42 protein-coding genes (1 of these 42 running past the window's edge) are annotated in these 45,262 nt (G+C 59.4%); 2 read left to right on the top strand and 40 right to left on the bottom strand.

Features of this window, described 5'->3' with window-relative positions; genetic code table 11:
• Window positions 1-110: 110 nt before the first annotated feature.
• Window positions 111-2,432 (top strand): hypothetical protein, encoded by a 2,322-nt coding sequence (locus tag VNV36_RS20645; RefSeq protein WP_325720007.1) that lies wholly within the window; start codon window positions 111-113, stop codon window positions 2,430-2,432.
• Between the two features lie 534 nt (window positions 2,433-2,966).
• Window positions 2,967-3,326, top strand: coding sequence for a DUF6124 family protein (locus VNV36_RS20640; RefSeq protein ID WP_325720005.1), 360 nt, complete (start codon window positions 2,967-2,969; stop codon window positions 3,324-3,326).
• A 143-nt stretch (window positions 3,327-3,469) separates the two neighbouring features.
• Here the strand turns inward: VNV36_RS20640 and VNV36_RS20635 are convergent, their stop codons facing one another.
• The 40 genes from VNV36_RS20635 to VNV36_RS20440 form a co-directional block, all read right to left on the bottom strand.
• On the bottom strand, window positions 3,470-6,601 hold the full coding sequence (locus VNV36_RS20635; protein ID WP_325720003.1) for an immunoglobulin-like domain-containing protein: 3,132 nt from the start codon (window positions 6,599-6,601) through the stop codon (window positions 3,470-3,472).
• A gap of 451 nt (window positions 6,602-7,052) precedes the next feature.
• A complete protein-coding gene (locus VNV36_RS20630) occupies window positions 7,053-7,289 on the bottom strand; it encodes a hypothetical protein (protein ID WP_325720002.1) in 237 nt (78 codons plus the stop codon).
• Between the two features lie 142 nt (window positions 7,290-7,431).
• On the bottom strand, window positions 7,432-8,571 hold the full coding sequence (gene flhB, locus VNV36_RS20625) for a flagellar biosynthesis protein FlhB (protein ID WP_325720000.1): 1,140 nt from the start codon (window positions 8,569-8,571) through the stop codon (window positions 7,432-7,434).
• 3 nt (window positions 8,572-8,574) lie between these two features.
• Complete coding sequence (fliR, locus tag VNV36_RS20620) at window positions 8,575-9,360, bottom strand: flagellar biosynthetic protein FliR (protein ID WP_325719999.1); 786 nt, start codon at window positions 9,358-9,360, stop codon at window positions 8,575-8,577.
• A 3-nt stretch (window positions 9,361-9,363) separates the two neighbouring features.
• The gene (gene fliQ / locus VNV36_RS20615; protein WP_325719997.1) at window positions 9,364-9,633 is read right to left on the bottom strand and encodes a flagellar biosynthesis protein FliQ; all 270 of its coding nucleotides are present in this window, start codon (window positions 9,631-9,633) and stop codon (window positions 9,364-9,366) included.
• Complete coding sequence (fliP, locus tag VNV36_RS20610; RefSeq protein WP_325719996.1) at window positions 9,630-10,388, bottom strand: flagellar type III secretion system pore protein FliP; 759 nt, start codon at window positions 10,386-10,388, stop codon at window positions 9,630-9,632. Before fliP ends, fliQ begins: the two co-directional genes overlap by 4 nt.
• Entirely contained in the window at window positions 10,388-10,840 is a 453-nt protein-coding gene (gene fliO / locus VNV36_RS20605; RefSeq protein WP_325719994.1) for a flagellar biosynthetic protein FliO, read from the bottom strand. Before fliO ends, fliP begins: the two co-directional genes overlap by 1 nt.
• A complete protein-coding gene (gene fliN / locus VNV36_RS20600) occupies window positions 10,841-11,299 on the bottom strand; it encodes a flagellar motor switch protein FliN (protein WP_414705530.1) in 459 nt (152 codons plus the stop codon).
• A gap of 55 nt (window positions 11,300-11,354) precedes the next feature.
• Window positions 11,355-12,323, bottom strand: a complete 969-nt coding sequence (fliM, locus tag VNV36_RS20595; RefSeq protein ID WP_003222890.1) for a flagellar motor switch protein FliM — start codon at window positions 12,321-12,323, stop codon at window positions 11,355-11,357.
• Window positions 12,324-12,332: 9 nt separating this feature from the next.
• Window positions 12,333-12,836: a flagellar basal body-associated protein FliL gene (gene fliL / locus VNV36_RS20590; protein WP_325719989.1), complete on the bottom strand. Its 504-nt coding sequence runs from the start codon at window positions 12,834-12,836 to the stop codon at window positions 12,333-12,335.
• A 212-nt stretch (window positions 12,837-13,048) separates the two neighbouring features.
• Entirely contained in the window at window positions 13,049-14,416 is a 1,368-nt protein-coding gene (locus tag VNV36_RS20585; protein ID WP_325719987.1) for a flagellar hook-length control protein FliK, read from the bottom strand.
• Between the two features lie 105 nt (window positions 14,417-14,521).
• The gene (locus tag VNV36_RS20580; protein ID WP_325719985.1) at window positions 14,522-14,869 is read right to left on the bottom strand and encodes an Hpt domain-containing protein; all 348 of its coding nucleotides are present in this window, start codon (window positions 14,867-14,869) and stop codon (window positions 14,522-14,524) included.
• Window positions 14,870-14,899: 30 nt separating this feature from the next.
• Entirely contained in the window at window positions 14,900-16,603 is a 1,704-nt protein-coding gene (locus VNV36_RS20575; RefSeq protein WP_325719983.1) for an ATP-binding SpoIIE family protein phosphatase, read from the bottom strand.
• Between the two features lie 5 nt (window positions 16,604-16,608).
• Window positions 16,609-16,914, bottom strand: coding sequence for an STAS domain-containing protein (locus tag VNV36_RS20570; RefSeq protein ID WP_325719981.1), 306 nt, complete (start codon window positions 16,912-16,914; stop codon window positions 16,609-16,611).
• A gap of 164 nt (window positions 16,915-17,078) precedes the next feature.
• The gene (gene fliJ, locus VNV36_RS20565) at window positions 17,079-17,528 is read right to left on the bottom strand and encodes a flagellar export protein FliJ (RefSeq protein ID WP_016771076.1); all 450 of its coding nucleotides are present in this window, start codon (window positions 17,526-17,528) and stop codon (window positions 17,079-17,081) included.
• 6 nt (window positions 17,529-17,534) lie between these two features.
• Window positions 17,535-18,893 carry a flagellar protein export ATPase FliI gene (fliI, locus tag VNV36_RS20560; RefSeq protein WP_325719978.1) on the bottom strand — a complete coding sequence of 453 codons (1,359 nt, stop codon included), beginning with the start codon at window positions 18,891-18,893 and terminating at the stop codon, window positions 17,535-17,537.
• Window positions 18,883-19,689 carry a flagellar assembly protein FliH gene (fliH, locus tag VNV36_RS20555; protein WP_325719976.1) on the bottom strand — a complete coding sequence of 269 codons (807 nt, stop codon included), beginning with the start codon at window positions 19,687-19,689 and terminating at the stop codon, window positions 18,883-18,885. The genes fliI and fliH overlap by 11 nt, the downstream gene beginning before the upstream one ends.
• 4 nt (window positions 19,690-19,693) lie before the next feature.
• On the bottom strand, window positions 19,694-20,713 hold the full coding sequence (gene fliG / locus VNV36_RS20550) for a flagellar motor switch protein FliG (protein ID WP_016771079.1): 1,020 nt from the start codon (window positions 20,711-20,713) through the stop codon (window positions 19,694-19,696).
• Entirely contained in the window at window positions 20,706-22,493 is a 1,788-nt protein-coding gene (gene fliF, locus VNV36_RS20545; RefSeq protein WP_325719973.1) for a flagellar basal-body MS-ring/collar protein FliF, read from the bottom strand. Before fliF ends, fliG begins: the two co-directional genes overlap by 8 nt.
• A gap of 14 nt (window positions 22,494-22,507) precedes the next feature.
• Window positions 22,508-22,837 carry a flagellar hook-basal body complex protein FliE gene (gene fliE, locus VNV36_RS20540; RefSeq protein ID WP_325719971.1) on the bottom strand — a complete coding sequence of 110 codons (330 nt, stop codon included), beginning with the start codon at window positions 22,835-22,837 and terminating at the stop codon, window positions 22,508-22,510.
• A gap of 128 nt (window positions 22,838-22,965) precedes the next feature.
• On the bottom strand, window positions 22,966-24,348 hold the full coding sequence (locus VNV36_RS20535) for a sigma-54-dependent transcriptional regulator (protein ID WP_325719969.1): 1,383 nt from the start codon (window positions 24,346-24,348) through the stop codon (window positions 22,966-22,968).
• A 5-nt stretch (window positions 24,349-24,353) separates the two neighbouring features.
• Window positions 24,354-25,565: a sensor histidine kinase gene (locus tag VNV36_RS20530; protein ID WP_325719967.1), complete on the bottom strand. Its 1,212-nt coding sequence runs from the start codon at window positions 25,563-25,565 to the stop codon at window positions 24,354-24,356.
• A 110-nt stretch (window positions 25,566-25,675) separates the two neighbouring features.
• On the bottom strand, window positions 25,676-27,151 hold the full coding sequence (locus VNV36_RS20525; protein WP_041479014.1) for a sigma-54 dependent transcriptional regulator: 1,476 nt from the start codon (window positions 27,149-27,151) through the stop codon (window positions 25,676-25,678).
• Window positions 27,152-27,323: 172 nt separating this feature from the next.
• Window positions 27,324-27,620 (bottom strand): flagellar protein FliT, encoded by a 297-nt coding sequence (fliT, locus tag VNV36_RS20520; protein ID WP_016771085.1) that lies wholly within the window; start codon window positions 27,618-27,620, stop codon window positions 27,324-27,326.
• Between the two features lie 11 nt (window positions 27,621-27,631).
• Complete coding sequence (fliS, locus tag VNV36_RS20515) at window positions 27,632-28,030, bottom strand: flagellar export chaperone FliS (RefSeq protein WP_325719964.1); 399 nt, start codon at window positions 28,028-28,030, stop codon at window positions 27,632-27,634.
• A gap of 129 nt (window positions 28,031-28,159) precedes the next feature.
• Window positions 28,160-29,611 (bottom strand): flagellar filament capping protein FliD, encoded by a 1,452-nt coding sequence (fliD, locus tag VNV36_RS20510; RefSeq protein WP_325719962.1) that lies wholly within the window; start codon window positions 29,609-29,611, stop codon window positions 28,160-28,162.
• A gap of 80 nt (window positions 29,612-29,691) precedes the next feature.
• Window positions 29,692-30,048, bottom strand: coding sequence for a flagellar protein FlaG (locus VNV36_RS20505; RefSeq protein ID WP_325719960.1), 357 nt, complete (start codon window positions 30,046-30,048; stop codon window positions 29,692-29,694).
• 72 nt (window positions 30,049-30,120) lie between these two features.
• On the bottom strand, window positions 30,121-30,972 hold the full coding sequence (locus VNV36_RS20500) for a flagellin domain-containing protein (protein WP_325719958.1): 852 nt from the start codon (window positions 30,970-30,972) through the stop codon (window positions 30,121-30,123).
• 242 nt (window positions 30,973-31,214) lie between these two features.
• Window positions 31,215-31,481 carry a hypothetical protein gene (locus VNV36_RS20495; RefSeq protein WP_325719956.1) on the bottom strand — a complete coding sequence of 89 codons (267 nt, stop codon included), beginning with the start codon at window positions 31,479-31,481 and terminating at the stop codon, window positions 31,215-31,217.
• Window positions 31,478-32,767: a motility associated factor glycosyltransferase family protein gene (locus VNV36_RS20490; protein ID WP_325719954.1), complete on the bottom strand. Its 1,290-nt coding sequence runs from the start codon at window positions 32,765-32,767 to the stop codon at window positions 31,478-31,480. Before VNV36_RS20490 ends, VNV36_RS20495 begins: the two co-directional genes overlap by 4 nt.
• Window positions 32,768-32,854: 87 nt before the next feature.
• Window positions 32,855-33,781, bottom strand: a complete 927-nt coding sequence (locus VNV36_RS20485; protein WP_186532051.1) for a ketoacyl-ACP synthase III — start codon at window positions 33,779-33,781, stop codon at window positions 32,855-32,857.
• A 226-nt stretch (window positions 33,782-34,007) separates the two neighbouring features.
• Window positions 34,008-35,060: a pseudaminic acid synthase gene (gene pseI, locus VNV36_RS20480; protein ID WP_325719950.1), complete on the bottom strand. Its 1,053-nt coding sequence runs from the start codon at window positions 35,058-35,060 to the stop codon at window positions 34,008-34,010.
• Entirely contained in the window at window positions 35,053-36,558 is a 1,506-nt protein-coding gene (gene pseG / locus VNV36_RS20475; RefSeq protein WP_325719948.1) for a UDP-2,4-diacetamido-2,4,6-trideoxy-beta-L-altropyranose hydrolase, read from the bottom strand. Before pseG ends, pseI begins: the two co-directional genes overlap by 8 nt.
• The gene (gene pseF, locus VNV36_RS20470; protein ID WP_325719946.1) at window positions 36,555-37,250 is read right to left on the bottom strand and encodes a pseudaminic acid cytidylyltransferase; all 696 of its coding nucleotides are present in this window, start codon (window positions 37,248-37,250) and stop codon (window positions 36,555-36,557) included. The genes pseG and pseF overlap by 4 nt, the downstream gene beginning before the upstream one ends.
• Window positions 37,251-37,256: 6 nt before the next feature.
• A complete protein-coding gene (pseC, locus tag VNV36_RS20465) occupies window positions 37,257-38,420 on the bottom strand; it encodes a UDP-4-amino-4,6-dideoxy-N-acetyl-beta-L-altrosamine transaminase (protein ID WP_325719944.1) in 1,164 nt (387 codons plus the stop codon).
• On the bottom strand, window positions 38,417-39,418 hold the full coding sequence (gene pseB / locus VNV36_RS20460) for a UDP-N-acetylglucosamine 4,6-dehydratase (inverting) (protein ID WP_325719942.1): 1,002 nt from the start codon (window positions 39,416-39,418) through the stop codon (window positions 38,417-38,419). The genes pseC and pseB overlap by 4 nt, the downstream gene beginning before the upstream one ends.
• 22 nt (window positions 39,419-39,440) lie before the next feature.
• On the bottom strand, window positions 39,441-42,356 hold the full coding sequence (locus tag VNV36_RS20455) for a glycosyltransferase family 2 protein (protein WP_325719940.1): 2,916 nt from the start codon (window positions 42,354-42,356) through the stop codon (window positions 39,441-39,443).
• Between the two features lie 52 nt (window positions 42,357-42,408).
• Window positions 42,409-43,143: a cephalosporin hydroxylase family protein gene (locus VNV36_RS20450; protein WP_325719938.1), complete on the bottom strand. Its 735-nt coding sequence runs from the start codon at window positions 43,141-43,143 to the stop codon at window positions 42,409-42,411.
• 64 nt (window positions 43,144-43,207) lie between these two features.
• The gene (locus VNV36_RS20445; RefSeq protein WP_325719936.1) at window positions 43,208-44,065 is read right to left on the bottom strand and encodes an NAD-dependent epimerase/dehydratase family protein; all 858 of its coding nucleotides are present in this window, start codon (window positions 44,063-44,065) and stop codon (window positions 43,208-43,210) included.
• Window positions 44,062-45,262, bottom strand: the 3' portion of a protein-coding gene (locus VNV36_RS20440; RefSeq protein WP_325719934.1) for a methyltransferase domain-containing protein. It continues 26 nt past the right edge of the window; only the last 1,201 of its 1,227 coding nucleotides appear in the window; its start codon lies beyond the right edge, outside the window — the gene reads right to left on this strand; the stop codon is at window positions 44,062-44,064. The genes VNV36_RS20445 and VNV36_RS20440 overlap by 4 nt, the downstream gene beginning before the upstream one ends.

Here is a 45,262-nt window from a genome sequence, read left to right as displayed (position 1 = left end):
CAACCACTCGTCGGAAACATGTGCGCACCTGTCAGATCTGACAGGTGCGCAATTTGCAGTTAAGCGTTTTGATGACTCCTGCCCGTTCCCACTACGCAGGAGCTCCGACCATGTCCACTTCTACCCCGCCCGATAACACCGTTCTCAAGCTGAAATTACCAAGTCCTATAGTCCGGACTGAGTCCGTCGAGGGCGCAGCTATCGGAGCTATCGGCATGCCCATGGCAGCTTTTGACGCCTCTGAAATCGTTGACAGCGCGGCAGTCACTATCTATCCCCCCTCGGCCGGCACCGTGAATAAAGGAGATATCATGGAGCTTTGGTTGGAGGATGAGGAAGAGGCACTGGACACGAAACCCGTTATCGACCCGAACGCGATCATTACTGCCCACATTCATAAAAGCCGGATGCATGCCGACCGGGAGAACTGGCTGTTCTACACCTTCCGCCGTGACAGCAATAATCTTGGTACTTCCCCCTCTCTTCCAATTCTCTACAACCGCATTCGCCCCGGCCTGAAGGACCGGTACGACTCACCCGGCGGCCATTCCGAACTCAAGCTGTTTCTGCCAGACGAGATCAAAAACGGCGTCGGCCCGGACTTCGTCAGCGCCGAGGTGTGTGTGGCCTACCCCTATTGCCGGGCGTATGACCTCATCACCCTCAAGTGCAATGGCGAACTGCTGAAGTCCAAGGTCAATTCGAATCAGGCGCCGCCACCACCGAACCCCGGTGACGAAACCCCTATCACCATTTGTTTCACCGTGACCCGCGCGTTCCTGGTCAGCGCGCACCGTCAGAATAAAAAGCTGGAATTCTCCTACACCGTCACCGATCAGCTCGGTAATGGTCCGGATAGGGACGCGACGTGGTCACCGGTGCAGACGGTAGCGGAGGATCTGGCTGGCGAACTGCTGCCGAAGCCGATTCTGCGGGAGCTCCTGGATGACCCAAGCGATGACCCCAATTTCATCGACCTGGAAAAACTGAACGGCAAGCCCCTGTGGCTGGTCGTCGTGCCCACAGACAATCGTTTTGTGGTGGGCTACGACGTTGTCGCAACCTATACCGCAAAAATCACAGGGCAACCCGACGTGGGCCATAGGGTAGAGGGTACAGTCGAAAAAGATCAGTTCGGCGTGAAACAGCCCCTGTTTCTTCAGGTACCCAACGAGAAAGTATTGGCAGGCAGCGTCGTAACCGTGACCTATGAACTGTACGACACCGATAAGATTCTGGTGGCCAGCTCCAACCCGGCGGAAGCCAAGGTGAGAGGCACACCTCCGGTTGAACTGAAGCCGCCGTTCCTCGTCGCCCCGGCAGTTGATCCGATTGATGTCTTGGCCTACCCGGTCGGGGTGAAGATGCGCATTGAATTCCCTGAAGCGTTAAGCGGTGACAAAGCGAGGCTGGTGGAAGTCAATCCGCCGGCAGGTTCGTCACCGTTTCCTTTGGTGCCGTTCAACACCAACAAACGGGTGAACACGGTGTTGAGCCAGGCGTTTCTCGCGGCGCGGCATGGCAAGGTGATTGAGCTGCGCTGGAATTTGAATCGCAACGACGCCCAGATTGGCAGGTCGCCGAATTTGCCTGTGAACATATTGAAGATTGCGGATGGAGATGCACGCTTGCCCTCTCCGAGAGTTTCGCAGGCGCCGGATAACAAAGTGCTAGATTTGAACACGTTTGAAGGAGCCGCCGAGATCACCGTGATACCTTGGATGGGGATTAGCACTGAAAATATCGTAGATCTGAAAATCGCAGGAAAAGATAACAACGACGATGCCTTCGTACTTCCAATATTGACTGATCATAAAGTTACAGAAACAGAAAAAACAACAGGAATAAAAGAAAGCGTATCCAGAGAAAAACTTTTAACACTTAAGCACGACACCGAATTTGAGGTACTCCTTGAAGCATTGCCCAGCAGCACCACTAACTCCCCACCCATCAGACTCCCAGCTTTAAAGTTAAACTTACAAAAAAACCCATTAATTACCATGGAGAATTTCGAGAACTGGCCGCCAGCACTAATCTCTATACCGGGACAATATATAGAAGGCGTATCCATGAAAATTTTTCATTTATCGGGAAATGGGACCATATCGATCGAAAAAAGAACCTATGGCACAGGAGAGAAGTCCCTGTTTCTTTATAACATGGGCGCTTTAATTCTAGCATCCAGCCTGGAACTCAAACACTCTTACTCTCAGGTAAGTTTTCTTGCAGGAGAAGTTCAGTTCAATGGTAGCTGGGTTAAAGGGTACAACAAAACAAACGATTTAATTGCACAGATGCCTCTTCCAATCACCATCCCACCGTTACGTGTAACACTTATGAAAGCTGGAGAAAAAATATCAAGATTGGAATTCAACGTAATAGGCGGGCAAGGGGAGGGCATCGTGGTAGATGAATTTATCTTTAATGGATAGCTTATTAAACAATCACTCCATGATTATAAGGGACGCGTAATTTATCGCAGGTGCTAAATCGGGTGCTACATAAACCGGAGCTACCTTGGCACACGAAGGCGGCCTCGCAACCAACACATAACTTCAGGCACAAAAACCTCCGCTCCACACAAGCATTCCTTAGTGACAAACCACAATTTCACCCACACAATCGTCCAATGGTGTCTTTTAAACCGCAGCGTTTAAAAGACACCTGCAGACACGCCTTCTACGCTACATATCCTTGCGCCATTGCCTACAGCTACGCCAGAATCCGCCGGCTTGTTCGTCTTGGGGGTAGGTTCTATTGTTGGCCGGTCGCTGATTTCCTCAGTGATCGGGTTTAGCAGCCCGGGTTATCTCTAGACGCACAAAGTCCGTTGCCGTTATGGCGGCTTTGCGTGGGGCACTTCGGTGCGCCGGGTTCTAGAGTCCTGGTCTGCTAACCCGCGTACAGCCGCCACCTCCTTCGTTAGCAGCGAACGGTGGCAGCTTCACTACTCTAGAGGCTTCACCATGATCAAACCCACACCCAACCCACCCGAAACCGATCCCACCTCCCCCTACGAATCCCTCGATTCAAAAAAACTCCACGACGCCGCCGAACGCGCCCTCGACCATTACCTCTGCCCACCCGGCTCGACCCCACCGCCGTACACCCCGCGATCGATGTACGCCGTCACCGCCGACACCAAAAACGAAGACCTGCTGGCCAACGCCTGCGAAACCCTCGCCTCAGCCAAAACCATCGCCCAGGAATTTGCCGGACTGGTCAAGCCATCACAGCGCCGAGCGCTGATGGGCATTGCGCAACTGATCATGCTCGGGGAACTGGCGGTGAATCGGGTGCTGGATAATCTGGAGTTGCCGAATTAGTCCCTGACCACCGTGCAGAAAATCGTTCCCGCGCTCTGCGCAGGAACGATTCACAATGGCGGCTCCACAACGGTTTGTCCCGTCCGGGGAACTGCTGAAACGGCGATCGCGGCCTCTTCCAGCCATGACGCCAACCTGACTGACTATGTCGGGAAATACCCCATTGCACGAGAACGAGTCGCCCCATCAGATAGAAACACGTTGCGAGCGCCCATGATCCCGTCGCTCACTAGCAACGACTGTTCGATTGCATACAAGTGTGGGTATGAAAGATTGACCGACACAAACCGCCCGTAATACAAGCCCCGTCCACCATAGATGGGTGTCACGTCAACAAAGTTCGTATGCAAAATCCCCCATCCCATGGGCTGTCCATTGTTGTCCATGCTGACGGCACCGAACTGCCTGAACCAGGCAACGGCCTGGGCTGCAGTCATGAAGGTATTGTTCAATATCAGCCGGTGGACATTCATCACCCGCACCGGATAGGAAACCTGATTTCCATCGGCATCCGTCACCGTGATGGTGGTTGATTGATTACTCAATCCCGTCACTTTGCCGTTGGCATCGACCGATGCAATGCCGGAATTGGCTGAATGAAAGGTATAAGGCGGCCGCCCCCCCGTTGGCACGCGCACTTGCACATTGTTGACGACCTCTCGCTCGCGTAATCCATACGCAGCGCCGCCCAACAGTTTCCAGCCATTCAAAAGCATCTGTTGAGAATCAATCGCCAGTTTTTCTGTGACTTTGACGGTATACCGCGCCACTGGAAGTTTCAGCGCCGAGTCTTCGGTGTCTGTACTTCCCAGCGCTATTTTGCAAGCTACCTCACAGCTAGAAAGATCCTTGAGCGCATAGAACCAGCTTCGAGCGGCCGGGACGCTGATGCCTTGAGCGACTTCATCGGCATTCAACGCAGTACCGGGGCGCAATACTAACGGCTCAACGCCCTCGCTGCTGACAGTGAGCCAGACTTGCTGCCCGACGACGGCAATCGGCAGCGGAGGCTTGACCACGCACGTGAGGTCAGTCTTGATAACTCTCAGATCGATAAGCGGCACACTCCCCGCCTCTACAATCTGCGGCCGGGTCAGTCCGGGATGCATGTCGCTGATTGTTTTCACTGTCAATATCAAAGGCTTGGATTGTATCGCCTTGCCATTTCTGATCAGCTCGGAGCGCAGCTCAACCTGTTTTCCTCGATTCTCAACAATGAATGACGGCTGCAGCAAAAAAACCGCAGCATTGTCTGCATTCAACGGTTGAGGCGTAAACGTCGGCGAACCCTCCCCCGGCGCCCCGGTAACCAGCAGCCGAACCTGATCACCCGGACGGGGACTGGCTATATGTATACGCGCTCTGGCCCCTGCATTATTTTCCAACGGGTCAAGCACATCACCAGGAGCGCGGCGAACAGTTGGCGGCTGCAACGACTGCGCCGGGTCGCCGATATACAACTCCAGCAATGCGGATGATTGCGGCAGTTCGTCTGGCCGCTCGATCCACCAAAGCAAACTGAAAAACTGCTCCGTATAGAACTTGATAGCCTCGCCGTCGAGCCAGAACTCCAGATCCTTGCCTACTCTTGTGTGCTCGATCAGCAGCTTGTCCCGGAAAACCACGCCGCCCGCATCCCCTCGCCCTTCCACATGCACCACGTCTCCCAGGCGGGTATAGGAAGCGGCCGCTACCTGAATATCCGTTCCGTACGGCACATGCTGAGGATTAAGCACACCATCGATGGTGCCAATGACCAGCGGCGCAGGAAAGACGGGTTTGAAATCGCCTACGCGTGCATTCAGTTTTTTCGACGCCAGCGCAGGATTCAACGTGGCATGGCTGACCTCATATGAGACATCGACCGACCCTCGGATCAATGGAGCGATGTGGTTGCTGGCGACATTAAAGGCAATGGCTTGCCCCACCAACCGGTCGCTGACGTCGCGATACGTCTGATACAGATGTGGATGTCCCGAGGCACTGGTTCCCAGCCACGTTAATGTGACTCTGAAGCCCTTTTTGATCCGCTCATCGGGACCGCACAACACCACAGTCCGGATTAGTTCAGCATCCAGAGCGCCACCTGTCAGGTCCGTCAGGCACGGCGCCGGCAGTCGCAACGTCTTTCCTTGCAAGGTGAAGATATAGACTTCTGAGCGATCCGGCTCCCCCTCATCCTTGATGCGCCGGTAATCCACTTGCACCTGCCCTGGCGCGCTGGCAAGCACGATCGGATTGGGAATTTTGAAAGACTGAATTCCAATACGAGTAATCGGTTGCTCTTCACTGTGCTCGACCACTTCACCGCTTTGCGTCGTAGTCGTCCATTGAAGCCGGAGTTTCTGCCCCTTCGCAAAACCCTTGCTCGTAATGATCTGCACCTCCAGGTCGTCGAATTCAACCTCATCAAGGTTGACCAGATCTTCATCGGCGAGCGGAACGAATACCGGATCGAGCCAGTTTTTGTCTGGATCGCTGACGACGGTCATACGCTCCGAAAAGCCGCTGACGTTCTCTACCTGATCTTCGATCTGATAGACCAGCACCGCCGGATTCGCGGGGCCCGCATCCCGGATATTCTCTGGCGAAATAAAAACCCTGATTTCTTCTCCGATCTCGTTCTCCAGCACCGTGTGGGGTGTGACAGCAACGCCGTGGAAAAAGGGTTTCAACTTGTCCCCTTTGGTCATGAAGGGCCAAGGAGGAATGATCGCCATGAGGCCCTCGGCAGCCACCTCCTCATCGATGACCTGCCCGGGCTTTAACTCAAGTCGAGCCGGCTTGAGTCGTTGATGGCCGGGCAAATCCGGCTCGGGATCGATGCCGCCCGGCGGATCAATCTTGAACCAGACGTCAATTTCCACCCCCTCGGGGGGCTGGCCGCTTTTGCGCTGGATCTCATAACGCATGCTATAAACGCCGCTGGCCTTAACCTTCTCCGGAGGGATGTACATCACTACATCGAGATTACCGTGGTCCTCAGGCAGCACGACCGTCGCAGCCAGCGTCTCATCGACGTACAAACGAATGGTGTCGTGGGCAGCCATATTCTCATAGGCCTGAACCAGCACCTTGAGACCTTTGGCGCTGTTATAAAACAAGTGCCGGTTGACCCCCACTTTCGCTGGCGGAAAATCGATGGCATCGAACTGCCCAGGAATATTGGCAGCGTATAGCGAAAAAAGTCCAAGTCCACCGGTCAAGTCAAAGGGAACAATATCCTGTTGCGTATCGTCGATTTCCTCAGTTGGCATCACCATCAAACCGATCATTGTCCTGCTCCTTAGGTGTCCCTAGCGGTTGCCTGGGATCTTGAGGACTATTGAGCATCTCACGAGACGATTCGACCACTGTAAGAACTAACAGGTACGCGCCTGTTTCTGACGAATGGTATTCACCTCGTAAATGGAAAATACAGCCAGAGCGGTTTTTGCTGTCCCCACTGCTTTAACCCCAAACGTCGATACGCCCCCCCGGCCGCCATGCAGCGGCTGCGCAGCAGTCGTGAAACCTGAGCACGCGGGATGCATGATGGAGCGAGTTGGCAGGTCTTGGGCTGCTGCGCAGCCGAGCGGGACGGTGCGACGATTCGACAAGCTCCCTCGCCACAGTGATCAATGCAGGCGCCGGTCCCCATTGGGTCTGGCATAAAAAACGCCCCCCCATTGAAACAGGGGCGGCGTTTTTTGGTTCAGCTGGCTGGCGGTGAGAGTAATCGACTGGTCAATATCGGAGGATTTTGACTTTGCCCTTCTTGCTCGCGGGCAATTCGAACTCAACCTCACCGCCCAACTTGATGTTCGCCTGTCGGGCATCGGCTAATGGAATGCTGAAGCGGTACTCTTTGGCCGTCAGAAAGAAACCGGTCGCCTCGGCAAAGGAAAGGCAGCGTCCAGAGGCCTTGGGCGTGATGGTGCCTTTGCCGGTTTTTTCGTCATAGCTGCTGAAGATACCTTTCATTGCCCTGCTCCCTTGCACTCGCTCGACTGACCGCGCCAGGCACGCGGTACCACCTTGCATCAAACGGCAAAAGCGCGGCGAGCGCACCTGTCAGAGTTGACAGGGCGCGCGCGGTTTCAGACAAGCGGCATCACGCTCAACGTTATGAGTCGCGGCGCAGATCCGGAGGAATAGGCAGATCGTCCTTGAGCGGATCCGGGCGTTTGCCCTTGCCGGCGCGGTATTGGCGGATCTGGTAGACGTAGGCCAATACCTGCGCAACTGCGAGGTAGAGACCGCCGGGGATTTCCTGCTCCAGTTCGGTGGAGTAGTAGATCGAGCGCGCCAGGGCTGGCGACTCGAGGAGCATGACGTTGTTGGCGACGGCGATTTCACGGATTTTCAGGGCGATGAAGTCGCTGCCCTTGGCCAGCAGCACCGGCGCGCCGCCCTTCTCCGAGTCGTACTTGAGGGCGACGGCGTAGTGGGTCGGGTTGGTGATGACCACGTCGGCTTCGGGGATTGCGGCCATCATGCGACGTTGGGACATTTCGCGCTGGGTCTGGCGGATGCGCTGTTTGACTTCCGGCCGGCCTTCCTGATCCTTGTGTTCGTCGCGCACTTCCTGCTTGGTCATCAACAGTTTCTTGTGCGCTTCCCAGAGCTGCACCGGCACGTCGACGGCGGCGATGATGATCAGGCCGCAGGCCAGCCACAGCGTGCTCCAGCCCACCAGCAACACGCTGTGAATGATCGCCATGTCCAGTGGCTCGTGGGCGATGCGCAGAAAGTCATCGACGTCGGCGGATAACACCACCAGCGCCACACCGAGGGTAATCAGAAACTTCGCCAGTGCCTTGAGCAGTTCGACCACGGCCTTGAACGAAAACATCCGCTTGAGACCGGCGGCCGGGTTCATCCGGCTGAACTTGGGTGCCAGGGAGCTTGCGGCGAACAGCCAGCCTCCCAAGGATATCGGTCCGATCACCGCAGCGAGCAACAGCGTGATCATCACCGGCTGGATCGCCAGCAACGCGATCAGGCCGGACTCCAGCAGAAACCGCCCCATGGCGCCCTGATCCATGACCACTTCACGGGACAGGGTGAAGTTCAGGCGCATCACATCCATCAATTCTTGCGCGAGCATGCCGCCAAAGATCAGCAGCGCAGCGGCACCGGCCATCATCACCGCAAGGGTGTTGAGCTCTTTGGAACGGGCGATCTCACCCTTCTCGCGGGAGTCCTTTTTGCGTTTCTCCGTGGGGTCTTCTGTTTTGTCCTGACCGCTCTCGCTCTCTGCCATGACTCAGCGCGCCCGTGCCAGTTCGCGTAGCAACTGCAGGGCCTCGCTGGCCAGCGGTTGATACTGGTTGAGAATGTCCGCCAGGCCCACCCAGACGATGAACAGACCGAGCACCAGGGTCAGCGGAAAACCGATCGAGAAGATGTTCAGTTGCGGCGCGGCGCGGGTCATCACGCCAAAGGCGATGTTGACCACCAGCAATGCGGTGATGGCCGGCAACACCAGCAGCAGCGCGGCGCCGAGCACCCAGCCGAGCTTGCCGGCCAATTCCCAGTAATGCGCAACCATCAAACCACCGCCGACCGGCAGCGTCGTAAAACTTTCAGTGAGGACTTCGAACACCACCAGGTGGCCGTTCATCGACAGGAACAGCAGCGTTACCAGCATGGTGAAGAACTGCCCGATCACCGCCACCGAAACGCCGTTGGTAGGGTCGATCATCGAGGCGAAGCCCATGCCCATCTGTACCGCGACAATCTGCCCGGCCACGGCAAACGCCTGAAAGAACAGTTGCAGGGAAAAGCCGAGCACGGCGCCGACCAGAATCTGCTCGCCAATCAGCAACAGACCGCTGAGATCCAGCGGACTGACGGCCGGCATCGGCGGCAGCGCCGGGGTGATGACAACGGTGATCGCCACGGCGAAATAAAGGCGCACGCGGCGCGGGATCAACGTGGTGCCGAACACCGGCATGACCATCAACATCGACGCGACGCGAAACAACGGCAACATGAACGACGCCACCCAGGTGCTGATCTGGGTGTCGGTCAGCTGAAGCAGCGACTGCATGGCTCAGCCGATGACCAGCGGAATGTTTTTGTACAGCTGGATGATGTATTCCATGAACGTCTGCACGATCCACGGACCGCCGATGATCAGGGTCACCAGCATTACCAGCAGACGCGGCAGGAAGCTCAGGGTCTGTTCGTTGATCTGCGTGGCGGCCTGGAACATCGATACCAGCAGGCCGACCAGCAGGCTCGGCACCACCAGGATGGCGACCATCATGGTGGTCAGCCACAGCGCTTCACGAAAGATATCGACCGCGACTTCCGGCGTCATGGCGAAACACCTCCAAAACTGCTGGCCAGGGTGCCGATGATCAGCGCCCAGCCATCGACCAGCACGAACAGCATGATCTTGAACGGCAGCGAGATGATCAGCGGCGAGAGCATCATCATACCCATCGCCATCAGCACGCTCGCCACGACGAGGTCGATGATCAGGAACGGGATGAAGATCATGAAGCCGATCTGGAATGCGGTTTTAAGCTCGGAGGTGACGAACGCCGGCACCAGAATGGTCAACGGCGCCTGATCCGGGCTGGCGATGTCGGTGCGCTTGGACAGGCGCATGAACAGCTCCAGATCGCTGGAGCGGGTCTGGGCGAGCATGAAGTCCTTGATCGGCACCTGGGCCTTTTCCACTGCTTGCTGCGCGGTGAGGGTTTCGGCCAGATACGGTTGCAGCGCGTCCTTGTTCACCCGGTCGAACACCGGCGCCATGATGAACAGCGTCAGGAACAGCGCCATGCCGGTGAGGATCTGGTTCGATGGCGTCTGCTGCAGGCCGAGGGCCTGACGCAGGATCGAGAAGACAATGATGATCCGCGTGAAGCTGGTCATCAGAATCACCGCCGCCGGGATGAAACTCAGCGCGGTCATGATCAGCAGGATCTGCAGGCTCACCGAGTATTCCTGCGCGCCGTCGGCGTTGGTGCCCAGCGTGATCGCCGGAATCGACAACGGATCGGCGGCGAACGCCAGCGGCGCGGCCAGCATCAGGGCCAGCGTCAAGACGATGCGGAGCGCACCCATTACTTCGTATCCTTCTGATCCTTGCCGAGAATTTTCAGCAACTGCTGAGCGAATTCCGGCGTAGCCTTTTCACTGGCACTGGGCACTTCGACCGGCTCCTTGAGGACATGCAGCGCAGTGATGGTGCCTGGGCTGAGGCCGAGCAGAATCTGCTCGTTGCCGACCTGCACCAGCATCAACCGGTCACGCGGGCCGAGCGCGCGCGAACCGATCAGTTCGATCACCTGGCCTTTGCCCGCCGGCCCCGCTTGCTGGACGCGGCGCAACAGCCAGGCGAGGAAGAAGATCAAGCCCAGCACCAGCAGCAAACCGAACACCAATTGCGTCAACTGCCCGGCGACGCCGCTGTTGACCATCGGCGCAGTCGCGGCAGGCGCAGCGGCGGTTGCGCTCGGCTCGGCAGCCAGCACACTCAACGGCAATGCCAGCAGAGTCCAGAGAAACCTGTTCACTCAGCGCAGCTTCTTGATGCGTTCGCTTGGGCTGATCACGTCGGTCAGGCGGATGCCGAACTTCTCGTTGACCACCACCACCTCGCCATGGGCGATCAGGGTGCCGTTGACCAGCACGTCGAGCGGCTCACCGGCCAGACGATCGAGCTCGATCACCGAACCCTGGTTGAGTTGCAGCAGGTTGCGGATGTTGATGTCGGTGCTGCCGACTTCCATGGAAATCGATACCGGGATGTCGAGGATCACGTCCAGGTTCGGGCCGTCGAGGGTCACCGGATCGTTGTTCTTCGGCACACTGCCGAACTCTTCCATCGGCAGACGGTTGGAGCTGGAAGTGCCGGCATCGGCGGCGAGCAGTGCGTCGATGTCAGCCTGGCTGCCATCACCGGATTCCTCCAGGGCGGCGGCCCATTCATCGGCCAGTGCCTGATCGTCCTGGGCGTTCATATCGTCGTTCATCATTTGTCCTCGGCGGGCAACAATTCAGTTAAATGCGTGGGGTGAGAACGCCGCTTCAGCGACGCTCGATCGGCTCGATCACTTGCAACGCGAGGTTGCCTTTGTGCGAGCCCATCTTGACCTTGAAGGCCGGCACGCCGTTGGCGCGCATGATCATGTCTTCCGGCATCTCGACCGGGATCACATCCCCGGGCTGCATGTGCAGGATGTCGCGCAGCTTCAACTGGCGACGGGCCACGGTGGCGCCGATCGGCACGTCCACATCGAGTACGTCCTGGCGCAGGGCGTTGACCCAGCGCTCGTCCTGATCGTCGAGGTCGGACTGGAAACCGGCGTCGAGCATTTCACGCACCGGCTCGATCATCGAGTACGGCATGGTGACGTGCAGGTCGCCGCCACCGCCATCGAGTTCGATGTGGAAAGTGGAGACCACAATGGCTTCGCTCGGGCCGACGATGTTGGCCATGGCCGGGTTCACTTCCGAGTTGATGTACTCGAAATTGACTTCCATGATCGCCTGCCAGGCTTCTTTCAGATCGACGAACGCCTGCTCCAGCACCATGCGCACCACGCGCAGTTCGGTGGGGGTGAATTCGCGCCCTTCGATCTTGGCGTGACGGCCGTCGCCGCCGAAGAAGTTGTCCACCAGTTTGAACACCAGTTTGGCGTCGAGGATGAACAGCGCGGTGCCGCGCAGCGGTTTGATCTTGACCAGATTGAGGCTGGTCGGCACGTACAGCGAGTGCACGTACTCGCCGAACTTCATCACCTGCACGCCACCGACGGCAACGTCCGCCGAGCGGCGCAGCATGTTGAACATGCTGATGCGGGTGTAGCGGGCGAAACGCTCGTTGATCATCTCCAGAGTCGGCATGCGTCCACGGACGATGCGATCCTGACTGGTCAGGTCGTAGCTTTTGACACTGCCGGGTTCGGCAGCGTTATCGGTCTGTACCAGACCATCGTCGACGCCATGCAACAGCGCATCGATTTCATCCTGGGACAGCAGATCCTGCACGGCCATGTCGTGTTCCTACTGCAGTACGAAATTAGTGAAAAGCAACTGTTCGATCACCACTTTGCCGAGCTCTTTCTGCGCCACTTCCTGGACGCTGGCGGTGGCCTTCTGGCGCAACATCTCTTGCCCGACCGGCGTCGCCAGTGTGGCGAAATCCTGACCGGAGAAGAGCATCACCAGGTTGTTGCGGATAACCGGCATGTGCACTTTGAGCGCTTCCAGATCGGCCTGATTACGCGCCAGCATGGTGATGCTCACCTGCATGTAGCGCTGGCGGCCGTTCTGGTTGTAGTTGGCAACGAAGGCCGGGGCCATCGGCTCGAAAATCGCCGGTTGCTTGCCAACCGGCGCGGCGTCGGCAGCCTCGGCTGGCTTGCTCTGGGCACTGTGCATGAAGAACCAGGTCGCCCCCACGGAAGCACCAATGGCCAACAACAACGCCAGCACGATCACGATGATCAGCTTGAGTTTGCCTTTGGTTGCGGGGTCTTTTACTGCTGCAGCTTCGCTCTTCGCCATGCCAATAATCCGTCACTAATCGGGGGTTTCACAGTCGCACGGCAAGGCAAGAGCAAGTGTTATGCCAGAAATGTCGGCACGTCATCTCAACGGCGCCATAAACAAATGTGGGAGCGAGCCTGCTCGCGAAAGCGGTAATCAGTCAGCATATGTGCCGAATGTCATACCGAATTCGCGAGCAGGCTCGCTCCCACATTGGGTTCTGCGTTGTATCAGGCGTAGTAGTCGACCGCGCTGGTGCCGATGACGCTGGTGGTCTGCGCCGCCACTTCGGCCACAGTGGCCGGTGCCAATTCTTCATCTGCCGAATCCAGGCGACCACCAGCAGCGCTGGTCCGGCCACTCTGGCCCTGCTGCGCCTGCTCCTGCCCTTGCTGACCCTGCCAGCCACGGTTCTGGTCGGAAACATTGACGTCGACCTGGCCCATGCCCTGCTGGCTGAACATGTCCCGCAGGCGGTGCATCTGGCTGTCCAACGCCTCACGCACGCTTGGGTGCGCGCTCATGAAGGTCACCTGGGTCTGCTGATCGGGAACCATGTTCACGCGAATATCCAGACGCCCCAGCTCAGCCGGTTGCAACTGAATGTCGGCGGCTTTGAGGTTGACGCTGGAAAGGTACATGACGCGGTTGACCACTTCTTCGGTCCAGCCGCTCTGGTGCATGGCGATCGGTTGGTTCACCGGCAGCGCATTCGCGGTTTTCGGCGTTGCGGCCTGAGTCAGTGCCGCCAGACGGTTGGCGAAATCGTCAACACGGGTGTCGTTGGTGGCCGACTTCAGATCTTTCAGACCCTCATCGATCAGTCCGCTGAAGGCTTTCTCGCCGCCCTGACTGGTACTGTCCTTGTCGGCCTGCACGTCGAGCATGCTGGCCATACCGGCGGCAAAGTTCTGCGCCGAGGTCAATTCGCCGTCGGCCTGAGCCTGGGCAGGGGATGCTTTCGTTTGCGTCTGGCTGGCGGCGGAAATATGCCCGCCCTGCTCCATCGCCATGCGCACGGCCGGCAGCGAGTCGAGCGGGTCGGCCGAAGGATCGAAATCGCTGTCGGTGGCCGCCGGATCCTTGACCATGCCCGGCACGACCGCCAACGCAGGAGCTGCGGTTTCCGGTTGGGCCGGTGTGGCAGCGACCGGCGTTGGCACCACAGGCGCAGCCACCAGCGGCTGAACCACTTGCACCAAGGCAGGATCAAGCGCCGGGTCTACAGGCACGGTATCGGCCACAGGGGTTTGCACAGGTTCAGTGGATTGATCATCAGTGGCGGTCTGGCCGTCGCTCGCCACTGTCTGGTCGGCAGGCAACGCTTTGCCGCTATCGGCAACCGCTGGCTCGGGCGCGGCAGCCTGGCCCTCGCCGACATCCTTTTTGCCGGCATTGTCAGCGACTTTATCGCGCGCGGGTTTGACTGAGTTGTCAGTGCTCACGGCAGGCCTGGATGGCGCTTGGTCGGCAAACACTTTGGCGAAGCTGGAAGCCTTGTCCCCGGCGTCTGCGGCCATTGCCGACGATTTGGCAGAGGCAGCTTGCGCCTTGGCCTGGGCGGCGGTCTGAAGAAGAATGTTGGGGGTCGCAGGCATGACACGGTCTCCGCTGCACTGGGATCGTAGGTACAGTTGAGCAAGATGACTGCAAGTGCCGGGCCAGTTTGACCAGGCACTTGCGAAAAGCGCCGGACGGCGGCTTCAGTGGGTATGGACGGGGTCCTTTTCGTTTTCGTACACCGGGCGTACGGCGGCGAATTCAGAATGGATATCGGCAACCAGTTGAGCGAGTGCTTCCGGGCTTTTGTCCTTGGCATGCGACTCCAGATCCTGGCACAACTCAGCCAGCCGAGTCGCGCCCATGTTGCTGGCGCTACCCTTGAAGCTATGGGCGACATCTGACAACGCCTTGGCGCTGGTGCTGTCCTGCAACTCGTGCAGGCGGTTTTCCGAGTCCGCCAGAAAAGTCTCCAGCAACTCCGGATAACCGTCCTCCATCACCTCGCGCAAAGTGTCGAGGACGTCGCGATCTACGTTTGATTCAGTCACTTGCTCACTCCTTGATCAAGAATGGGCGGATTATGCCTCAATCTCCCAGGAAAACTCCACGCGAGCACTACGACCTTGGTCCGACCAGCTGGCGTTGCTGCCCAATTGCCGGACAAGGCTGATGCCACGACCCGACAGGCGGACATCATCGAGCGGCCGTTCCATGACCCGGGCGACGTCAAAACCCTTGCCGCTGTCCTCGACCCGGATGACCAGACAACCGCCCTCGCCTTGCGGTTGAACCTGCAAATGCACCCGCACATAACCGTCCTGCAGCGACGCCAGCCGTGCCGCGCGCATCTCGTAGTAACGGGCAAAACCTGCAGCATCGCGCTTGAGGCTGGAGTCCAGCCCCAGCACGCCATGCTCCAGCGCATTGGAATACAACTCGGCGAGCACGCTGTACAGCGCTCCACTCTGCGAGCGCAGGCCGTGCACCTCCAGCAGCAGCTGCAAGAGGAACGGCAACGGATTGAAACGCCTGAGCGTGTTACCGCGAAATTCAAAACTGGCTGACCAATCCAGCGGGCACGACTGACCACTGTCGGAATACACCGGCGCCGAGACTTGCGCCTGCGCCGATTCAAGCAGACTGATCTCGACCATGCTCACGTCATCACGGGCCTGCCCGCGAAAATCGCGCAACGCCTGCTCGATATCCTCGAATAGCCGATCCCGCTCGCGGTTTGCCGCAAAGACCTGCTGCAAACGCTCGACGCCGAACAACTGGTCGTTGGCATCGCAGGTATCGATGACCCCGTCCGACAACAGAAACACCCGGTCATCAACGGCCATCGGGTACACGTCTGTGCGGTCATCGAAAGCCTGTGCGCTGAGAATCCCCAGCGGCAAGTGCCGCGCAGGCAACGGCACACGCTCGCCGCTGGCCACGCGATGCAGGTAGCCGTCGGGCATGCCGCCGTTCCACACCTCTACCGAGCGACGCTGGAAACTCAGGCACAGCAAAGTGGCGCAGCAGAACATGTCCACCGGCAGGATGCGCTTGAGCTTGGCGTTCATCTCGCGCAGGGTTTCGGCCAGGCCGTAGCCCTTGGCGGTCATACCGTAGAACACTTCGGCCAGCGGCATCGCCCCCACCGCGGCGGGCAATCCGTGGCCGGTAAAATCGCCGAGCATCACATGCATATCGCCGGCCGGGGTGTACGCCGCGAGTAACAAGTCGCCGTTGAACAGTGCGTAAGGCGATTGCAAGTAACGGATGTTCGGCGCACTCAGGCAGCCGGAATGCGCGACCTTGTCGAATACTGCTTTGGCCACGCGTTGTTCATTGAGTAGATAGTCGTGGTGCCTGGCGATCAGGTCGCGCTGTTGCAACACCATCGCCTGCAGACGCCGCAAACGATCCATCGCCTTGATTTTGGCGGCGAGGATCACCTGGTTGTACGGCTTCGCCAGAAAATCGTCGCCTCCAGCCTCCAGACAGCGTGCGAGCGCTTCGCTCTCGGTCAGCGAGGTGAGGAAGATGATTGGCACCAGGGCCTCACCCGCCAGCGCCTTGATTTGCCGCGCCGCCTCGAAGCCGTCCATCACCGGCATCATGGCGTCCATCAGCACCAGATCGGGTTGTTGCGCTTTGAATGTATCGACCGCCTCGGCACCGTTGGACGCCGTCAGCACCAGATGGCCCTGACGGCGGACGATGGTAGACAGCAGCAACCGGTCGGCGGCGCTGTCTTCGGCGATGAGAATGGTCAGCAGCTCTTGCGCCTGCATGGGCGTCAACTGATGTCGAAGAGTGTGTCGAAGTTGGAAATCGCGAGGATTTTCTTCACATCGGAATTGCTGTTGACGATGCGGATATCCGACTCGTCGCCGCCAGCGTGATCACGCAGCAGAAGCAGCATGCCCAGGGCGGAGCTGTCGAGGTAGGTGGCCTCTTTCAGATCAACCACGATGGATTCGGGTTTGCGTGGGAGCCGCTCATACGACTCGCGAAATTCCTGATGCCGACCGAAATCGAACCGACCCTCGATCGAAATCGTGAGTTTTTTCCCATCTTGAGACACTTCTGTAACGACTGACATTGACTGGCTTCCTTGTCATTGACGAACCTGTACAAGGTTTAGCATCTGGATAGGGTTGGGGCAAGGTTGGAAAAGCAAGATCAAAAGATCGCAGCCTTCGGCAGCTCCTACAGGGGAATGCATTCCAAATGTAGGAGCTGCCGAAGGCTGCGATCCTTTGATCTTTAAAAGGCATCCCGTCGCGGCAAGCGCTGCGACAGCTCATCCAGCAGCTTCTGCTCGCGCTTGTCTTCCAGGCGCTGCGCTTCGTCGCGGTAGCGCTGCACCAGTTTGCGCAAACCCTCGACGCGAGCGAACGCCTGTTGCCATTCTTCACGGGCCTTGTCGAGCTTGTTCTGGTGCCACACCAGGCTCTGCCGCTGCTGATCGACGGCGGTGTCGAGTTGCGCCAGAAAGCCCTGAAAACCCAGCAGCCATTGCCCGGTCACGCCGGTGCTGCCACGCACGATCCACTGCTGCGAGTAATCCAGACGAAAGGCATTGAGGTCGGCCAGTTTGCTTTCCGCCACTTTCACCTGCCCCTGAAAATAGGCCAGACGCTGCACCGCGGCTTTTTCGGCCTTCTCGGCCATGTCCACCACCGGTGCCAGGCGCGCTGCGCGGCTGACGGCCATGGCCGGTTACCCGCCCGCCGCTGGGGCGAACAGGGTTTCCAGATAGGCCTGGCTTTCACCCAAGGTGATCTTGTCGTTGAGACCCTGACGCTGATACCTGACCAACTGCGGCTGCAGGGAAATCGCCAGATCGGTCTCGCGATCGCCGCCGGCGACGTAGGCGCCGACGCTGATCAGATCGCGACTCTGTTGATAGCGCGACCACAATTGCTTGAAATACTGCGCACGCTGCATGTGATCCGGCGAGACCACCGCCGGCATTACCCGGCTGATGGATGCTTCGATATCGATTGCCGGATAGTGACCTTCCTCGGCCAGACGCCGCGACAGCACGATGTGACCGTCGAGCACACCGCGCGCCGAGTCGGCAATCGGGTCCTGCTGGTCGTCGCCTTCGGACAGTACGGTGTAGAACGCCGTGATCGAGCCACCGCCCTTTTCCGCGTTACCGGCGCGCTCCACCAGTTTCGGCAGTTTGGCGAACACCGATGGCGGATAACCCTTGGTCGCTGGCGGCTCACCGATGGCCAGAGCAATTTCCCGCTGGGCCTGAGCGAAACGGGTCAGCGAATCCATCAGCAGCAGGACGTTCTTGCCCTTGTCGCGGAAATACTCGGCGATGCGCGTGCAATACATCGCCGCACGCATACGCATCAGCGGCGCATCGTCCGCCGGCGAGGCAACCACCACTGAACGTTTGAGGCCTTCTTCACCGAGGATATGCTCGATGAATTCCTTAACTTCGCGACCGCGCTCACCGATCAGGCCGACGACGATAATGTCGGCCTCGGTGAAGCGGGTCATCATGCCCAGCAGCACCGACTTACCGACACCGGTACCGGCGAACAGGCCCAGACGCTGGCCCCGGCCGACCGTCAGCAAACCGTTAATGCAACGGATGCCGACGTCCAGCGGCACGCTGATCGGGTCACGGTTGAGCGGGTTGATCGTCGGGCCATCCATCGGCACCCAGTCTTCGGCCTTCATGCCGCCCTTGCCGTCCAACGCGCGGCCGGCGCCATCGAGCACCCGGCCGAGCATGCTCATGCCCATCGGCAGACGACCGGTATCGGCCAGCGGCACCACGCGGGCGCCCGGGGCGATGCCGGCGACGCTGCCGACCGGCATAAGGAAGACTTTGCTGCCGGAAAAACCCATGACTTCAGCTTCCACCTGGGATGGGTGGTAGCTGTCGTCATTGATCACCATGCAGCGGGTGCCCATGGCGGCGCGCAGGCCTTCGGCTTCGAGGGTCAGGCCGACCATGCGCAGCAGCCGACCCTCAAGGATCGGCGCGCCGGCCATCTCGGTGGCCTCGGCGTAGGTGCTCAGGCGCTTGGCGAAACTGGTGCGTTCAAGGCGCATCGCTGGCGTCCGTGCGCGGCTCGACGCGGTCGACAGCCGCTGGACTGTCTTCAGGGATTTCCAGGCTCAGATCAGGCGCTGCCGGGTGCAGGGCCTGTTCGTGCAACTGGTCGAACAGCTTGGCCATGACCTGGGTCACCCGCGATTCGACACTGGCGTCGATGCGACTGTGCTCGGTTTCCACCCGGCAGCCACCGGGCAACAGCGACTCGTCTTCAACGATGCGCCAGGTTTCCTCATGCCGCTCGCGCAAGGCTTTGACTTGGGCGAAGTCCTGCGGATTGACGTACAGGCGCACGTTTTCCACACCCAGCGGCAAGAGCTTGAGGGCGTCACGCATGACGTGTTCGATCTGCGTCGAATCGATGGCCAGCTCACGCTTGATCACTTGTCTGGTGATGTGTTGCACGAGGTCGACCAGCGACTTTTCAATTTGTGTGTCTTGCTCGGCGATCGGCTCGAACAGGTTGGCCATCAGCAGCTCAAGGCTGGCGATTTTCGCCGCCAGCGTTGTTTCGGCTTCCTGACGCACTTTCAGTGTGGTGCTGTGAAAGCCTTCCTTTTCACCAATGGCGAAGCCCTCGTTGTAAGCCTCCTGACGGATGCTTTCGAGTTCTTCCAGTGTCAGTGGCTGGACTTCTTCCAGCGGCACTTCTTCCATTTCCGGCGGTTCGGGCTCCGGTTCCGGCTCGGGTTCCGGTTTCGGCGGGTCGAAGCTGGGCAGTGCCCAGGATTCGAAGCCGCGAACATCGCGGGCGCGGATCAGATCCGTCACAGACTCGTCAGGCTTATCCATGGGCTTAGATCATTTCCTCGCCGCCCTTGCCACCGAGCACGATCTCGCCGGCTTCAGCCATACGACGGGCAATGGTGAGGATTTCCTTCTGCGCGGTTTCGACATCGCTGACGCGCACCGGGCCTTTGGCCTCGAGGTCGTCGCGCAACAGTTCGGCGGCACGCTTGGACATGTTCTTGAAGATCTTTTCCTTGACGCCTTCGTCCGAACCCTTGAGGGCCAGCACCAGCACATCGGAAGAGACTTCGCGCAACAGCGCCTGAATGCCACGGTCGTCGACGTCGGCGAGGTTGTTGAACACGAACATGAGGTCTTCGATCTGACCGGACAGGTCTTCGTCGACTTCGCGGATCGAGTCCATGAGCTGGCCTTCGATCGAGCTGTCGAGGAAGTTCATGATGTCGGCGGCACGCTTGATGCCACCCAGGGTGGTGCGCGAGGCATTCGAGTTGCCCGAGAACTGCTTCTCGAGAATCTGGTTGAGTTCTTTCAAGGCTGCCGGTTGCACGGTGTTCAACGACGAGACGCGCAGGATGATGTCCAGTCGCACCTTGTGGTCGAAGTTACCGAGCACTTCACCGGCCTGATCCGGGTCGAGGTACGCGACCACGATCGCCTGGATCTGCGGGTGTTCGTAGCGGATGACGTCGGCGACTGCGCGCGGCTCCATCCATTTCAGACTGTCGAGGCCGCTGGTGTTGCCACCGAGCAGGATGCGATCGATCAGGCCGTTGGCCTTGTCTTCGCCCAGGGCCTGGGTGAGCATCTTGCGCACGTAGTCGTCGGAACCGACGCCGAGGCTGGTCTGATCGCCGACGATGTCGACGAACTCGCTCATCACCTGCTCGACCTGCTCGCGATGGACGTTGCCCATCTGCGCCATGGCCACGCCGACGCGCTGGACTTCTTTCGGGCCCATGTGGCGCAGCACTTGCGCAGCATCGGTCGACCCCAGGGACAGCAGCAGAATCGCGGCTTTGTCGACCTTGGTCAGTTTGACGGTAGCGGCTCGGTTATCACTCATCTGCGTTAATCCACTCTTTCACGACCTGAGCCACGCGACCCGGGTCTTCAGCTACCAGACTCTTGATTGCATTCAGTTGCGCGTCATAACCCTCACTCGGGCTCGGCAACAGAATGCTCTGCGGACCACCGAGGCTCACGCGGTCGTTGGCCAGTTCGCCGTCCAGGCCGCCCATGCCACCGAGTTCCACGTCGCTGCCCAGACCGGCCAGCTCCTTGCCTTTGCCACCGCCGGTGATGTTGTTGAGCACCGGACGCAGCACACCAAACACCAGTACGAGGATGAACAGAACACCCAGCACTTGTTTGACGATGTCCCAGAACCATGGCTGGGAGTAGAACGGAATATCGGCAATCACTTCGCCGCGCTCGGCGGAGAACGGCATGTTGATCACGCTGACGCTGTCACCACGGCTGGCGTCGAAACCGACGGCGTCCTGCACCAGACGGGTGAATCGCGCCAATTCGTCGGCGCTCCACGGCGCGCGGCTGGTTTCACCGTTGGCCGGGTTGACCTTGACCTGATCGTCGACCACCACCGACACCGACAGGCGATTGAGTCGGCCCTGCTGCTGTTTGGTGTGGCTGATCGAACGGTCGAGCTCGAAGTTCTTGGTGGATTGTTGACGCTTGTCTGCCGGGTACGGCGCGAGCATGGGCTGGCCGGTGGCCGGGTCCATGATCTGCTGACCGTTGGCGTCAACCAGCGGCTGACCCGGCTGGATCATACCGGCCGCTGCGGCAGTGCCACCGGTGGTTTGCGGCGCCGAGGCTGGCGACGGTGGCTGGTTGCTCAGGGCACCCGGCACACCTTGCGGGCCATTGCTGGCGGTGCGTTGTTCGTTGACCGACTGCTCGCTGCGCAACGCCGGCTGGTCCGGGTTGAACTGCTCGGCAGTCGATTCGACGGCACTGAAATCGACATCGGCCGAGACCTCAGCCTTGTAGCGATCGTTGCCCAGTACCGGTTGCAGAATATTGTGCACGCGTTGGGTGAGCATGCTTTCCATGCGGCGACTGTAATCGAACTGCTTGCCGGCCATGGTCATTTCGGAGTTCTCCGCCTGATCGGAGAGCAGGTTGCCCTTCTGATCGACCACGGTGATCTGCGACTTGCTCAGCTCGGGAACGGAAGTCGCCACCAGATTGATGATCGCTACCACCTGACCCGGCTCCAGCGAACGCCCGCTGTACAGTTCGACCAGCACCGAGGCGCTTGGCTTGCGCTCGTCACGGACGAACACCGAACTCTTCGGAATCGCCAGGTGCACGCGAGCACCCTTGACGTTGTTCAGGCTGGAGATGGTCCGCGCCAGTTCGCCTTCCAGGCCGCGACGATAACGGGTCGCTTCCATGAACTGGCTGGTGCCCAGACCCTGTTCCTTGTCGAGGATTTCAAAACCGATGTTGCCGTCGCTGGGAGTGACACCAGCGGCAGCGAGTTTCATCCGCGCACGGGACAGGTCATCGGCCTTGACCAGCAAGGCGCCAGAGTTAGGTTCTACGTTGTAAGGAATGTCAGCGGCGGCCAGGGTCTCCATGACCTGCTTGGCGTCCATGCCGGCAAGGCTGCCGTACAGTGGGCGGTAATCCGGCTGCTGCGACCACAGCACCACGGCAAAGCCAATCGCCACGCTCGCCGCCAGTCCGACCAACAGGCCGACCTGACGCAGCATGGTCATCTGGGAGAGATTTTCCAGAAAGGACAGGCCGAACAGCGGCGGTTTGCCGTCGATCGGGGTGGCCTTGGCCGGAACGTTATCTGCGACTGCATCTGCCATGACTTATTTCGCCCTTAAACCGGCATCTGCATGATGTCTTGGTAAGCCTGAACCAGCTTGTTGCGCACCTGGGTCAGAGCCTGGAACGATACGCTGGCTTTCTGCGATGCGATCATCACGTCGGTCAGGTCGACACCGCTCTTGCCGATCTCGAACGCGTTGGCCAGTTGAGTCGACGCCTGCTGGGTATCGCTGACTTTATTGATCGCCTGACCGAGCATGTCGGAAAAGCTGCTGCCTGCCATTTCAGGGACAGCGGTAGTCGATTTACGCGCAGACATGGCATCCACTTTCATGGCCTGCATGTCCATCATCAACCGATTAAATTCAATACCTTGGCTCATGGTCTACTCTCTTGGGCGGCCCGCAATTTTTTGACACTCACTCGGCGGGTACACAGGTATTAGCAACAAGGGTGCCAGCTCATGGGCACCCTTCTGAGAAAAGCATCTGGAATGTTTTGCAGCATTCGTCAGGTGGCGAACAGATAACCTTCGACGTCCATCCCGGCATCGCGCATCTGCGCCAGTTTGTAACGCAAGGTGCGCGGGCTGATGCCGAGCTTTTCGGCGGCTTCCTTGCGGCGACCACGCTCGGCGCGCAGGGTATCGATGATCATCTGAAACTCCCGGCGGCGCAGGTCATCGCCCAGCGCACCGGAAGAATCCGCCTCGATTTCCACTTCGCGAACCACCGGAGCAGCGACCGACGAGGAGGCGAATGTCACCGCCCCAGCCAGGCAAAAATCCTGCGGCTGGATCAAACCGCCCTGCTGCAGGATCAGCGCACGCTGAATAGCGTTGTCCAGCTCACGCACGTTGCCCGGCCACGGATACGCGGTCAGGCAGGCTTGCGCGTCGGGGGACAGCTTGGCTGCTGCATGCTTCATTTTATTGACGTGCCTGGCCAACAACTTCTCGGCCAGCGGCAGGATATCGGCAGTGCGCTCGCGAAGTGGACGCCAGGCCAACGGAAAAACCGACAAGCGGTAAAACAGGTCTTCACGAAAGCGTCCCGCCGCCACTTCACCGGCCAGATCGCGGTTGGTCGTCGCGACCACGCGGATGTCGAGGCTGATCGGCTTGCGCCCGCCCACCCGCTCGACCTCACGCTCCTGCAGCACACGCAGCAGTTTGGCTTGCAGGCCCAGAGGCATTTCGGAAATTTCATCAAGCAGAAGAGTGCCGCCGTCAGCCTGCTCGAACTTGCCGGCCTGCGAGGCGATAGCGCCGGTGAACGAGCCCTTTTCATGGCCGAACAATGTCGCTTCAAGCATGTTGTCAGGGATCGCCGCGCAGTTGATCGCGATGAATGGCTGACTGGCCCGCCGCGATTGCTGGTGAATGTAGCGCGCCAAGACTTCTTTACCGGTGCCGGATTCGCCGGAGATGAGGACAGTCGAATCACTGCGCGCGACCCGTGCCGCGAGTTCAAGCAATTGCACACTGGCCGGCTCTACCGCGATGGGCCCGTCCGCCTCGCCAGCGTCAATGCTGCCCAGCGCATGCCGCGCTACCAGATCAAGCAGCGCTTTGGGCTCGAACGGTTTGACCAGGTAATCCGCCGCCCCTTGACGCATGGCATCGACCGCACGCTCGACCGCGCCGTGGGCGGTCATCAGCAGGACAGGCAATTGCGGTTGGCGTGCGCGCAGCAAGGCGAGCAGTTGATGACCGTCCATGCCCGGCATGTTGACGTCGCTGACCACCAGACTGAACGCTTCACGTGCCACGGCCGTCAGCGCTTCCTCGGCGCTGCCGACCGCGTGATAGTCGTGGCCTGCCAGCAGCAGCGTATCGGCCAGCGCTTCGCGCAGCGAACGGTCATCCTCGACCAGCAACACCTTGATGCCCATGACGTTTATTCAACTCCCTGTGCAGCGCAAAACAGCGGCAGGCTGACCTGCGCGCAAGTGCCACGCCCGACTCGTGAACGCAGGGTCAATTCTCCCTGATGGGCACGGGCCACCGCTTTGACCACGGTCAGACCAAGGCCGGTCCCGGTGACTTTGGTAGTAAAAAACGGCTCGCCGAGGCGCGCCAGAACTGTTGGCTCAATGCCGCTGCCAGTGTCGCTGACACACAAGCGCAGGGTGTTGCCTCTGGTATAGCAATGCACTTTCAGGCGCGCCTCGCCGGCGCTGGCCTGGATGGCGTTTTCAATCAGGTTCAGCAGCGCTCCGACCAGCGTGTCGCGATTGCACAGCAGCTCACCGGCATGGCTGTCGCACTGCCAGCGAATTGGCAGATCCTGTACGTGGGTCAGTGCGGCGGCCTGCAGCGATTGCATCAAGGTTTGGGGAGTGAGGCGGTCGGTCAGCGGCAACTCACCGCGGGCGAACACCAGCATGTCGCGCACCTGGTGCTCCAATTCGTGCAGACGCTCTTTCAGACGCCCGGCGAAGCGCTGCTGGGTTTCGACCGGCAATTGCTGCTCAGTCAAATGACTGGCGTAGAGCAACGCGGCGGACAGCGGCGTACGGATCTGATGCGCCAAGGACGCAACCATTCGCCCCAGCGAAGACAGACGTTCGTGGCGCGCCAGTTGATCTTGCAGATGACGGGTTTCGGTCAAGTCGTTAAGCAGCACCAACTGCCCCGGCTCGGCATCCAGCGAGCGGGTGGAAATCGACAGGCGTCGCCCGTTTTTCAAGGAAATTTCGTGGCCGTCGTCTTCACGCGGGGCGAAGCAACGGGCGATCACGTGGCGCCAGAGCTCGCCTTCGAGCGGCGAGCCGAGCAAGTCGATGGCGGCCGGATTGGCTTCGCGGACCAAGCCGTGGCCATCGATAACGATCACGCCGCCGGGCAACAGGTCGAGAAGATTTTGCAGGCGATTGGCCAAGCGCTCTTTTTCTGCCAGCTCCTGCATGCGCTGGGCACTGACCACGGCCAGCTCACCCTTGAGCTCGGACACTCGCGCCTCGAGCAGACTGTAGGAGTCGGTCAACTGGCTCGACATCTGATTGAACAACTGGAACGCGTGCTCAAGTCCCTGACGGCTGGCCTGCTCTACGGACGAGGGTTGCCCCACGATATTGGAGGCAGAGGAGATCTGGGCGGCTTGGGGCATTGTGCTCTCTCGCTTGGCTGACCGTCAGTGAAACGGAACGTTGCGAGGGATGTAGCAATACCCGTGCCTAAAAAAAACCGCTTATAAATGAAGCAGTTGAAAAACAGGCGTCAATCATCCGCCTGTTCATCTCCGCCGGCTCGGCTCATGCCGTACTTGCGCATCTTCTCCACCAGCGTGGTGCGACGAATGCGCAAGCGTTCAGCGGCACGCGCCACGATGCCGTTGGCGTCGTCCAGCGCCTGCTGAATCAGGCCCTGCTCCAGACCACCGAGGTAGTCCTTGAGATCCAGGCCTTCCGGCGGCAGCAGTGCGTTGGCGCTGAAATCCGGGGTATGGCCGTTGATCGCCACGCGCTCTTCGAGATCGCTGCGCAGGCTATCGACCATTTGTTCGTCTTCATCGTCGACGTAGCGGAATTTCTTCGGCAACTCGACCACGCCGATCACGCCGTACGGGTGCATGATCGCCATGCGCTCGACCAGGTTGGCCAACTCGCGGACGTTACCCGGCCAGCCGTGACGGCACAGCGACATGATCGCCGCTGAATTGAAACGGATCGATCCGCGCTTTTCGTGCTCCATGCGCGAGATCAGTTCGTTCATCAACAGCGGGATGTCTTCAACGCGCTCACGCAGCGGCGCCATTTCGATCGGGAATACGTTCAGGCGATAGTAGAGGTCTTCGCGGAACGAACCGATCTCGATCATGCTTTCAAGATTCTTGTGGGTCGCGGCAATGATGCGCACGTCGACGCTCTGGGTCTTGTTGCTGCCCACGCGCTCGAAGGTGCGCTCCTGCAGCACGCGCAGCAGCTTGACCTGCATCGGCAGCGGCATGTCGCCGATCTCGTCGAGGAACAGCGTGCCGCCGTTGGCCAGCTCGAAGCGCCCGGCACGGCTGGTGATCGCGCCGGTGAAAGCGCCCTTCTCGTGGCCGAACAGTTCGCTTTCCAGCAACTCGGCCGGAATCGCCCCGCAGTTGACCGGTACGAACGGTGCGTCGCGGCGCTTGGAGTGGTAGTGCAGGTTGCGAGCGACCACTTCCTTGCCGGTGCCGGACTCGCCGAGGATCAGCACGCTGGCGTCGGTGTCGGCCACCTGCTGCATCATCTGGCGCACGTGCTGAATCGCACGGCTGGTACCGACGAGGCTGCGGAAAAGGTTGGGTTCGCGGTGACGGCCGCGCTCGCGGGCCTGGTCGTACATCTCGCGATAGACCTGGGCGCGGTGCAGCGAATCGAGCAATTTGCTGTAGCTGGGCGGCATTTCCAGGGTCGACAGCACGCGTCGACGCTGGTCCTCAGGCAAGTCAACGGAAGAATTATCGCCCATTAACAAAACCGGAAGGAACTCATCCCAGGTTGCGAGTGTCTTTAGCAAGCCCAAAAGCGCGCCAGGAGCATTGACCGTCCCGATCAGTACGCATATGACCTCACGACTAGACGACAAAGAGCCGACTGCCTGCTGCCAGTCATGGCTGCCGCAGGGTAAATTTTCTTCGCCAAGAAAATTCAAAATCACCGCCAGGTCGCGGCGGCGGACGCTATCGTCATCGATCAGCAGAATTTTGGTTTCACGCCACATGCAATAGCAACTTCCCTAGTCAACTCAATGCCCGAAAAATAAGGCAAGCGAGACGCTTGCAGGACACCATGTGCCTGTAGACGCCCTAAACCTGATAATAGCCACTAGTTAAGTCAAAAAACCGTGCACAGTCAAATTTATGGCGCACATCTCTGGATTAACTGACGGTTAATTAACCAAACAGATGGTAAACCTTTGCAGCCTTTTGCGCTTGGGTGATCTGCGACATCTCGTTGGCTATCGCCTGCCGCTCCCCCATCGCCACCTCAAGAAGCTCCTTATAGACAAACAGCAGCTCCTCGAGGTTGTCGCGCAGCGCAACTTCGTCCAGCGAAGCTTCCGCCATGACGTCTTCCATGCAGGAACGGCAAGCCAGATCCAGCTCGCCAATGGCTTCCCAGTTGCGCTCGGCCAGGGCACCGACCAATGCTTCACGGGTATCGGCTATTCGCTGCAATACAAGACTCATGGTGATCTCCTTCAGAACTGCGGAGCCGGCACAGGCGCGATGGCGTCCCAGCCTTCTTTTACCGTTGTAAGCAAGCCAGCCACTTCATCAAGGACACGCGGATCGCTGCTGATATTGGCCTCGGCGAGGCGCTTCATCATGTAGATGTACAGGCTGTCCAGATCGGCCAGCGCCTCTGCGTTGTTTTCAAGATCGAGGCCTTCGCGCAAACCACTGACAATGCCGATGGCTTTGCTGATCGCTGTGCATTTTCCGGGGATATCTTTGCGCTCGATGGCGCCCTTTGCCTGAGCAATTCGAGCCAGACCACCTTCCATCAACATTTGCACCAGGCGGTGCGGGCTCGCTTCGGACGCCTGCGCATGGGCGCCGACTTTCTGATACTGCCGAAGGGCTAACATCGGATTCATGTTCTACCTCATTGCCGCGTTGACTCGTATAACCAGTGTATCGCCAACCGGCCCGAAAACTTTAGATTAAAAGACAAAAACCCGGCGCACGCCGATAAAGCGTAGCCGGGTTTTTGTCGTTGCTGCCTGTTATTTCGCGGATTGCTGAGCGTTCAGAGAAGCAAAGAACGACGTGATATTGTTCGCCGTCGCCTTCATCTGTCCCACTAACAAATCCATGGCGTTGTATTTGGCGGTCAACGTCTTGGTCAGGTTGGCTACCCGCAGATCCAGCGCCAGTTGCTGGTTGGTCAGAGTCTTGGTGTTGGCAATCAGCGAATCAAGACGCTGATCCAACAGTCCCTTGGACTTGCTGTCCATTGGCTTGAGATACGGATCAACCGCTTTGCTCATGCGCGCCAACAAACCATTGGTGTCGTTGGTGCCTGTAAACAGCTGCTGCACCTGACCGGTCATACCGGGCTGGGCCATGGTTTTGTTGAACGCTGCAGTATCGAAGGTCAGGTTACCGGTCAGACGATCAGTCATGACACCCAACTGCGACAGTACAGCCAGCGGACCACCGGCGCCCGGCGCAGTCAGTTGCGCACGAATGTCGGCAATCATCGAACGCGGCAGTGCATCGCCGGTGAACGCGGCCTGTACGGTCAGCTTGCCATCTTCATCCGGTGTCGCCTTGGACAGCGTGTCGATGGTGTTTTTCAACGTGTTGTAGGCATCGACAAAAGCCTGGACCGAAGTCTGCAATCCTTTTGTATTGGCCTCAACGCCAACAATCGCAGGCGTCGGAGGCGTGCCAGGGCTAACGGTTACCAGATTCAGTGTCAGTCCGCTGACCGCACCCGTCACTGTGTTGCTCTTGCTGGTCACCGCCAGACCATCAATGGTCAACTCGGCATTTTGCGCAACACCGTTAACAGCACCTGAAGCACCCGCCGCCGGACTGCTGCCCATCAACTGGGTGCCATCAATTTCCAGACCCGCAATGCCGCTGACACTGAGGTCAGAGCCAGCACCTGTCTTGCTCGAGCTGATAACCAGGCGCGAAGCACCCGTGCTGTCGGTTACGATGTTGGCAGAGATACCGTTGGCGCCCTGAGCCTTGTTGATCGCGTCACGCGTAGTCTGCAAGGTAGCGTTCGCCGGGATATCGACGTTGTAATCAGTGCCATTCTGACTGATTTTCAGGGTACCACTCGGAATGGCACTGGCGGCACCGCCGGCGAAAGAGGCACTGGCAATTTTCGAGCCCGTTGCCAGCTTGTTGACCACGACACTGTAGTTACCCGCTACCGCGGTGCTGTCAGATGTGGCTGTCAGAATGTCGGTTTTGCTCGATGTCGCCGTGAAGCCGGCAAAGGCAGGGTTGGTCTTGTTACCCAGATTGTTCATCGCCGTCTGAAACGCAGTCAGCGCGCTCTTCAACGAACCAACGCCGGAGATTTTCAGCGTGTTGGTTTTGGTCGCAGCGTCGATCTGCGTTTGCTTTGCCGACTTATCGGCGTTGACCAGCGCAGTAACGATCGCGCCGATGTCCAGACCGGAACCCAGTCCGGAACCCGGTAGAATTGGACTTGCCATGTGCATCTCCCTTCATTGTTGCCATTCTTTTGACCGTTACAAGCGTCCTGAAAATGGGCAAACACTATTCATGCCAGCTATCAGACTTTAGCGTCGAACAGCACGTGGCTTGCATTGGCGAGACTGTCAGCCAGCTTGAGGGCTTCTGCGGAGGGGATCTGTCGCACGATTTCACCCGTTTCGCTTGCGATCACTTTTACAATGACCTTACCGGAATGCTCGTCGATGGAGAACTCCAGATTGCGCTTGATCGACTGGACGAACTTCTCGATCTCCTGCACCGCCAGTTTCAACTTGGCGTCGTCCGAACCCTGACTCCGGGCAGCGACCGGCGCTTCAGTCTTGACAACTTCAGGCGTTTCTGCCGGTTTGTCAGCTACCGGCGTAACTGGCTTGGGAGCCGGATAAGACACGTTAAGCTTTACGCTCATGTCCATGCCCATCACCTCTTAACGTAAAAAAGCGAGAGAGCACGACCAGCGCACTCCCCCGCTCAAACTTGTTCCGAATTACTGAAGCAGCTTCAGTACAGCGGAAGGCAGTTGGTTGGCCTGAGCCAGAACCGAAGTCGAAGCTTGCTGCAGAGTTTGCTGCTTGGTCAGGTTAGCAGTTTCTGCGGCGAAGTCGGTGTCCTGTACACGACCCTGAGCAGCGGTGGTGTTTTCAGTGATGTTCTGCAGGTTGGAGATGGTGGTGGTCAGACGGTTCTGCGAAGCACCGAGGCTGGCACGGGTTGCACCGATGGCAGCGATAGCAGCGTCGATCGCAGTGATCGCGTTGTCGATGTTGGTAGCAGCAGTAGCAGCGTCTGCACCGCTCAGTACAACAGTAGCGCTACCTACGGACAGGCTCACGGCGTCGAACTTGGAGCTCAGTACCAGGTCGATGTGGTTAGCCGAACCGGTGTTTGCGCCAACTTGCAGAGTTACAGTACCAGCGGTACCGTCCAGCAGGTTTTTGCCGTTCAGGTTGGTAGCAGCCGAGATACGGGTGATTTCGTCAGACAGCTGAGCGAATTCCTGGTTGGTTGCAACCTGGTCAGCAGTACCGTTGGTACCGTTACGGGCTTTAACAGCCAGTTCACGCATACGCTGCAGGGTATCGGTCGAAGCTTGCAGAGCGCCTTCAGCGGTCTGGGCAACGGAGATACCGTCGTTGGCGTTCTGGATGGCCTGGGTGTTACCACGGATTTGCGAAGCCATGCGGTTGGAGATCTGCAGGCCAGCGGCGTCGTCTTTGGCGCTGTTGATTTTCAGGCCGGAAGACAGGCGCTGCATCGAAGTGGACAGAGCGTCGGAAGCGCGGTTCAGGTTTTTCTGAACGTTCAACGATGTGGTGTTGGTGTTTACTGTTAAAGCCATGACGAATTCCTCGTTGGTTGGGTACTGCGGCTTCCGGCCCTGGCAACCGCCGGGTATGGCCTAGAGAACCTTCGTAATAGTTATCGTCGGGTTTGCAGGTTGCTTGAGGGCTTTTTGAAAAAATTTTGCCATCACCACGCCACCCCCGAGAAAACAAAGACTTAGCCGCACATCCAGCGCGAAAAAATGACGTCATAAAAACGCCTGTACCGCAGAGCCGCGGGCCAGCGCCATCGAGCGCTTCAGCGCTGCTCATCTTCCAGCAATTCAACCAGCTCGTATTCCATATAGTCGGCCAGACCCAGCCAGTCCCGGCGTTCCTGACAATCGAGCATTTGCATGAGCACTTGCGCCCAAATCTGCTGCACTTCCACCGAGGCAGATGACAGACATTGCTGAGCCTCTTCGAACACATCGACCATGGTCAACGCCGCTTCGACGTCACGCCCCAAGCGGAACAAAGTCGCGCATTGGCGGCACTGGTTCTGGCATTGACTCAGCGCACTCATTGCACGAACTCCGGATTGAAAGCGGCACCGGCAATCAGCGCACCGGCGCGGCTGCTGTTGAGAAATTCGACCTGTGGATGCGCGGCGATGTAACGCTCCAGCACACACAGATAGCCGCGAAAATTCAGCTGGGTGCTGACGCGCTGACCATGGCCATCGCGCACCCAGTGCCGCGCCTGGGCCAGCGGTGGCCCCAGGTCGCCATCGCCCCAACCGGCGTGAGTCTTGTTCATCGGAAAGGCAAAGTCAGCGCCAAACAAAGTGATTCGGGTCGCGCCCATTTTTACCGCGAGATCCACCGCCGGATGAATCACGCTACCACCGACGTGCAACTCACCCCGCGGATATTGTTTTTTCAGCTCGGCATAAATCGGGCTCGCCGAATAACCGCCATAGCGCTTGCCCTTCCACGCCTTCAATACCTGCGGGTCGCTCATCGGCAGGTACACCAGCGTAATCCCGTCGGACGCCTCGAACGGCAGATGGCGGAAACCGATGCGCTGATCAATACTCACCACCAGATCAGGCACGATGCCATGCTCACGCAACGGCCGGTACGCAGTGTCGACACAGATGAGAAGCGGGCGTTCGACCCCCTGACGAATCGCCGCCAGACGCTCGAAATGCTGCTCCAGCGTCGGCCCGGTGGCGATCACGTAGACCTCCCGCCCAACGCAGCTGCCGAACAATTGCGCCACATCAGCATCGCCGAGCAACACCGGCAGACACTCCTGCAAGCGCTGGCGGATTTCCGGCGACTGCGGGTCGAAATCGCGATTGTTGAACGTCAGGTGCACTTCGTTGATCAACCGATCGCGAACCTTCGCGTTGAAGTCATCCGCCAGCAGCATCTCAGCCGGCAAGGCAAAGAACGGCGTGAAGAAGTCGGGGTGATCGCCGGCGTAAAACAGTTCGACACGAGGATCCTCCAGCCACTGGCGCTGATCAAGCAGGTGCAGCACCAGCGCGAATAGCGCGCCATTTAGGATGTGCACGTACAGGCGCTCGAGTCCCACGCGCTCAAGCAGCGCACCGGGCAAGTCGCCGAGGCCGGTGCCATAGACGTGAAGACGCGGTTTCTCCGGCAGGCTCGCCGCCTGAACCTGCGCTTCATGCAGGCGATCATGGCGGCTGGTGAGCTGAATGCCGTCGACGCTCAGCGTCGAGCCCAGTCCTTGCACGAGTTCGGCCTGCACCGACGCGCTGTCTTCGGCCATCAGTCGCTCGAACAACGCCGGCCAGCGCCGTTGCAACACCTCGGCGTTGGCTTGAAAAAACTCGCTCATCGCGACTCGCGCTCCCTTCCAGGCAAAAAAATAGCGTTCAAGGTTAACCTTGAACGCTATTTTTGTATCCGCCGTTTTTACTCGGACTCAAGGGCGATAGATGATCGCCGAACCCCACGACAGACCGACGCCGAAACCGCTCAGCGCAATACGCTGCCAATCGGAATCGATGACGTGTTTTTCCAGCAGCAACGGAATGCTCGACGACACGGTATTCCCGGTCTCGACCATGTCCTTGATGAACTTCTCCGGTTCGCCTTCGAAGCGCCGCGCCACGGCATCGACAATCGCTGCGCTGCCCTGGTGAATGCAGAATGCATCGATGTCATCGGCTTTCAGCCCCGAATCGTCAAGCAGCTCATGCAAGTGCGCCGGGACCTTCAGCAGGGCGAAGTTGAAGACCTGACGGCCGTTCATGAAGAACACGCCGTTGCTGACTTTCAGGTGCGGGGCGCCGGAACCGTCGGTGCCGAACTTGGCCTTGCCCAGCGCCCAGGTCGGGTTTTCGCCCATCCAGGTTGCGGTGGCGGCATCGCCGAACAGCATGGTGGTGTTGCGGTCCTCCGGATCGACGATTTTCGAATACGGGTCAGCGGTGATCAGGAGGCCGTTCTTCAGGCCGGCGGCTTCCATGAAGCCCTTGATCGCGTAGATGCCGTAAACGTAACCGGAACAGCCCAGCGAGATATCGAACGCGGCTACGTTGGTGGGCAGGCCGAGTTTGTCCTGAACGATTGCAGCGGTGTGCGGCAAGCCTTCTTCATCACCGTTCTGGGTGACCACAATCAGCGCATCGATCGACTCACGTTTCAGTTCAGGATTGCTGGCAAACAGCGCATTGGCCGCTTCCACGCACAGATCGGAGGTTTCCTGCTCAGCGTCTTTGCGCGGCAGGAATGCCGAGCCGATCTTGCCAAGGATGAATTCTTCATCCTTCTCGAATTTTGCACCTTGTGCGTAATTGTCCACGCCGGCTACAGGAACGTAGCTCGCAATGCTTTTTATGCCAATCATTACGGCTTCCCAATAAAAAACAGCCCAAGACCACCGCTCGCAAGGATTTTCGAGGGGCGCCGACAAACAGAAAACGGCCGCCACAACGGGCAGCCCCGGGAAGCGCAAAGGGCTATCACTGAACCGAAAACGGCCAGGCGCCATCTTCCCGGTCAATACAATACAGTGAAGATGCGCGTTATGACTCGCAGGTCACGCCATTTTGCCGAATCGATGGCAGATTGACCTATTCGACCAGCGACCAATCCAGCGGCGTACCACGCTTGATCGCGGTGCGCGCGTGGCGTCGGAGGACGGCATCGGTGTGCTTGGGCGGCAGGCCGAGACCAGGACGAATGGCGCGCAGATTGTCCCCGGTAAAGGGTTCACCGGCGGCCATGTCAGCGGTGACGTACAGCGAACGGCGATAGACCAGCGACTTGCGCTCGGCCTCGGTCGGGCCGTACTGAACATGCCCCATCGCCTGCCAGGCACGTTCGGTTTCGACGACCAGACTGGCCAGCTCCGCAGGTTCCAGAGAAAAACTCGCGTCGACGCCACCGGCCGAGCGGTCGAGGGTGAAGTGCTTCTCCACCACCGTCGCCCCTAGCGCCACCGCCGCCACCGACACACCAACGCCCATCGAATGATCCGACAGCCCGACCTCGCAGCCGAACAACTCACGCAGATGCGCGATCGTGCGCACGTTGCTGTTGAGCGGCGTGGCCGGATAGGTGCTGGTGCACTTGAGCAATACCAGGTCTCTGCACCCGGCCTCGCGTGCGGCGCGCACGGTTTCATCCAGTTCAGCGATGCTCGCCATGCCGGTGGAGATGATCAGCGGTTTGCCAGTAGCTGCCACACGACGAATCAACGGCAGATCGGTGTTTTCAAAACTGGCGATCTTGTAAGCCGGCACATCGAGGCTCTCAAGAAAATCCACCGCGCTGTCATCGAACGGCGTCGAGAACGCGAGCATCCCCAACTCTTTGGCTCGAGCAAAAATCGGCGCGTGCCACTCCCACGGCGTATGGGCCTTTTCATAGAGATCGTAGAGCGAAGTCCCGGCCCACAGACTGCCCGGGTCCTTGATGAAGAATTCACCTTCAGCTAAATCCAGGGTCATGGTTTCGGCGGTGTAGGTTTGCAGCTTCAAGGCATGCGCTCCAGCCTTGGCCGCCGCCTCGACGATTTGCAGAGCGACGTCGAGGGACTGGTTATGGTTACCGCTCATCTCGGCAATGATGAACGGCGGCGCATCGGCACCGATGGTGTGGTGGCCAATCTTGAAACTAGACATGCGGGTGATCCTTCAAAACACGGCTGAACGCACAGGTTTCCTGGATGAATCCGGCGTCGCGAAAAACTTTCATTGAGGATTGGTTGGCGGGCATGACCCGCGCAGTGATGCGTGTCAGTTGCGGCCAGTGCGCAGCGACAAATGCTTCGCCACGGCTGAGCACTGCCCTGCCCCAACCGAGGCCGAAACGCCCTTCCAGCAGATAGATCGACACTTCGGCTTCGAACCCGCGCAAATCGTAACGCAGCACACCGACCGGGCCGTCATCCGCCTCAGCGATCAACAGCAGCCGTTGCGGATTGCGCAGACTCGCCGTCAACCAGTTCAGGTGCTGCGCCCAATCGATCACGCCGGTTTCCAGTGACCAGCGCCGCACCGGCTCGGCATTGCGCCCATCGAACAGCAACTGCGCATCGTCCAGCGTCGCCGGACGCAGTTTGAGCACCGCACCGGCAAGCGCCGCCGCCACGCGTTCGGCACCGCGTCCGTCGACCAGTTGCCGCGAACGCTCGGCGAGGCTGCGGCGTAGAAAATGATTGTCCACGACAAAGCCGACCGCATCGCGCAACTGCTCGACGCTGACCTGCTCGCGGGCGCCCATGAACACATGCGCGCCGGCCGCCGCCATGACTTCGCCGTTGGCCTGCTGATTGTTCGCCACAGCGATGCAGATGGTCGGCAAACCCAGCGCCGCACGCTCCCAACTGGTGCCGCCGCCGGCGCCGATAAACAGATCGGCTTCAGTCATGCGTTGATGGAAATCGCTGACGAAACTGTGCAGGCGCCAGTTCGGCCGCGTCTCGGCCAACGCCTGCATCTGCGCCCACGCCGGATTGTCGGCGCCCGCGACGAAATCCACCTGCAATTCAGTGAAATCAGCCAAAGCGAGCATCGCGTGATGGGTCTGCCTCGCCGCGTCGAAACCGCCGAAATTCACCAGCACGCGCCGGGCCTTCGGTTTGATCTCGATGGCATCGCAGTTGAATTCTTCGCGCAGCATGGCGTAGCGCGGACCGAGCAAGGTGCGACAGCCTGGCGGCAGCAGCGGCGCGTAGTTTTCACTCAAGCCTGAGAGATTCTGATTGAGCAGCAGATCGACGCTGTAGCGCCGCGTGGCCAGATCATCCACGGCGGCGATTCTATGCGCCCAGCGCCGGGCCGCGGTTTGCCAATGATGATCGAGGCCGTAATGGTCGGCGATGATCCAGTCGAACGGTGCCTGCCCGTCCAGCAGCAGGCCCAGTGCATCAATGTCGAACTGCCATGGCAACATCGATTCGATGGCCTGCAGCGGGTCTTCGTCGCGATAGCGCTCGGGCAGTGCAAAGGTCTCGAAGCCTTCGGCATTCAAGGCTTCGAGTCGATGCCCCGGCAACCGCCGACAGGCAAACGCAACATGACTGCCCTGCCCGCGCAACACTCGCGCCAGCGTCAGGCAGCGGGCGATATGGCCGCTGCCGATGGCCGGCGAAGCGTCGGCACGGATCAGCACTCTCATGGCAGTTCTCCGCCGGCCTTGAGCGCGGCGTACAGGTATTCGGCGCGTTGCCAGTCTTCGGGGGTGTCGATGTCCTGGACCAGATGGCGCGGCAGGATCACCGGCAGGCTGGCTGGCGAGAACAGCGTCTCGCCGCGCAACCACGCTTCGCTGCGGCCCCAGTAGAACTGCCCGGCATCCTGAAACGCTTCGGGCAGATCCTGCGAGCGGGTCGTGCGAAATTCGGGGTACATGGACATCAAGGCGCCCTCCTCGTCGAGGGTCAGCGCACGCTGCACGGGAAACCCGAAGCCGCACACCGAAAAGGCAAACGCCTTGTGCGGATGCTGCTTGAGCAATTCCAGGCCCTGACGCAGGTAGCGCACTTGCAATAGCGGCGCCGTCGCATACAGGCAACAGGCGTAATCGAACGTCGGCAAGTGCTGCAAGGCATGCACGATCACCGCAGCGGTACCGGTGAAATCATCCGCCAGATCGGCCGGTCGCATGAACGGCACTTCGGCGCCGTGCGCCCGTGCGACGTCGGCAATTTCCGCATCGTCGGTGCTGACCACCACGGCGTCGAACAGCGCTGATTCCAGCGCCGTGCGAATCGAGCGGACGATCATCGGTACGCCGTCGAACGGTTTGAGATTCTTGCGCGGGATGCGCTTGCTGCCACCACGGGCGGGGATGATCGCGACGCAGCTCACGGTGCCTTACTCCTCAAGCAGCAGCCGGCGCAGTTGCTCGACCACCTGATCCTGTTGTGCTTCGCTGAGCAAAGGGAACAGCGGCAAGCTGATCGCCTCGGCGTAATAGCGCTCGGCCTCGGGGAAATCGCCCTCGGCAAAACCCAGCTCGCGATAGTACGGCTGCAGATGCACCGGAATATAGTGCAGATTTACGCCGATGCCGGCGGCGCGCAAGCCTTCGAAGACCTGACGATGGCTGAGATTGCAGCGTTGGGCCTGCAAACGCACCACGTACAAGTGCCACGCTGATTCGGCCTCGGGCTGCGCGCTCGGCAAGGTCAGCGGCAGGTAGGCGAGCAACTGATCGTAACGCGCCGCCAGTTCGCGGCGACGTGCGACGAACTTATCCAGTTTGCGCAGTTGTGAAAGACCCAGCGCCGCTTGCAGGTCGGTGATCCGATAATTGAAACCCAGCTCGATCTGTTGGTAATACCACGGCCCGTGACTGGGCTCGGTCATCTGTTCTGGATCGCGGGTCATGCCATGGCTGCGCAGGCGTTGCAGGCGCTCGGCCAGCACCGGGCGATTGGTCAGGACCATGCCGCCCTCGGCGCTGGTGATGATTTTCACCGGGTGAAAACTGAACACCGTCATTGCCGCAAATTCACCGCAACCGACCGGGCGCCCGGCGTAGTTGGCGCCCACCGCGTGCGATGCATCTTCGATCACGGTGAAGTTGTAGCGCACGGCCAGTTCGGCGATCTTGCGCATGTCACAGCTCTGCCCGGAGAACGCTACGGCGACGAGAACTTTCGGCAGCATACCGTCGCGTTCGGCCTGTTCGAGCTTCGTTTCAAGAGCGAAGGCATCGAGATTCCAGGTCAGCGGATCGATGTCGACAAAATCAACGTCGGCACCGCAATAACGCCCGCAATTGGCCGAGGCGAGGAAGGTGTTCGGCGAAGTCCACAAGCGATCGCCCGGCCCCAGACCCGCCGCCAGACAAGCAATGTGCAGCGCCGCCGTGGCGTTGCACACCGCCACGGCGAAATCCGCCTGACAGCGCTCAGCCATGGCCTGCTCGAAGCGTTCGATGGTCGGCCCCTGGGTCAGCCAGTCCGATTGCAGCACCTCGACCACCGCATCGATGTCCGCCTGATCGAGGCTCTGCCGACCGTAAGGAATCATACCGACAGCTTCGCGTGCAGATCGGCGATCTGCCCGACCGAAAGGAAATGCGGGTTGGTGTCCGAGCGGTATTCGAAATCCTCGCCCACGGCACGGCCGCGTTCGCCAAGTTTATCGACGGCGAAATCGACGTCGACGCTGGTAAAACGAATCGACGGCTGAATCGTGTAGTGGTCGTCAAACTCAAGGGTCATGCGCGCATCGTCCAGCGGCACCATCAGCTCATGCAGCTTCTCGCCGGGACGGATGCCGACGTTCTTGTGCGGCAGATGCTCGGCCATGCCGCGCGCCAGATCGACGATGCGGATCGACGGAATCTTCGGCACGAACACTTCGCCGCCGTGCATCCGCGCAAAGCTGTCGAGCACGAACTGCACGCCGTGGTCGAGGGTGATCCAGAACCGCGTCATGCGCTCGTCGGTGATCGGCAATTCTTGCGCGCCGTCAGCGATCAGCTTGCTGAAGAACGGCACTACCGAGCCGCGCGAACCGGCGACATTGCCGTAGCGCACTACGGCGAATCGGGTCTGCTGCTCGCCGGCAATGTTGTTGGCGGCGACGAACAACTTGTCCGAGAGCAACTTGGTCGCACCGTACAGGTTGATCGGGCTGGCTGCTTTGTCGGTGGACAATGCAACGACCTTTTGCACGCCGTTATCGATGGCGGCGGCGATGATGTTCTCCGCGCCATTGACGTTGGTGCGGATGCATTCGGTCGGGTTGTATTCCGCCGCTGGCACCTGCTTCAACGCGGCGGCATGCACCACGTAGTCGATGCCGCGCATGGCCTGACGCAAGCGGTCGGCGTCACGCACGTCACCGAGGAAATAACGCATGCATGGCGCGTTGAATGTCTGCTGCATTTCGTACTGTTTCAGCTCGTCGCGGGAGAAGACCACCACGCGTTTAGGCTGGTATTGCTCCAGCAGACGGGCGATGAATTTGCGCCCGAACGAGCCAGTGCCGCCGGAGATGAAAATCGATTTACCGTTGAACATATGCTGATTCCTGTCCGGCACACTAAGCGAGCAACTGTGCCCAGTTGATCGAGGCATTTTCGCCCAGGGTAAAACCTTTGCCGGTCAGGGCCAGGTTGGCGTTGTAGGCTGGGTCTTGGGCGAAAGCGTCGGGCCATTTTTCGCGCAGTGCCGCCAGCGCCTCTGGCGCCCGTGGCAGCTCGCCGGTATGCAGCACTTGCACCAGTGGCGTCCACACAGTGAGGTAACCGGCCTGACCAGCCTTGAGGCACAGGTCGACATCGGCATAACCCGTTGCGAAAGTCACTTCGTCCAGCCCGCCAACGGCATTGAACAATTCCTTGCCAATCATCAGGCACACCTTGGAAACCGCCGAGTAGTTCTGCTCGACAGCCAGGCGTTGCATGTAACCCGCAGCCTTGTGTTTTTCGCCGATGAAGGGCGATCCCACGCCATCGTTGAGGCCGAGAATCAGACCGGCCTGGGCAATCCTGCCGTCACGATCGACGAGTTTGGCGCCGACGATGCCGACCTCCGGACGCTGGGCATGGTTGAGCAGCGAATCGATCCAGTTCGGGTTGACCACTTCGCTGTCAGCGGCCAGCAACACCAGGTATTCGCCACGGGCCTGCTCGCTGGCGGCGTTGTACAACGCGACCTCGCTCAGCGGCTGATCGGCACGCAAGACATTGACCTTGGCGTGGCGCAGTGTGCCCAGCCAGTCATTGACCTCGGCCGACTGATTGCCGTTGGCTGCCAACAGCACTTCGTAGCGGCTGTAACGGGTACGCAGCAGCACGCCTTCGAGGCAGCGACGCAGTGCCGGCAGATCATCAATGACCGGCACAATGATCGACACCAGCGGTTGTTCGGTATGGCGATAATCGATTTGCCAGGTACCCGGCAGCGCCGACGTGACCTTGGCCTTGTAACCGCGACTGCCCAAGTGACGCAGCAGCGCCAGACGCTCATGGGCGTTTTCTTCCAGAGGCGCCTGCTCGGTGATCAGCAGCGGCTCGTCGAGATGCGCCACGCCTCCGAGGCCACCCTGTTCGATGATGCGCAGCAACAGATCGAATTCCAGCGCCTTGCTGAAGTCGGCCTGATAACCGCCGGCCTCGAGCAATACTTCACGGCGGATCAGCCAATGCCGCGCCATCAGCGATGGCACGCTTTGCAGCAGATCCAGATTGAAACCGGGGCGGAACACGTCGACCAGTGCACCTTCGGCAGTGCGCTGGATTTCATCAGTCGCCACCGCGCGAATACCGCTGGCCGACATCAGTTCCAGACCGGCGCGGGCCAGGCCGGCCGGTGTGAATTCATCACCCACGCTCGCCAGCAGCAACCAGTCGCACGGCGACTGCGCAGCGCTCTGGTTGAGCTTGTCGACCAGGTTGCTTGGCGTGACGCGGACAAAGTGCAAGGTGTTTTGCGCAGTGGTCGCGGTCTGCGGTTCTCCGGTGGTGAACACCACGATTCTGAAAGCTCTGCTTTGACCTTCGATGAGACTGTCGAGGGTAATCTGCAGCTTCTCGACGCTGTTATCCAGATCGAGCAGGAAAATGCCGAATTGCGGTCCGCCGTTGTTCGCCGCCAGATGCGCGGCAATCGACGCAGTCTGGTCGGCGTCAGGCTGGCGAGCCGCCAGCCAGTCGAGCAAACGGCCCGAGCGCATCTTGTAAAAAACCGGGTAATGATCAACGTTCGACACGTCTTCAAGACGCGCGCTCCACTCAAGCATCTCCTGCGCTGGAGCTTGCTCGCCGACAATTTGCAGTTGCTCGGCCAGACGCTTGATCACGCGACGGTTGAAAGCGTTGCAGTCGTGGGCTTGCCACAGCCGATCGGTGACACTTTGCGGGGTATCGTTGTTACGTGACTGCAGCAGATATTCTTGTCGGCTCCATACACCCTCGAGCTGCTCCAGCTGGATACGCCCGGCTGGCATCGCGTGAAGGAGAAATTCGAACTGCGTGAGCAAATCGAAGAAGTGCTGGTTGTAAAACGGCATCTCGACGTATTGCCGTGGGCCGAATTTACGCTCTGGCGTCTTGGTGTAGTTGTTCCAGGTCGACTCGAAAATCAGCTCGGCAGTCAATGCCCGCCCGCTGACCAGACTGTCTGTCATGGCTGCAAAGCTTTCCAGCGCAAATGCCTTGCGCTGTGCCTGATCGGGTTCAGCGATAGCGGTCGGCAAGGACGCCAGGAATTCAGCGAAGGCTTCACGCTCGGCCACTGACTTGGCGTCGGTGTACGACAGTGCGTGATAGACCTCGGTGTTGTGGTCGGAGAAACCGAAGTTGATCTCGCGCACGACATAAGGGATGGGCAGAATCCGCGCCTTGGCGTTTGCCAAGAGATAGTAGCTGTGGCCGATTTCCTGCCACTCGAAACTGGTGCCTGCAGGCAACGCGGCGTACCAGTCCTGAATGATCGAAGTACGGCACACGCCGTAGAACGGCGGTACGTACTGATGCATGAAATCGAGGACGCGATCCTCGGCGCGCTCGGACGCGTAGTCCTCACAGACTTTCTTGTCGCGACGGTAGTAGCTGACGCTGCCCGCCTGCGCTAGGTACATCAGGCAGTAGCCGTGGCACAGTCCGTAGTCGCCGTTCGCTTTGAGGAAGTTGACCGACTCGGCCAGCGACTCATGCAGGATGAAGTCATCGTCGGCGGCAAAGACCATGTACGGCGTGGTCAACTGCGCAACACCGTAAGTCAGCTTGGCCTGCATGCCCCAGTAGGCAAATTGCGGCAGGTGCTGATAATCAACCGCTGAAAAATCGCCTTCCGGACGCTCGGGGGAAGAGTCCAGCACCAGCACCTTGCAAGGCAGGCTGCTGTAGTACTTCAGCGCCCTGCGCAAAAAGGCCGGGCGGTTGTGGGTGATCAATACCACCGTCAGCAACTCGCTCAATGGCAGCGTGTTTTCAGAACCGTACTTGCCTTGCATAACTTCTCCTGCCGCGATCAAACCGTGCGAAAACGCTGTGATGAAGAAACTGTCAACGAACCCGGCGCAGATAACCGTCCGAGGCCACGGTAATCAGCAACTTGTCCTGCATCTGCTGATCAATCTCGAAATCAGCGTTTTCCTTGAGGTAGGCCCACACGGCCGTTTTCGGGTTGTCACCCGGGCCCCATGGACGATCCGGGAACGCATCGCCGGGCATATCCTCGACGACGGTATCCATGACCACGCAATAGCTGTCCACCGACACCAATGGTGCGTAGAGACGCAACTCTTCCAGGACATGCTCGTGAGTGTGGTTGGAATCGAGCACCACGATGATTTTTTTACCGGCTGCCGCCTGACGCACCTGCTCGACCACCGCCGGGTCAAGGCTGGAACCTTCGATCATGCTGATGCGCTTGATCATCGGGTGGCTTTCGATCGCTTCACGATTGTGCGCGCGGATATCGCGATCAATGCCGAGCACTTCGCCGTGACCCTGCAACTCCAGCAGCGAGGCGTAGTAAATGATCGAGCCGCCATGGGCGATGCCGCACTCGATCACCAGGTCAGGTTTGATCCGCCAGATCAGCTCCTGCATCGCCATCATGTCTTGCGGCAACTGAATGATCGGCCGGCCCATCCACGAGAAGTGATAGGTGTACTTGTGCTTGGCCGACTGGTTGTAGAACTCCTGGGCCAGCGCCTTCAGTTCCTTGTTCTGGCCTTGGGCAAGCACTTCGGCTTGGCACTCTGCCTCGAAGGTTTTGATCAGGTTATCGCTCATTGTCAGGTCTCACTGAAAATTCATTGGGTTTGCACGTTGTCAAAAGGCCTTCGCGGCAGTCGCATCAGTTGCGGCGCGGCGCCTCGAGTAGTTGTTGTAAACGCTCGACCACGGCCCAGAACGCCAGCGGTTCGTGGGTCGGATAGGGGTAATGGCCGAGGTTCAGATCCACTGTTGCGCCACGTTCTCGCAAGCGCTGTTCGACCAGCGCCCGCACCGATCTTGGTTGGCCGCTGGCGCAGTTGATCACGCCATCGAAGTCGCGCTGATGGAGGATCGCGGCAAGATGACTTGCGGCGGTTTCAATCGCCAGGAAGTCGCGCAACTGCTCACCGGCCGACATGTTGAACGACGGCTCGCCGGCATCGATCGCTCGATCCAGTGCGGCCAACAGACTGTTGGGGTTCTGCCCTTCGCCATGCAGATAGAACAAGCGCGCCCACTGCAGAGTGAACGGCCGCTCCTGTTGCAGGTTCTGCAGAAACAGGTGCAACGTGTGCTTGGCCAGCCCATATGGATTGCTCGGCTGTGGCTCGGTTGTTTCGCGGAGCGGGCCACTTTGCATGCCGTATTCGAAACAGGTGCCGGTCACCAGCACCTGCTGCACACCCGCCTCGACTGCGCTTTTGATAAAGCGGTAATCGGCCATCAGGTTGTGCTCGAAATGGAACAGTGCCCGATAGTTCGGCAAACCCGGCCAGGCCAGATGCGCCAGTGCATCGATACCCGCGGTCAACGCAGCGACATCGAGATCGGCGGCGTGAATATCCGCACTCACGAACTCGACGTCGTTGATCCACGGCATGCCTTGCGCCGTTTCAGCGTTGCGCGCCACGGCGCGAATTTCACAATCACGCGCCAGCAATGCCGCAACCAGATGGCGGCCGACAAAACCGGTAGCGCCGGTAACGAGAACCTTCACAGCACTTTCAACTCAGGCACGGCGATGACGAAGCGCCCGTCCCACTGACGCACTTGCGCCAGTTGCTGACTGACTTCGTGCAGCAGGTTCCACGGCAGCACCAGCACGTAATCCGGTTTTTCCCGTTCGATCTGCTCAGGCGCGACGATCGGAATGCGGCTGCCCGGCAAGAACTTGCCCTGCTTGTGCGGATTGGCGTCGGCTACCCAGGCGAGCAGATCCGGCTTGACCCCGGCGTAATTGAGCAAGGTGTTGCCCTTGGCAGCTGCGCCATAACCGACCACACGTTTGCCGTCGGCTTTGGCCCGCAACAGGAAGCGCAGCAGGTCATGTTTGATGCGTTCGGCGGCAGGCGCGAGGGTCGCGTAGTACTCGGTGGTTTTCAGGCCCGCATCGAGTTCGGCCTGCAGCTGTTGCTGTACCGATGGAAGAACAGCGCGACGCTGGCCGTCCTTGCGTTGCACGAAGACCCGCAGCGAACCGCCGTGGGTGCTCAGTTGGCTGACGTCGAACAGCTCCAAACCGTTGCGCTCGCACAGGGTCTGCACGGCAGTCAGCGACAGGTAGGAATAGTGTTCGTGATACAGCGTGTCGAACTGCGCTCCGGCCATAAGCGTCAGCAATTGCGGAAACTCGAAGGTGGCTACGCCGGTCGGCTTGAGCAACGTCGCGAAGCCGGCGAGGAAATCGTTGATGTCCGGCACGTGGGCAAGCACGTTGTTGGCCGCCATCAGGTCGGCGCTCCAGCCTTCGTTACACAATTGCGTGGCGGTGTTGCGACCGAAGAACAGTTCACGAATTTCCAAGCCCTTTTCCCGTGCCGCTTGCGCGGTGCTTCGGGTCGGCTCGACACCCAGGCACGGGATCCCGCGCGCGGCGACGTATTGCAGTAAATATCCGTCGTTGGCGGCGACTTCGACCACGCGGCTGTCGGCGTTCAGCCCGAAGCGCTCGCTCATCTCGGCGACATAACCCTCGGCGTGATTCAGCCAGGTGCTGGAGAACGAACTGAAGTAGGCGTATTCGGCATCGAAGAGACTGTCAGCGCGGGTGTAATCCTCGGTCTGCACCAGCCAGCATTGCTCGCACACGGCAACCTTTAGGGGCACCCACTGCTCGGCCTGCTCCAGTCGATCGGCATGCACGTAAGCGTTGGACGGCGGCGAGGTACCAAGGTCGATAAGCGGCAGGTTCAGC

Source organism: Pseudomonas sp. (genome assembly GCF_035554175.1).
In the GTDB taxonomy this organism is placed as follows: Bacteria; Pseudomonadota; Gammaproteobacteria; order Pseudomonadales; family Pseudomonadaceae; genus Aquipseudomonas.
This window is presented reverse-complemented; position numbering and strand designations above follow the sequence as displayed.

Coding starts and splice junctions, on each gene's coding strand:
- VNV36_RS20640 (WP_325720005.1), top strand. CDS start 2,967: ATGATCAAACCCACACCCAACCCACCCGAAACCGATCCCACCTCCCCC.
- pseG (WP_325719948.1), bottom strand. CDS start 36,558: ATGAGAGTGCTGATCCGTGCCGACGCTTCGCCGGCCATCGGCAGCGGC.
- fliL (WP_325719989.1), bottom strand. CDS start 12,836: ATGGCGAAGAGCGAAGCTGCAGCAGTAAAAGACCCCGCAACCAAAGGC.
- fliH (WP_325719976.1), bottom strand. CDS start 19,689: ATGGATAAGCCTGACGAGTCTGTGACGGATCTGATCCGCGCCCGCGAT.
- VNV36_RS20455 (WP_325719940.1), bottom strand. CDS start 42,356: ATGCAAGGCAAGTACGGTTCTGAAAACACGCTGCCATTGAGCGAGTTG.
- VNV36_RS20450 (WP_325719938.1), bottom strand. CDS start 43,143: ATGAGCGATAACCTGATCAAAACCTTCGAGGCAGAGTGCCAAGCCGAA.
- VNV36_RS20570 (WP_325719981.1), bottom strand. CDS start 16,914: ATGTCAGTCGTTACAGAAGTGTCTCAAGATGGGAAAAAACTCACGATT.
- VNV36_RS20490 (WP_325719954.1), bottom strand. CDS start 32,767: ATGAGCGAGTTTTTTCAAGCCAACGCCGAGGTGTTGCAACGGCGCTGG.
- VNV36_RS20500 (WP_325719958.1), bottom strand. CDS start 30,972: ATGGCTTTAACAGTAAACACCAACACCACATCGTTGAACGTTCAGAAA.
- VNV36_RS20645 (WP_325720007.1), top strand. CDS start 111: ATGTCCACTTCTACCCCGCCCGATAACACCGTTCTCAAGCTGAAATTA.
- VNV36_RS20575 (WP_325719983.1), bottom strand. CDS start 16,603: ATGCAGGCGCAAGAGCTGCTGACCATTCTCATCGCCGAAGACAGCGCC.
- fliI (WP_325719978.1), bottom strand. CDS start 18,893: ATGCGCCTTGAACGCACCAGTTTCGCCAAGCGCCTGAGCACCTACGCC.
- fliT (WP_016771085.1), bottom strand. CDS start 27,620: ATGAGTCTTGTATTGCAGCGAATAGCCGATACCCGTGAAGCATTGGTC.
- VNV36_RS20530 (WP_325719967.1), bottom strand. CDS start 25,565: ATGCCCCAAGCCGCCCAGATCTCCTCTGCCTCCAATATCGTGGGGCAA.
- pseC (WP_325719944.1), bottom strand. CDS start 38,420: ATGATTCCTTACGGTCGGCAGAGCCTCGATCAGGCGGACATCGATGCG.
- fliR (WP_325719999.1), bottom strand. CDS start 9,360: ATGCAGTCGCTGCTTCAGCTGACCGACACCCAGATCAGCACCTGGGTG.
- fliE (WP_325719971.1), bottom strand. CDS start 22,837: ATGAGCCAAGGTATTGAATTTAATCGGTTGATGATGGACATGCAGGCC.
- fliM (WP_003222890.1), bottom strand. CDS start 12,323: ATGGCCGTGCAGGATCTGCTGTCCCAGGATGAAATCGATGCGCTGTTG.
- VNV36_RS20505 (WP_325719960.1), bottom strand. CDS start 30,048: ATGGACATGAGCGTAAAGCTTAACGTGTCTTATCCGGCTCCCAAGCCA.
- pseI (WP_325719950.1), bottom strand. CDS start 35,060: ATGTCTAGTTTCAAGATTGGCCACCACACCATCGGTGCCGATGCGCCG.
- VNV36_RS20485 (WP_186532051.1), bottom strand. CDS start 33,781: ATGATTGGCATAAAAAGCATTGCGAGCTACGTTCCTGTAGCCGGCGTG.
- fliQ (WP_325719997.1), bottom strand. CDS start 9,633: ATGACGCCGGAAGTCGCGGTCGATATCTTTCGTGAAGCGCTGTGGCTG.
- VNV36_RS20525 (WP_041479014.1), bottom strand. CDS start 27,151: ATGTGGCGTGAAACCAAAATTCTGCTGATCGATGACGATAGCGTCCGC.
- VNV36_RS20630 (WP_325720002.1), bottom strand. CDS start 7,289: ATGAAAGGTATCTTCAGCAGCTATGACGAAAAAACCGGCAAAGGCACC.
- fliS (WP_325719964.1), bottom strand. CDS start 28,030: ATGAATCCGATGTTAGCCCTTCGGCAGTATCAGAAAGTCGGCGCCCAT.
- fliJ (WP_016771076.1), bottom strand. CDS start 17,528: ATGGCCGTCAGCCGCGCAGCGCGCCTGGCACCGGTGGTGGACATGGCC.
- fliF (WP_325719973.1), bottom strand. CDS start 22,493: ATGGCAGATGCAGTCGCAGATAACGTTCCGGCCAAGGCCACCCCGATC.
- fliD (WP_325719962.1), bottom strand. CDS start 29,611: ATGGCAAGTCCAATTCTACCGGGTTCCGGACTGGGTTCCGGTCTGGAC.
- fliG (WP_016771079.1), bottom strand. CDS start 20,713: ATGAGTGATAACCGAGCCGCTACCGTCAAACTGACCAAGGTCGACAAA.
- fliP (WP_325719996.1), bottom strand. CDS start 10,388: ATGGGTGCGCTCCGCATCGTCTTGACGCTGGCCCTGATGCTGGCCGCG.
- VNV36_RS20635 (WP_325720003.1), bottom strand. CDS start 6,601: ATGATCGGTTTGATGGTGATGCCAACTGAGGAAATCGACGATACGCAA.
- VNV36_RS20495 (WP_325719956.1), bottom strand. CDS start 31,481: ATGAGTGCGCTGAGTCAATGCCAGAACCAGTGCCGCCAATGCGCGACT.
- pseB (WP_325719942.1), bottom strand. CDS start 39,418: ATGTTCAACGGTAAATCGATTTTCATCTCCGGCGGCACTGGCTCGTTC.
- fliN (WP_414705530.1), bottom strand. CDS start 11,299: ATGAACGACGATATGAACGCCCAGGACGATCAGGCACTGGCCGATGAA.
- VNV36_RS20535 (WP_325719969.1), bottom strand. CDS start 24,348: ATGGGCATCAAGGTGTTGCTGGTCGAGGATGACCGTTCGCTGCGCGAA.
- flhB (WP_325720000.1), bottom strand. CDS start 8,571: ATGGCAGAGAGCGAGAGCGGTCAGGACAAAACAGAAGACCCCACGGAG.
- VNV36_RS20585 (WP_325719987.1), bottom strand. CDS start 14,416: ATGCCTGCGACCCCCAACATTCTTCTTCAGACCGCCGCCCAGGCCAAG.